This window comes from Roseinatronobacter alkalisoli (assembly GCF_028745735.1).
In the GTDB taxonomy this organism is placed as follows: Bacteria; Pseudomonadota; Alphaproteobacteria; order Rhodobacterales; family Rhodobacteraceae; genus Roseinatronobacter; species Roseinatronobacter alkalisoli.
The window spans coordinates 1-49,211 of record NZ_JAQZSM010000026.1 but is presented as its reverse complement, the minus strand read 5'-3'; the positions used below and the strand labels follow the sequence as shown (position 1 = coordinate 49,211).

Here is a 49,211-nt window from a genome sequence, read left to right as displayed (position 1 = left end):
CGGGGCCAGAACATTCGACCAGATGTTCGACGCACTCGCCGAAGTCTGCGATCTGTTCACACCGCAGGAATGCTGGAATTACTGCTGCGAAGCAGGATATGGATCAAGTTAAAGGCTCGAGGCTTTAAGCCAAACCAGCCTTCAACCTGATCTGATCAGATGTCAGCGCACCAGCACCCGGTTGCGCCGCAACTGCCACATCACCACCAGATTCGACAGCAGCAAAACCGCAATCACAACCGCACCGCCCACCAGCGTTAACTGCCCCGGATCTTCGCCCAGCAGAAACCACACCAGAACCGGCGCAAGAATGGATTCCAGCAAGATCAGCAATGTCACCTCTGCCGAGGTGATATAGCGCGGCCCCAGCGTCATCAGCGAACTGGCGACAGTGATGAACGCGCCATGCCCCAGCAGCAGCCACCACTGCCCCGGAACCGGCCCCGCGATATCGGCAAACGGGGCCAGAACCAGCGCAGACCCGATCAGCGCCACCGGCAACAGCGGCAGCGTGGGTCGCCCGCGCAATTTGCGCAAGGCGGTCATGGCAACAGCGAAGCAAAAGGCAACCCCCACCGCCATCAGGTCGCCATGCCAATGCGCCCCTGCGGTTTTCCGCGACCCCACCAATATGATGGCCATGCCCACGAACACACCCGCCATCGTCCAGATCATGCGGCGGCTTATCAGCTCGCCCAGGAAAACCCGGCTGAGGATGGCCGCGAAAACCGGCATTGTGGCGATGATGAAAACGACATTGGCCACACTGGTCAATGTGACCGCCAGCACGAACCCCGCAGCCGATGTGCCGAAAAACACCACATAGATCAGCCCTGCCCCGCCGCTGCGCGAAACGCTGGCAACGGCACTGCCCCCTTGGGTCGCCAGCACGAACAGCATGATGAACATGCCCGATGACAGGTTCCGCCAGAACGCGATGGTCAGGCCATCCGCCTCTATCAGCCGCACAAACAGGGAATCGGGGACAATGAACAGGACACCAAGGCCCGTGATCAGCAACCCCTTCAGATGATCATTCATGCCCGCATCAGGGAGGAAGCGGGCAGCAGTGTCAAGCAGGAGCATGTCGTGCAAAACCGCGAGCCCCTTTTTGCGTTTCCCGGCGGCGCGGGAACAACAGGACTGCGCCTTTCGCGTGGCTGCGCGGGATGCAATCAGCCTGATGCGGACATTTGGGGGTATTCCCGAGATGCGGAACAAAGGCCGAAGGCTGGCCCACGCAACCGGCGGGCCGTCCCGCGGCCTGCCGACAGCGCGGGCTTGATCCAGGCATCAATGCCCCCTTCAGCCACATCCAACCAGCTATGTGATTCCAGCAGGCGACGGCCCGCCCTACCCCGGCGCGCGTTCTGCCCAGCCCGCGAATATCTTTTCCAGCGCCACCACGATGTAATACAGCACGATCCCCAGAAACGCCAAGGCAATCAACACCGCAAACATCAGCGGAAAGTCCGAATTTGTGCGCCCCGAATCAAACAACGCGCCCAAGCCCCGCCCATGCGGGCTGACGATTTCCATCAGATTGGTGCCGATGAACGCCAGTGTTACCGCCACTTTCAACGCGCCAAAGAATTCCGGTAGGGTTTTCGGCAGGGCAATCTTCCAGAAGATCGTGGCCTGCGATGCGCCAAGGCTGCGCAGAATATCGCGGTATTCAGGTTCCAGCGTGGACAGGCCGATACTGACCGACACCGCAATCGGAAAGAACGAAATCATGAAGGCCAGAAGCACCGTGTTGAAATCATGCTGGCCCACGAACATCAGCGCGACAATCGGCACCACTGTCGCCTTGGGGATCGCATTGAACCCCACCAACAGCGGATACAGCGCATCGCGCATGGTGCGCGAAAACCCCATGATCATGCCCAGAAGCGTGCCGAACAGCACCGCCAGAAACAGCCCGACCACTGTGCGCCACAATGTCTGCCAACCCATCGACAGAAACAGCGGCCAATGGCGTTCAAACGCTGGCGGCAGGTCCGACGGGGCCGCCATCTTGAATCGTGGCCAGCCATTGAACCAGACCAGCCATTCCCAGAAGGCCAGAAACACCACTACAGCGATAACCGGCACGACAAAGGCGCGAATATGCTTGTTCATGCCGCGCCCTCCCCTGCGGTACTGCGCCCCTGGGCAATCTGAATCTGGTGGCGCAGGATGTTCAGCTGTTCTGCGGCCACAGCGGTATACAGGTCTTCCAATGTGCGCGGCCCGCTGGACGGCACATCCAGCACATATTGCGTGCGCGCAGGACGGCCCGACAACACGACAACCTGATCGGCCAGAAAGATCGATTCGCGCAGGTCATGCGTGATCAGCACCCCGGTAAAGGGTTCGCGTTCCTTGACCCTGTGCATGGTCTGCCACAAATCCTCGCGGGTGAACGCATCCAGCGCGCCGAAAGGTTCGTCCAGAATCAGCACATCAGGCTGATGGATCAGCGCGCGGCACAGGCTGGCGCGCTGGCGCATGCCGCCCGACAATTCCGACGGGCGCTTGTCCTCGAACCCTTCCAGCCCCACCAGCGACAGCAGGAAACGCGCGCGGTCCTCTGCCTGTTTGCGCGACAATTTGCTGGGCACAATTTCCAGCGGCAGCAGCACATTTTTCAGAATCGTGCGCCATTCCAGCAGCACCGGGTTCTGAAACGCCATGCCCACAGTGGACCGCGGCCCCTTGACCTTTTCGCCATGCAGCCAGACTTCGCCCTCATCGGGTTTCATCAGGCCCGCGATCAACCGCGTCAGGGTGGATTTGCCACAACCTGACGGGCCGACCACAGCCACGAACCCGCCTTCGGGAACAGAAATTTCCAGCCCGTCCAGAACCGGCAACGGCCCTGCATCAGTCTGATAGGCGTGCTTCACACCTTTGATTTCGATAAGATTCTGCATCCCGCCCCCGAAGCCAGTATCACCAGCGCAGCCCACGCCGCGCTGGTCGCTCACCATGTATCAGTCCAGCTTGAACCCGCCTTCGGGCAGGAAAGCATCGGTGAAATAGACCGATGCATCGGGTTCCGTCTGGTATTCATAGGTCAGCTTGATCTGCTCCAGCGAATTGGCGAAACGATCGGCATCGATAATGCCCATGCCGTTTTCCAGAACCCAGTCGGTGACAACCGTATCGGCCAGCGCCAGTTCAAGGCGGCGCAATTCCAGTTCGCCATCCATTGCGGGGTTCCGGCTGACCAGTGACTCAATCGCCGCTTCGGGGTCTGCAATCGTGTCCACCCAGCCCTTGGCAACAGCTTCCAGGAAGCCCGACACCGCATCAGGGTTGGCTTCAGCAAAATCCGTATTGGCGATGATCACGTTGCCATAAAGGTCCACCCCATGATCAGCCATAAGAATGACGGTCAGATCATCTTCAGGCACGCCCAGCCGCGCCGTGCTCAGGAATGATGTGAACGAAAACCCGGTCACAGCCGCAACAGTGCCTTCGGCCAGCGACGGCTCGCGCGTCGGGAACCCCACGGGTTCAATGGTGACCTGTGATTCATCAATGCCGGTTTCCGCCACGAAAATCGGCCATTGCGCGAATGCACCATCGGGGGGCGGGGCACCCAGAATGCGCCCTTCCAGATCGGACGGGGTTTCAATACCCAGCGACTTGCGCCCCACAATGGCGAATGGCGGCTTGTCATAGACCATCATCACACCGATCACCGGCGCATCGGGGTTCTGGTCCAGAAACTTGATCAGGCTGTTGATATCGGCAAAACCCACCGGGAATGCACCCGTCGCCACTTTGGGAATCGCATCAAGGCTGCCCTGCCCTGCGGTCACTTCCACCTCCAGGCCCGCATCTGCGAAATAGCCCTTGTCGATGGCCACGAAATAAGGCGCAGACGGCCCTTCAAACCGCCAGTCCAGTGCGAATGGCATGCTTGTCTGCGCATGAGCAGAAACCGCAAGGGCACCAAAGCCGATTGCAGCAGTCAAAGTGCGGTGGAACATTCAAGAACCCTCCTGTTGGTCTTACGTCAATTTGCGTAAGTGGTGTTTGGCAATCTGTCATCGCGCGGACGCAGGCGCCACCCATGGCGGCGTCATAATGATGTATTCTTGGGCATTCGCCACGATGATGCAAGAAATTTGATCACTTGGAAAAATTCAAGCCGCGGCGCTGTGCGACATTTTCCCGCTTGAAGCCCCCCGCACGCTTGGCCACACTGCCCAAAACCGGGGGGATGGGCGTGCAGGATTTCGGAACATTCGACTACATCATCGTGGGCGCGGGGTCCGCCGGATGCGTGTTGGCAAACCGCCTGAGCGCGAACCCCGCCACGCGCGTTCTGTTGCTGGAAGCGGGCGGGTCCGACAGGTATCACTGGGTCCATATTCCGGTCGGATACCTGTATTGCATCGACAATCCGCGCACCGACTGGCGCTACCGCACTGCGCCGGAACCCGGCCTGAACGGGCGCAGCCTGCTGTACCCGCGCGGGCGGCTGCTGGGGGGGTGCTCCTCCATCAATGGCATGCTTTACCTGCGCGGACAGGCCGCCGATTACGACACCTGGGCGCAGATGGGCAATACCGGCTGGGGCTGGGACGATGTGCTGCCCTATTTCCTGAAATCCGAAGACTATTATCAGGGCGAAATTCCCGGCCAGCATGGCGCGGGCGGCGAATTGCGTGTCGAACAGCAGCGCCTGCACTGGGAAATTCTGGATGCCTGGAAAGATGCCGCCATCGCAGCAGGCATTCCCGAAACCCCGGATTTCAACCTCGGCGACAATTTCGGCGTGGGCTATTTCAAGGTCAACCAGCGCAAGGGGCTGCGCTGGTCGGTCGCGCGCGGCTTCCTGCGCCCGGCCATGCGCCGGCCCAACCTGACCGTGCTGACCCATGCCCAGGCCGAAGGGCTGGTCCTGTCGGAACGCCAGGTCACGGGCGTGCGCTTCCGCCACAAGGGCGCGCCTGCATGCGCACAGGCCGGGCGCGAAACCATTCTCGCCACAGGCGCAATCGGGACCCCGCATCTGATGCAGCTATCGGGTCTGGGACCGGCGGAATTGCTGGCAAACCACGGCATCACCCCGGTTCTTGATATTCCCGAACTGGGTGAAAACCTTCAGGATCATCTGCAAATCCGCTGCGCCTTCAGGGTTCAGGGGGTGCCGACACTCAACACAATGGCCGCGACACTCTGGGGCAAAGGCATGATCGGGCTGGAATACATGCTGCGCCGGACCGGCCCCATGTCCATGGCTCCCAGCCAACTCGGCGCCTTCGCGCGCTCAAGCGACACAATTGCCACGCCGGATCTCGAATACCATGTCCAGCCTGTCACGCTGGACGCCTTCGGCCAGCCGCCGCATAACTTCCCCGCCATCACCGCCAGCGTGTGCCACCTGCGCCCCGAAAGCCGCGGACAGGTGCATCTCACCTCCCCCGATCCACAGACCCATCCCCTGATCCGGCCGAATTACCTGTCAACCGACACCGACCGGCTGGTGGCAGCCCGCGCCATCCGCCTGACCCGCAGGATCATGGAACAAGCGCCACTGGCGCGCTACCACCCGCAGGAATTCAGGCCCGGCCCGGACTACCAGACCGATGCCGAACTGGCCCGCGGCGCGGGTGACATCGCCTCGACCATCTTTCATCCCACAGGCACTGCCCGCATGGGCAGTGACGACCGCGCCGTGCTCGACCCGCGCCTGCGCGTCAGGGGCATTGGCGGGCTGCGCGTGGCAGATGCCTCGGTCATGCCGCGCATCACCTCGGGGAATACCCAGGCCCCGGTCATCATGATCGCCGAAAAAGCCGCCGACATGATCCTGCAGGACGCCGCGCCCTGATGTTCAGTCTGGTATAAATATCCACCGGGGTTTCTGAAGGGGGGCGTGCCCCCCTTCAGGCAGGGGGTTTGGGGGGCGGCAGCCACCCAAGCCCCCCCTCAGAAACTGCTGCGCCCCCTGCGCCACCACCCCACACAGCCCCCGATGATCAGGCCCAGTATGGCAGGAAGCACGAAAACCGACAGCAGAATGGCCATCGCCAGCCCGTCCATCTGGCCGGACCCGCCGCGCAAGGACAAGAACATCCCGCCCGCCGCCAGAACATGGCCCAGCACAACCGCGCCAAAGGCCCTGCGCCAGCCATTGCGCAGCAACACAAAACCCAGCACAGCACCGGCAAAGACCGCCGCCGCCATGAACAGATAGATACGCACCTCCGGCCCCATCAGGCAGCCTTTGCCTGCAAGCGCGGCAACAGCGCATGTGCCCAGCCAGAAATCGTGCCCGCGCCAAGGCAGACAACCATATCACCGGGGCCTGCATGTGCGCGTACCAGCGCTTCCAGATCATCCTCTGTGGTCACCGGATAGGCCGCGCGATGCCCATGCGCAGCCAGCCCGGTCAGCAGGTCATCGCGGCTGGCGCCCGCAATCGGGTCTTCTCCGGCGGCATAGACCGGCGCGATGCCCACGACATCGGCTTCATTGAAACAGGTGCAGAATTCCTCGAACAGGTTCGACAGGCGCGAATAGCGGTGCGGCTGATGCACCGCAATCACCCGCCCCTGCCCGCCCAGCGCCTGCCGCGCGGCACGCAGCACGGCGGCAATCTCGACCGGGTGATGGCCGTAATCATCGATGATGGTCACCCCCCCGGCTTCACCCACGCGGGTAAAGCGGCGGTTCACACCCCCGAAACCGGCCAATGCCGCGCGGATTTCCGCGCCGTTCATCCCCAGATGCCGCGCTGCTGCCACAGCGGCCAGCGCATTGGACACATTGTGATCCCCCGGCATCGGCAGGCTGCACCCTTCGATCACGCGGCCTTCATCCTGAAACGCGATATCAAACTTCGCGATTCCCTTGTCATAGTGCAGATTGACCGCGCGGATATCGGCCTGCGCATTAAACCCGAAAGTCACAACGCGCCGGTCGGTCAGGCGGGCAACCAGTGCCTGTACTTCCGCATGATCCGTGCAGCAGATTGCCAGCCCATAGAAGGGAATCCCGCTGACAAAATCGTAAAACCCTTTGCGCAGCGCATCGAAACTGCCCCAGTGTTCCATATGTTCGGGGTCAATATTGGTGACAATCGCAATCGTTGCAGGCAGCCGGTTGAACGACCCGTCGGATTCGTCGGCCTCGACCACCATCCATTCCCCCGCGCCTGCGCGCGCATTGGACCCATAGGCATGGATCACGCCCCCATTGATGACAGTGGGGTCCAGCCCGCCACGGTCCAGCAGGGTGGCGACCATGGTTGTGGTGGTGGTTTTGCCATGCGTCCCCGCCACTGCGATGTTGGAACGCAGGCGCATCAGTTCGGCCAGCATTTCCGCCCGGCGCACCACCGGCAAACCCGCGCGCCGCGCTGCAGCCAGTTCGGGATTGTCGGGTTTGATGGCCGTGGACACCACGATCACTTCGGCATCACCAATATTTTCCGCGCGCTGCCCGACAAAGATTTCCGCACCCAGTTCCGCCAGCCGGTCAGTGATGGCGCTGGCCTTCATATCCGACCCCTGCACGCGGTAGCCATGTGTCATCAGCACTTCGGCAATGCCCGACATGCCAATGCCGCCGATACCGATGAAATGGATCGGGCCGATATCGGTCGGCAGTTTTGTGGCGGGACTCATGGCTGTTCCTTTCGGGCAAGGGATTCGACCAGCGCGACCAGATGTTCTGTCGCATCCGGGCGCCCGGCAGACAGCGCGGCGCGCGCCATTGAATTGGCCGCTTTTGGATTGGTCAGGATTGATAACAGGGTTTCGCTTAACGCAGGGGCGGCGAATTGTGATTCGGGGAAAACCACTGCCGCATCCACCCGCGACAGCATTCTGGCATTCGCCGCCTGATGGTTCCCCGCCGCCGCCGCATAGGGCACCAGAACCGACGGGCGCCCGATAATCGAAATATCGGCGACAGATGACGCACCCGCGCGGCTGATGACCAGCTGGCATTCCGACAGGCGGCGGGGAATATCGCCGAAAAAGGGCGCGATTTCTGCGCTGACCCCGCCCGCGTCATAGGCCGCGACAACGCGCGGAATATCTTCTTCGCGCGCCTGATGGGACACAGTCAGATTGCGTTTCACATCGTCAGGCAGCGCGGCAATCGCGTCCGGCACGACATCCGACAGGATACGCGCCCCCTGCGAGCCGCCAATGACAAGCAGGTCCATCGGGTAATCACCGGGCGCGATATACCCTGCGCCCGCACGGTCGCGCACAGCAGCGCGCACGGGGTTGCCGGTGAACACGCCTTCAACCCCCTCCGCGCCCTGAATCGGCCATGTGCCGCAGGCCAGGGCGTTGACGCGCCTGGCAAAAAACGCATTCACCTGCCCCAGCACACCGTTTTGTTCATGGATCATGCGCGGAATGCGCAGCACGACCGCCGCCGCCAGCGCGGGCACAGTCGGATAGCCGCCAAACCCCACGACAACGCGCGGGCGGTCCAACACCATGCCCATGATCGCACGCAAAACGCCCGCGGCCAGCCGCAGCGGCACAACCGCCTTTGCCAGCACCCCGCCGCGTGCGAAAGTCGCGGCGTTTACCCTGTCAACCCTGACCGCCTGTGGAAACCCGCCTGCATAGCGCGCGCCACGCGCATCAGTGGACAGCTTGACCCGCCAGCCCCGCGCCAGCAGCGCCTCTGCCAGGGCCTGCGCAGGAAACATATGCCCGCCCGTGCCCCCGGCGGCAATCAGAACAAGCGGTGTCTTGGCCATGTCAGCCCCCTGAACCCAGTCCACGGCGCGACAGAATCTCGCCAATCTCGCCCTGTGGTCTGGTGCGTGTGAATGCCAGCAGCATACCGATTGCCATGCCCGTCGCAAGCAGGGACGACCCACCATAGGACACGAACGGCAAAGTCATGCCTTTCGACGGCAGCAAACGCACAGCAACGCCCATATTGATCATGGCCTGAATGGAAAACACCGCCACAATGCCGGTTCCTGCCAGACGGATGAAAATATCGCGTTCGCGCATCAGCCTGAACAACGACCGCAGCAGGATCAGCGCGTAAAGCCCGATGATGAACAACACCAGAATGAAGCCGTATTCTTCGGCGGCCACAGCGATGATGAAATCGGTATGCGCATCAGGCAGGGACCATTTCACGCGCCCTTCGCCCACGCCCGCGCCGAAAAATCCGCCTTCGGAAATGGCGTTCTGCGCATAGCCCATCTGGGTGCGCGGGTCCACATCCGGGGCCAGAAACCCGTCAATACGGCGGGCAAAATGTTCAGACGAATTATAGGCCGCCCAGCCACCCACAACCACCAGCCCGGCAATACCCACCAGCAGCGCCATGGGCGCACCGGCCACGAAATACATGATCATCCAGCCTGCGGCGATCAGCGCGGCCTGCCCGAAATCCGGCTGAAGGGCCAGAAACCCCACCACAAGCAGCGTGAACCCGAAGGACAGCGCCCGTCCCGGCGGGCCGTTCAGGTCCTGCGATGATGCCATAAGCCATGCGGCAAATACTGCCAGCATGGGTTTCAGAAATTCAGACGGCTGGAACGACCCGAAACCAAGGCTGAACCAGCGCGTGGCCCCCTTGCCGAAATCAGTGCCGAAAAACGGCAACAGCATCAGCGCCAGCAGACTGGCAAAGAACCCCACCACCGCAAAACGCCGTATGCGTTCGGGCGAACACATGGACAGGCCCAGCATGGCTATCAGCCCCAGAATGCCGAAAAACACCTGCCGCTGCACATAGAAGAACGGCGGCAACCCGTTGCGCGTGGCCAAAGGCGGAGATGCCGCAAGCCCCAGCAGCAACCCCACGGCCATCAGCAACAACACCCCTGTCAGGGTCATCTTGTCAATGGTGCGCCACCAACGCGGAAGGATAGGGTCCACCACGCGCATAGGCGCGGTGCCATAAACCATTTCTGTCATGCGACTGCCTCGATAGAACCGCTGTTTTTGCCTGTTTTTGCCCGATTTTTCGGGTCTGTTGCCAAGTCTAACCTGAACGCGCCTTTCAATCCAGCACAAAGACACGCGCGCCGGTCACAGGGGCGTGGGCAAAAGGGGGCGCGCGAAGGTGATATGAAAGGCTTGAACCCTGCGCCCCGGGCGCGCACAAGATGTCTGGACTCAAGGCAGGTATGGATGCAATTGAAAAAGCACATACACAACATACGGCACAGGCTGTTTTCCCCGGACCCTGCGCGCAACGGATTGCCCGTAATCCCCCTTCCGGATGGCCCGCCTGCACAGACAAAGGCCGGGGTCGATGCCTATCTGCAGCTTCTGTTCGCGGATATTGCCGCCTATGCCCCTGCGCCGGTGCCGTCATCCATTGTCACCGGCGCAATGCGCTGCGGCAAGACGCTGGTGGCGCAGCAGGTGGCGCTGCGCAACCGGCTGTACCACATTCCCGGCGACAGGCTGCGCAATGCAACCCATCTGGGGTGTGATCAGGCCACAAAGCTGCGGTTGGTCAAATATATCTACAAACGTCTGTTGCTGGCCCATCCGACAGGGCTGTTGCTGGAAGGGACCATATTTCTGGACAATGGCGTGACGCTGCCCCACTGGGCCACGCGGCGCGGCGTTCCATGCTTTGCCATCGGCTATGCGCTGGATGATCCCGCGCGCAAGGCCGAAAGCATGATCGCCTTTCGCAAGGTCCATGATTGCTGGACATCGCATAGCAGATCGGATGCCGACCTGCACCGCATGGCCCGCCAGATCGTGCAGCACAGCAAGGATATCAAGGCCCGCTGCGCCGCCAATGGATGGTCCTATTTCGATCTGGATTCGGCCGCGTTCGACAGTGAAAGGCAACGTATTGTCCGCACTGTCGAAAAACAGCTGCGCGGGGCGACGATACGCCGCTGACCGGCGCTATAGCGGGCGGTCAACGCGCATGGTCACAATCGCGCGTCCGCGTGTGGCCACCGGCCAGCGCAACCGCGCCTGATTGCTGTCCGGTCCCTGATTGACCTGCACATAGGGTGCCTCATGGCGGATTGTGTCGCTGTCATCGCGCGCCGCATCTTCCATGACCACCGATGTCACAGTGCGCACCCGCCCGCCAAAGGGCATTTTGCCACCTGAATCGATGGTCCAGTTCGTGGCTGCGGTGTTTTGTTCATGAATGATGACGCTCGGGCTTTCTGTCGGGAAATCAACGCCGTTATAGCTGTTGTTCTGGAACAGCACATTGCGGAAGCGGTTATATTGCAGTCCCGCGAATGTGGTATCCACGACCTCCACCCGCTCTATCGCGTTGCCCGACAGGCGGAACACATTGCCCTGAACCACCAGCCCCTGAATGAAATGCCCTGACCCATAGGGTTTGAACACAAGGTAACGGAACCATGGCGCGACGCTGATCGCAAAGAAGATATTGCCGGTGACCGTCAACCCGCCAAAGGAAAAGCCCGTGGTATGGTCGGGGAAGGCGTCATGTTCATTGGTCATCTCGATAAAGCAATTATCTATGTAATTGCCGGTCACGGTGGTTTTGACATTTCCCGCACTCAGGACAAGTCCTGCCTGACGTATGCCCGCGGCAGTTGAATCACCCTGAAAGAAGTGATTGCCGCTGATGATATGGCCGCTGCCGGCCACCACCCCGAAATGCGCCCACAGCACAACGCGGTTGTTGCGGATCTTGGTATCGTTATTGTTGACATTAAAGCCGATGACCGTGCGATCCTGCGAATTCATTGTCATCTGCGAACTGCTGAACTGGCAATTGTCGATCATCAACCCCTGACATGCCACCCCGATCGATGTGATGGCCCGGTCGCGCGGGCGGTTGAAATCGCATTGATGGAAGCGGAAAATCCGCCCCCCTTCGGCCAGCATGACCGCCGAACCGCGACCACGGCAGATGAATTCCAGATTGTGGAATTCGAAATTGCGCAGACTGGAAAAGCCCGAAAAATCCAGCCCGTATCTGAAGCGTTCAAAGGTGAATTCCTGCGTCATCGCGCCACCATGCAGCGGCAGGCTGAGGGTCAGTGTACCCGCCGCCACATTGCGCGCACGCACATATACTTCGCGGCCCACGCCGACACCGCTGACGCGCGCACCCACGGGAATGGCGGCCACATTGCTGATGCCGCTTAACAACAGCGGGCTGGATGGTGTGTAGGTGGCAATACCCGTCACGGTTTCAGTGTCCCATGCGGGGCTGTTGATGAAATCCAGCTGACCATCGGCCAGCACCCTGCGCCGCGATGTGTCATCATAGCCCGCAAGCGCGAACACATCGACAGGCGCGGTCAAGGGGACGCGCCGCCCCTTCAGGTTGAATTCCATATGTTCATTGCTGTGAAACAGCGCCTGCACCCCTTTGCGAAACCCCAGTTCAGCGCTGCCAAAGGCCGCTTCATAGCCGGGCAGGTTGAAATTCTGCTGCAGGATCAGCACGGTTTCGGGCGCCATGCTCAGCGTGCCGCGAAACACTGCGGGCATGCTGATCGTCAGATCATCGCCAAGGGCAAACACGCCCTCTGGCACCAGCAGGCTGCGCCCGTTTGCCGCCGCCATCGCTGCCAGAAACGCGCTGTGATCATCGCTTGCCCCGTCGCCCAGCGCGCCGAAATCGCGCACATCGACAAGGCCCAGCATGTCGCGGGTATAAAGGACGGAAATATCCTCGATGATCAGGTCATCGATGCGCACCACCCCGCCTGTCGGGCCGGTCAGGTCCAGCCCCACATGCGCGATATTCACAGACAGCGGCCAGACCATGTTCACACCCGGGCGCGCGCCGGTGCCGATGATGGCCGACACTTCGACAATCTGGCCATAGGTGGTCAGCGTCACCTGTGGGCCGGTGGTTGTCAGTCCCGGAATTTCGGTGCCGCTGCTGTCGCCCGCCCATGTTGCAATGCGTATATCCGGCATGACACCGGCCATTGCCTTGATGCGCGCGCGTACGCGCAGGTAGCTGCCGGGCAGGACCGGCACTTCCCCCATCCAGCGCAGCCGCGTCGTGGCGCTGATATGCTGAATTTCCAGCGCGCCGCTGAAATCGGGGTCAGCGGGCACAAAAGCGGCATATGCGGCAGTGTCATATGTCGGTGTTCCGGGGCGGCCCGTGGTTTGCGACCACTGGTCCAGACCTGCCGAAAACGGCGGGGGCGTAATTGCCTGCGGGTTGGTAACGGCCAGGTTCATGAAAGACCCTCTCTTGTCAGTCGATTTCTGCAATCGGATGACGTTCAGGGGCGCGGATTGCCTACCTGACCGATCATCCGGACAGGGCAGACTATATCAAAGGGCGGTTAAACCTCGTTGAGGGCAGCGTGCGTTGCCCTTGCGGGCAGGGGCTGACTGGCCTGAACCGGACGGTTGAAGCCCGCGCCATCAGTGGGCCGGGGTCTGCCGGTCCCGCGTTGTAGAAGTTCGCTTTATGCGGGCGGCATACTCCTGAGTTCAAAAGCTTGAACTGACATCAGCGCAATCGGCAGGCCGCGGGACGGCCAGACCTATGGCGTGGGCCAGCCTGCGGCCTTTGTTCCGCACCTTGGGGCGACCACAACGCCATTCGCAGCCCGCGCAAACCCCGCCTCAGACACCTGTTTCAGGCGCCTGAAGCAACTGCACACCGTTGATCTGCCAGCCATCCGCCGCAGGCACCATCTGATAGGCCAGAAAATGCAGCCGCCCCTGCGCATCGCGGATCATGACACGCTGAACCACACCTGCCGGGGTTTCGGTCTGCTCCAGCATGGTGACGTCTGCGGGACGATACACCATCGGATAGCCGTTCCGCACCATCGCGCCAAACCGCTCCGGCGTTGCGAACAGGCGCTTTATATCGGGGCTGGCAAAGCTGAAGGCACGGTCGAAATCATCCGCCTGCAACGCGGCGATCTGGCTTTCGATGGTCTGGCCAATACCGGCATGGTCCTGTGCCTGTGCAGTGCTCACGGCCAGCACAAGCCCCAATGCCGCAAATATCGCACGCATGATGACCCCCTTTTCGCGCAAGTATACCATCTTTACGCAAAACTTTACGCAAAAAGGGGGTATCCGGATCACTTATGCCAGATCACCCGCCAATGCGCGGTCAATCAACGCAACCGTTTCATCCACACCATAGAGCGCTATGAACCCGCCAAAACGCGGACCCTGGGACTGGCCCAGCAACACCTCATAAAGTGCCTTGAACCAGTCGCGCAGGTTTTCAAACCCGTGATCCTTGCCCACCGCGAAGGCAAGGGTCTGCAATTCCTCTGCGTCCAGCCCGCCCTGCCAGTCGCGCAACCGCGCCGCCAGATCCACCATGGCGGTGCGTTCGCGGTCATCCGGCGCACGGAACCGGCGCGCAGGGGCCACGTAGTCGCGGAAATAGGCCAAGGCGAACCCCGCCGCCTGATCCAGATCGGGGTGAGTTTCAGGGGCCGCATCCGGCGCATAGCGGCGGATAAAGCCCCAAAGCCCGTCCTTGCCCGCAGCCCCTGCAACCGATGCCAGGTTCAGCAACATCGCAAAACTGACCACCATATGCGACACGGGCGGTTTGCCACCATGAATATGCCAGACAGGATTGGCCACCTGCTGCTCCGGCGTCTGGCCGGGATAGGCGCGCAATTGCTGGTGATATTCATCAACCGCCTTCGGGATCACATCCCATGACAGGCGCTTGGCGGTGCGCGGCTTCAGAAACATGTAATAGGACAGCGATTCCGTGCTGGCATAGGTCAGCCATTCATCGATGGTCAGCCCGTTACCCTTGGATTTGCTGATCTTCTCGCCGTTTTCATCCAGAAACAACTCATAGACATAATGCTCAGGCTTGCGCCCGCCCAGAATTTCGCAAATGCGGTCATAGATGGGCGTGTTGGTCGAATGGTCCTTGCCATACATTTCGAAATCGACATCCAGCGCCGCCCAGCGCGCACCGAAATCGGGCTTCCATTGCAGCTTTACCTGCCCCCCCGTGACCGGCAGCGTCCATTCGCGCCCGTCCTCGTCGTCAAATGTGATCTCGCCCTTAGCGCCATCCACATGTTTCATCGGCACATACAGCACCCGCCCCGTTTCCGGGTGGATGGGCAGGAAAATGGAATAGGTCTGCTGGCGTTCTTCGCGCAGGGACTTCAGCATCACCGCCATGATCTCGTCATAGCGCTCGGCGGCGCGCAACAGCACCGCATCGAATTTGCCGGATTTGTAATATTCGGTCGCGCTGATGAATTCGTATTCAAACCCGAACGTGTCCAGAAACCGGCGCAGCATGGCGTTGTTATGATGGCCGAAACTTTCATATTTGCCAAACGGGTCCGGCACGGATGTCAGCGGCTTTTGCAGATGTTCGCGCAGCGCAACCGGGTCCGGCACATTCTCGGGCACCTTGCGCATGCCGTCCACATCATCGGAAAAACAGATCAGCCGCGTGGGCACATCGCAGATCAGCTCAAACGCGCGCCGGATCATTGTCGTGCGCGCCACTTCGCCAAATGTGCCGATATGGGGCAGGCCGGACGGGCCATAGCCCGTTTCAAACAGCACATAGCCCTTTTCAGGGGCCTTGCCCTTGATGCGCGCAACCAGTTTACGGGCCTCCTCAAAAGGCCAGGCTTTGGATGTCAGGGCGGCATCGCGCAGTGCGGACATGGACACTTCACTTCCTTGTGGGGGTTGAATTACAGCCCCTCTCCCTATTGCGCCTTTGGCGCCGCGTCAATAATCTGTAGGTTGCAGACCAATCCCGAAGGACCACCCAATGTCGCCCGAGCCTCATCCGCTGTCGCCGCAGGATTGCCTTGTTGCGCTCATGATCGCCGTATCTGCCGCGGATCAGGAAATCCGCACCGCCGAACTGGTGGCGATTCAGGCGCTGGTCAATCACCTGCCGATCTTCGCGGAATATGACGCGGACCGCATCAAGACCATTGCCCAGACCGTGTTCGACCTGCTGGAAGAAGAAGACGGGCTTGATGCCCTGTTCGGCCTTGTCCATGGCAATCTGCCGGAAAAGCTGAACGAAACCGCCTATACCATCGCCTGCGATGTGGCCGCTTCCGACGGGAAACTGTCACAGGCGGAACTGCGCCTGCTGGAAGAAATCCGCCATGAACTGCAGATAGACCGCCTGCATGCGGCGGCGATCGAACGCGGCGCCCGCGCACGCCATATGCGGCTGTAACCCCGGCCGCGGGCAGAATATCATCATTCCCGCCCCCCATTCATTCTGGAAAAATATCCTCGGGGGGTGAGGGCCGAAGGCCCGAGGGGGGCAGACAGCCCCCTTTTCCTGCCCCGGCAGGGGCAGTGGCGGTGCTTTTACCGCCTGTGTGCGTGCCAGAAGACTTGCACACCTGCCAGCACCGCGCGATATGGCATAGGGGAACCTTACCGCCAAGCCGACTGGAACGCCTGATGCCGATCCGCACACAAATCACCTTCTGGGGCATTGCCACCCTTGGCTTCATCGCGCTGCTCTGGGTGATGGGGGATGTGTTGCTGCCCTTTGTCACAGGGGCCGCGATTGCCTATTTCCTGAATCCCCTTGTCCTGCGGCTGATGGCTGCTGGCGTGCCGCGCGTGCTGGCGGTGGCGGGGCTGATGTGTCTGGCACTCGGGGCTGTGGTGCTGGCGGGGTTGCTGATCATCCCTGCCGTCGTCGCCCAGCTTGTGCAATTAAGTGAAACCGCGCCGGACCTGTTGCAGCAGGCGCAGACATTTCTGACCCGGTATTTCCCCGATCTGGAAGACACGCTGAAAACATCCCTTGCCGCAATGGGGGACGCCATCCGCGAGCGGGGTGCCGGACTTGCGCAGGGCGTGCTGCGCGGGGTGTCGGGTGTGGTCAGTGCGGTCATCTTCCTGCTGATCACCCCTGTCGTTGCGTTTTATCTGTTGCTGGACTGGCCGCGGGTCATGCGCGGGGCCGATGATCTGCTGCCGCGACAGCACGCCCCCACCCTGCGCCAGATCGGCCAGGACGTTGACCGTGCCATTGCGGGGTTTGTACGCGGACAGGTCACGGTATGCCTGATCCTTGCGGCCTATTACGCGACTGCGCTGGGGCTGGTGGGGCTGCAGTTCGGGCTGGCCATCGGGGTGGTGGCGGGGCTGATTTCCTTCATCCCCTATATCGGCGCGATCGTGGGCGGGGTTCTGGCCATCGGGGTTGCGCTGTGGCAGTTCTGGGGTGAACCGGGCATGATTGCAGCGGTGGTTGCGATTTTCGCGGTCGGGCAGGTGCTGGAAGGCAATATCCTTGTGCCGCGCATCGTGGGCAATTCGGTGCGGCTGCACCCGGTCTGGTTGTTGTTTGCCGTATCTGCCTTTGGCAGCATGTTCGGGTTTACCGGCATGCTGATCGCGGTGCCGGTCGCAGCAGCCATCGGGGTGCTGGTGCGTTTCGCGATCGCGCAATACCAAAACAGCGCGCTTTACGGAAGGGAGTGACGCATGCCATCATCGCGCCCCCCCTCACCCCCACCGCGCGCCGGACAGATACATCTGCCGCTGGCCCTGCCCGCATCCTATGGGCGCAGCGATTTCGTGCCCGCACCCTGCAATGCCCATGCGCTTCAGATGATCACCAGGGGCGACTGGCCTGCGGGCAAGCTGGTGCTGACCGGTCCCGAAGGGGCGGGCAAGACCCATCTGCTGCATATCTGGGCCAACCACCACGGCGCGGCCCTGCTGCGCGCAACCGCGCTGGAGGGGGCAGACCTGCCCGCGCTGGCTGCACGGACCTGCGTGGCGCTGGATGATACCCATCAGATCGCGGGCCAGCCCCGGCTGGAAGCGGCGCTGTTTCATCTGCATAACCTGCTGGCGGCGGGGGGCGGGCAATTGCTGCTGGCGGCGCGCGCGCCTGTGCGCGACTGGGGCCTGTGCCTGCCTGATCTGGCCTCGCGCCTGCAGGCTGCGGCGCATGTCGGGCTGGCGGCGCCCGATGATGCGCTTCTGGCCGCTGTGCTGACCAAACTGTTTGCCGACCGGCAGGTCACCGTTTCCGATACGCTTGTTCCCTATCTTCTGGCGCGGATGGAACGCTCCCTTGGGGGGGCGCAACGCATCGTCGCGCTGCTGGATGCCGAAGCACTGGCGCGCAAGAAGCCCATTTCACGCCAGCTGGCCGCAGACATCCTGAACGCGCTTGCCGATCGCGGATAGGTCACAAGCGCGTATCCGGCATTTTCGCCTACTTGTATGCGGGCCGGGTGCTGCATAATCTTTATGTCATTCATTTTCATGCCCGGGGGCCGCCTTGATCCGATTTCTGTCGATATGTTTTTTTCTGCTGTCCGGCCTGTTGGCCGCCCCGCTTGCCGCGCAGGACACAAACCGCCGGATATCCGGGCAGATCACGCTGCTGGAACGGATGGCAGTGCCAGATCACTCTGTGGTGATTGTCGATATCAGCGACGACACCGACACAACACTGGTCGCGCAGCGGCGGCTTGCCGGTGGAACGCAAAGCCCTTTTGCCTTTGAGCTGGACGCGCCCGCAGACCGGCCCCTGATCCTGCGTGCTGGGTTGCGCGCAGCGGATGATATGGTCTGGCTGACCGAACCTGTGGCCATCGCAGCGGGCACGGACCCGGTTGATCTTGGCCCCATCCGCGCATTGCGCACTGCGCCCATGGGGTTTGCATCGCTTCTGGCATGCGGCACGCAATTGCTGGAAATCGGGTTCCTGCCGGATGATCTGCGGCTGCGCTTCAACGAACAGGTCATCATCATGACCCCGGCCGAGGCCGCATCAGGCGCACTTTACGCAGCACCGGACAATGCGGCGACGTCCATCCATATCAAGGTGGACACGGCACTGTTGCGCATTGATGGTGCCGAACTGTCCGAATGCCGGTTGATCCGCCCCGAACAGGACATCACCCAGGGGGTCTGGCGAATTACCGCGATCAGCGACAAACCCACCGTATTCCCGTCGCGCACCGAACTTGTGTTTTATGCCGACGGGCGCATGAGTGCCTCTGTCGGGTGCAACCGGTTGATTGGCGGGTACCGGCGGCATGGCGGCATCTTGTCTTTCGGGCGGATTGCCAGCACAATGATGGCCTGCCCTGACGGGATGATGCAACAGGAACACCAGTTCACGGCCATGCTGCGCCGTGTGGACGGGTATCAACTGGTGCCGGAAACCGGCAGGCTGACATTGATGGCGGGGGGGCAGCCGGTCATCAGCGCGCGCAGATAATACCTGAATGAATTGTCGGCCATTCGCGTCTGACATGACAAAACCGTCATATTCCGCCAGTATACAGGATACCATGACCCAGACCCTTCCATCCGCCGATTTCCTGAATGCACCATTCCCCGCCCCACAGGTGCTGGAAGGGTTTGACCCTGCCGGGCCGGAACGGTTTTTCAACCGCGAAATGTCATGGCTGGCCTTTAACTGGCGCGTGCTGGAAGAAGCGATGAACCCGCGTGTGCCATTGCTGGAACGGGTGCGTTTTCTGTCCATTTCGGCGGCCAATCTGGATGAATTCTATACAGTGCGGGTGGCGGGCCTGCGGCAACTGGCGCGCGCGGGCAACAGCAGCCCGTCCGATGACGGGCGCACCCCCGCAGAGCAGCTTGTGCTGATCAACGAAGATGCGCGCAGCCTGATGGAAAAGCAGCAGGATGTCTGGGCCATTCTGCGCCCCCTTCTGGCAGCAGCCGGAATCACCATCCTGTCGCGCCACGACCTGAGTGAGCAGGACCGCGCGGCAGTGGCGCAATACTTCCTGGAGAATGTCTTTCCCGTTCTGTCGCCGCTGGCCATTGACCCCGCGCACCCGTTTCCGTTCATCCCGAATGCCGGGTTTTCGCTGGCCATGGAGCTGGAAGACAAGCGTGGGCGCAAGCTGGATGCGCTGGTGCCAGTTCCTGGCCAGATTGACCGTTTCCTGCGCCTGCCCGGCGACAGCATCCGCATGCTGCCGCTGGAAGAACTGATTCTTGCGGAAATGGACAACCTGTTTCCGGGCTACCGGTTGCTGGGATCGTGCACCTTCTCGGTGTTGCGCGACAGCGATCTGGAAGTCGAGGAGGAAGCCGAAGATCTGGTCCGCGAATTCGAAGTGGCCCTGAAACGCCGCCGCCGGGGCGAAGTCGTGCGCATGAAGATTTCGACAGGCGCACCGCAGGATCTGCGCGATCTGGTCATGGAAGAACTGGGCGTGTCCGATGCCGAAGTGATAGAGGTGCAGGGCATCATGGGCATTTCCACGCTGAAGGAACTGGTGCTGGATGACCGCCCAGACCTGTTATGGCCCGGTTTCACCCCGCGCGTACCCGAACGTGTGCAGGACCATCATGGCGACATGTTTGCCGCCATCCGGCAAAAGGACATGTTGCTGCACCACCCCTATGAAACTTTTGACATGGTGGTGCGGTTTCTGGAACAGGCGGCGCGCGATCCCGATGTGCTGGCCATCCGCCAGACGCTTTACCGCACGTCGCGCAACAGCCCTATCGTTGCCGCCCTGTGCGAAGCCGCAGAGGCGGGCAAATCCGTCACAGCACTTGTCGAACTGAAAGCACGCTTTGACGAAGCCGCAAATATCCGCCAGTCGCGCAGGCTGGAACGTGCAGGCGCGCATGTCGTCTATGGGTTTGTGAACTACAAGACCCATGCCAAGATCAGCGCCGTTGTGCGCCGCGAAGGGGACAAGCTGGTCACCTATACCCATTTCGGAACCGGCAATTACCACCCGATCACGGCGCGGATTTACACAGATCTGTCGCTGTTCACCTGTGACGCGGCGCTTGGGCGCGATGCCACGCGGGTGTTTAACTATGTTTCCGGCTATGCTGAACCGGCAATGCTGGAAAATCTGGCCATTTCGCCCATCAGCATGAAATCGCGCCTGTTGCAGCTTATCGCGGCGGAGGCGGAACATGCCCGTTCCGGCAGGCCCGCGCAGATCTGGGCCAAGATGAATTCGATCATCGACCCCGGTGTGATTGATGCCCTGTATGAGGCCAGCCGCGCCGGTGTGGAAATCAGCCTTGTCGTGCGCGGCATCTGCGGGCTGCGCCCCGGCATTCAGGGCCTGTCCGAGAATATTCGCGTCAAATCCGTCGTGGGCCGGTTTCTGGAACATTCGCGCATTGTCTGTTTCGGCAATGGCGCGGGCCTGCCATCGGATCAGGCGCGGGTATTCATCAGTTCGGCAGACTGGATGGGCCGCAATCTGGTGCGGCGGGTGGAAACGCTGGTGGAAATCAACAATCTGACCGTGAAAGCCCAGATCGTGCGCCAGATCATGGCCGCAAATCTGGCGGATGAGGCGCAAAGCTGGGTACTGCAACCCGATGGCCCCGCGCTGCGCGTTCTGCCAGGTGAGGGAGAGGAACGCCGCCTGTTCAACTGCCATCGGTTTTTCATGGAGAACCCGTCGCTTTCGGGGCGCGGGTCAGCAGGGGCCGAGGATGTGCCCGAACTGACCCATGAGGATGATTAGATCTGCGATTGTGGCGGGTGGGGCTGATTTGCGGGTGTTCTCACGCACCAAGCCCGCGCCAGCGGTGGGCCGGGGTCTTCCGGTCCGGCGCGGGTGGAATGCACTTTATGCAGGCTCCACAATCCTGACGACCAAGGCGTGAGTCAACACCAGCAAAACCGGCAGGCCGCGGGACGGCCCACCGGTGGCGCGGCGGCCTGCGGCCTTAATTCCGCGCTTTTGGGATACTCCCCCCGGCCATCCACCGTTCAGTCCAGCGAAGTAACCCAAAGGATTTCCGCATCCTCGCGCGACAATGACACGACATTATGCCCCATGGTCGCGTCATAATAGGCGCTGTCACCGCGTTTCATGTCCACGGGCGCATAGAATTCGGTGAACAGCCGGATTTCGCCGGTCAGGACATACAGGAATTCCTCGCCGCCATGGCGCACCCAACCGTCGAAATCCTGCATGCTGCGCGCCCGCACGCGGGCCTGATAGGGCAACATCTTCTTCGACGTCAGTTGTGCGGCCAGCAAGCGGTGGTCATAAGTCGGCGTCGGGTGGGAGGTGCCTTCGCTGCGCGATGTCAGCGCCATGCGCCCACCGGCCCGCGTGGTTTCAGGGGGGGTAAACAATTGCGGCACCGTAATTTCCAGCCCCCCCGCCAGTTTTTTCAGCGCGTCATAGGTGGGCGACATCTGCCCGTTTTCGATCTTGGACAGGGTGGATCGCGCCAGCCCGGCGGCCCTTGCGGCCTGTTCCAGCGTCCAGCCCCGCGCACGGCGCAGGGAACGCACCCGTTCAGCCAGATCGATGGGCTGGGCGGGTTCGACATCACCGCCTGCGCGGGCAATGCGGATAACACTGGTGTTTTCAGGGTCACTCATGGCGGTTCTCTTTACGCAAGCGTGCATGGACTTGCAACTGTCACGCGGCGGGCATAAATCATGCACATGTTATCTACCACCCGCCCTGCGATATTCCCGCCCTGCCCCGCGCCGTTCAACATGGCGCGCTATGTGCTGGCGGCGGGGGAACAGACGCCCGACAAGATCGCGTTGCAGATTGTGCGCGCATCCGGGGCCGAACGCTGGTCCTATGGGCGGCTGATAGCGGCGGTGCGCGGCACCGGACAGGGGTTGCTGCGTGCGGGCCTGCACCCCGGTGACCGCGTGCTGCTGCGGCTGGGCAACAGCGTGGATTTTCCGGTGGCCTATCTGGGCGCGCTGGCGGCGGGGCTGGTGCCGGTGCCGACATCGACGCAACTGACGGGGCCGGAAATCACCAAGATTGCGGCGCAGGTGGCACCTGCACTGGTGCTGGCATCTGACGGCGTGGCCCTGCCCGATCATCCGGCACCGACACTGGACTGCGCGCAGTTGCGCCGGATGCAGGACTTGCCGCCATGCGACTGGCATATGGGCGCGCCTGACCGGGCGGGATATATCATCTATACATCGGGCAGCGGCGGGAACCCGCGCGCAGTGGTGCATGCCCACCGCGCTGTCTGGGCGCGGCGGATGATGTGGGATGGCTGGTATGGGCTGCGCGCCGATGACCGCGTTCTGCATGCAGGCGCGTTCAACTGGACCTATACGCTGGGCACCGGGCTGATGGACCCCTGGGCCATTGGCGCAACTGCGCTTATTCCCGAAACCGGCGCGCCATTGGCGCTGATGCTGAAACGCTTTGACGCGACACTCTTTGCCGCCGTGCCGGGGGTCTATCGTCAATTGCTGAAGGACGGGCAAAAACTGGAGCTGCCGCGCCTGCGCCATGGGCTGTCTGCGGGCGAAAAACTGCCCGACGCAACCCGCGCGGGCTGGCACGCGGCGACAGGCACGGCGATCTATGAAGCGCTGGGAATGTCGGAATGTTCGACCTATATTTCCTCCAGCCCCGCGCGCCCTGCCCCCATTGGGTCCGCAGGTTACCCGCAGGACGGGCGGCAGCTTGCCGTGCTGGGCGCGGATGGCCAGCCCGCCCCGTGTGGCGAGGATGGCATGCTGGCCATTCACCGCAGCGACCCCGGCCTGATGCTGGGCTATCTGGGCGCGGACACGCAGCCGGACCTGCCGCTGACCGGGGATTGGTTCCTGACCGGCGATCATGCCCGCATGGCAGAAGATGGCGCAATCACGTATGTCGGGCGCAATGACGACATGATGAATGCAGGCGGGTTCCGCGTTTCCCCACTGGAAGTCGAACGCACGCTGACTGATCATCCCGGCATTACCGATATTGCCTGCACCGAAATCGAAGTGAAACCCGGTGTCACCGTCATTGCGGCCTTCTATACCGGCCCCGAGGCCCTGCCCCTGCCGGAACTGGAAGCCTTTGCCGCCGGCCGGTTGGCACGCTACAAGCAGCCGCGCCTGTATCGCCATTGCGACAGCCTGCCGCGCGGGGCCAATGGCAAATTGTCACGTCGCGCCCTGCGCAACAACTATGAGGACCCGTCATGATCCGGCTGGACATATATTCCGACCCTGTCTGCCCATGGTGCTTTATCGGCAAGGCCCGGCTGGACCGCGCGCTTGAAAGCCGCCCCGACCACCCGTTCGATATTCGCTGGAAACCCTTCCAGTTGAACCCCGACATGCCCGCAACAGGCATGTCGCGCGACGAATACATGGCGATGAAATTCGGCGATGCCAAAGGGATACTGGATGCCCATAAGCCGATTATCGACGCTGCGGAAGACACCGGCCTGACGCTGGACCTGCCCGCCATCACCCGCACGCCCAACACGCTGAACGCGCATCGGCTGATCCATTGGGCCGGGCTTGAAGGGCGGCAGACCGCCATGGTCAGCACTTTGTTCCGCGCCTATTTCCAGCAAGGGCGCGATATCGGCGACAGTGAAACCCTGCTGGCACTGGGCGACTCCGTCGGGCTGGACCGCAGCATGATTGCGCGGCTTCTGGACAGCGACGCCGACCGCGACATCATTGCCACCGCAGACCGTGATGCCCGCGCGCGCGGCATTTCCGGCGTGCCGTTCTTCGTAGTTGCGCAGCAATACGCAGTTCCCGGCGCGCAATCGGTCGAAACATGGCGCAATATCATTGATGAGCTGGACCCACCCGCATGATCCCCTTCCCCCCGACCAAGCCCCTGCGCTTCGGGGAATTTGTGGCGCTGATGGCGCTGATGTCAGCCATGATTGCATTCGCCATTGACGCAATGCTGCCCGCGCTGCCGGTCATTGGCGCGGAACTGTCGCCTGCGGCACCAACACGGGGGCAACTGGTAATCCCCGTCTTTGTGTTGGGTCTGGGGCTGGGGATCATGGTTTGCGGGCCGGTATCGGACGCTTATGGGCGCAAATCGGTGCTGCTGGGGGGGCTGGTGCTCTATGTCGGCGGGTCGCTGCTGGCATCACATGCCATGACGATAGAGGCGCTGCTGGGCGCGCGCCTGTTGCAGGGGCTGGGGGCCGCCGCCCCGCGTGTGGTGGCCACGGCCATGGTGCGCGACCTCTATGAGGGCCGCACGATGGCGCGGGTGACATCCATCATCATGACGTTATTCGTGCTGGTTCCGGCAATCGCGCCCACGATCGGGGCCGGGATCATCGCGCTGGCGGACTGGCGCGCGATTTTCTATGCCTTCGTGGCTTTCGGACTGGTCAGCGGGCTGTGGCTGTTTCTGCGCCAACCTGAATCCCTGCCGCTGGCGCGGCGTCGCCCGTTAAGCCCGTCAGCGATTGGCAGCGCCCTTGCGGAGATCGGCACCAATCGTGCGGTCATGGTCTATGTGGCGGCGCTGGTCTTTTCCTTCGCGCCGCTGTTCACATGGCTGTCAAACCTGCCGATCATCTTTGATGAAATCTATGACCGGGCCGCCACATTTCACCTGTGGTTCGCGGCCACGGCGTTGATTGCAGGCACGGCCAGCATGGCCAATGCGCAGCTTGTCATGCGGCTGGGAATGCGGACACTGGCGACATTCGCCTTTACGTGGCAGGTGCTGGTGTCGGCGCTGTTTCTGGGGCTGCTGCAGATTGACCTGCCTGCGCCGTGGAATTTCGGTCTGTTCTTCGCCTTCATGTGTTCCACCTTTTTCACCATCGGCCTGACCTTCGGCAACCTGAATGCGCTGGCATTGCAACCGCTGGGGCATATCGCGGGCATCGGGTCTTCGGTGGTGATGTCGCTGTCCACCATCGGGGCGGCAGTATTATCGGTGCCGGTGGCCATGGCCTATAATGGCACCCCAGACACACTGGTTGCAGGCAATCTGGCCTTCGCCGGGGCTGCGCTGGCGTTGCTGCTGTATTCGCGCCGGTTCGCCACTGCTGATATGGCTTGAACAGCGCGCGTTTTCGCGCGACCATGGCCGCAATCCAATATAATCAAAAAGGCTGGTCTGATGGAACTAATTCTGGCGCTTGTTGTCCTTCTGGTGCTGATTGTCATCATGGGGCTGAAGATTGTGCCGCAGTCGCGCAATCTGGTCATCACCCGGCTTGGGGCCTATCAACGGACGCTGGATGCGGGTGTTAATATCATCATCCCGTTTCTGGACCGTGTGCATGCCAACGTGCCCGTCAATGATCAGGTTCTGAACGACATTGAACTGGAAGTCGTGTCTGCCGATAACGTGGTTTTCGGTGCGCAATTGCTGGTGGTCTACCGCATTGAGAACCCCGAAGCGGCGGTGTTCCGTGTCAACAAGATCGATGATCTGGTGATCGGGCTGGTACAGTCGCTGGTGCGGTCTGAACTGGGCAAGGTGGAACTGGACGCGGTGCAGTCGGACCGCGGGTCGCTGAACCTGGCGCTGCTGGAAGCGCTGGAAGATGCGGGCAAGACCTATGGTATCCGCATCAGCCGGTCGGAAATTACCGATGTGCGTCTGAATGAAACCACCCAGAAGGCCATGGCAGAAGTGCTGGCCGCCGAACGCGAACGCCGCGCCGCCATCACCCGCGCCGAAGGCCAGCGCCGCGCGGCAGAGCTGAACGCCGATGGCGAGCTTTATGAAGCGCAGCGCCGCGCAGACGGTATCCGCGCCATTGCGCATGCCAATGCCGAGGCCAACCGTGAAATTGCGGCCTCGCTGGAAGGGGCCAATGCGCAGGAAGCGCTGGTGTTCCAGACCGCGCGCATGCAGATCGAAGCACTGGAAGGGCTGGCCAAATCCGACAATGCGAAGCTGATCATGCTGCCGGGCGGGCCGTCCAATGCCTTCCGCGAGGCGGCAGCCATCCTGAAAGACATCTAGGCAATGGAAAACCTTGGCCTGCCGGACTGGATGATATGGGGCATCATTGCCGTGATCCTGCTGATCGCGGAAATGATGACCACTGTCTATGTCGCGCTTGGGTTCGCGCTGGGGGCTGTGGCAGTGGCCGCGCTGGTCTGGTTGATGCCGGGGCTGCCGGTTCTGGTTCAGGCGCTGATCTGGGCGGCGCTGGGGCTGGTGGTGTGGCTGGGCCTGTCACGCTGGAACGCCGCGTGGCGCAAATCCCACCGTGACATCAACGATTTCGATTCGCTGGATTCGCTGCCGAAATCGGACCGCAGGAAAAGCGCGCCACCCGACGGCACGCAGGACTGAAGGGCGGGGCGGGAGCATACCCGCCGGTATGCGCACGGCTTGTCGGTTCTGGTGTGAAACAGGTGTTGGAGAGTCCCAAACGCGCGGAGTAAAGGGCGCAGCCCGCCGCGCCAGCGGTGGGCCGCCCTGCAGCCCGCCGGTTTCGCTGGTGCTGATTCAAGCATTGAAGGCCAGGGTTATGCCGCCTGCTTAAAGTGAACCCCTCTCACGTCGGACCGGCAGTCCCCGGCCCACCGCTGGCGCGGGCTTGGTGCATGGCCCCGCGACCGCTTCCCCCCGTCCCCGGAAAAAGCAGCAGATCTCAAACCTCGCCGTACAGCCCTTCATAAATCGGGGTCAGCGTTTCGGTGTCAAAGAGCGACGACACGGATGTCCCTTTCCAGGTATTCAGAATACCTTGGGCGAACATCGGTGCGGTCGGCACAATGCGGATGTTATGGGCGGATTTCACTGCTTCGGTGGGCGCGATGGAATCGGTGATCACCAATGATTTCATGACCGAATTTGTGATGCGTTCCACGGCCGGGCCGGACAGCACACCATGGGTGATGTAGCTGTGAACTTCTGTTGCGCCGGCCTCTGTCAAGACTTCGGCGGCCTTGCACAGGGTTCCGGCAGTGTCGCAGATATCGTCCACAATGATGCAGCTTTTGCCGCTTACATCGCCGATAACCGTCATTTCGGCAATTTCACCGGGCTTTTCGCGGCGTTTATCCACGATGGCCAGCGCACAGCCAATGCGTTTGGCCAGTTCGCGCGCGCGTGCCACACCGCCGACATCGGGCGACACGACGGTTACATCCTGCAAACGGCCCTTGAAATGATGCAGCACATCCAGCGCGAATACCGGCGCGGCATACAGGTTATCCACCGGAATATCGAAGAACCCCTGAATCTGGGCGGCATGCAGATCCAGCGTCAGAATGCGTTCAATCCCGGACTGCGCGATCATGTTCGCCACCAGCTTGGCGGAAATCGGCGTGCGGGCCTTGGTGCGGCGGTCCTGACGGGCATAGCCGAAATAGGGAATAACTGCCGTGATCCGCGATGCCGACGACCGCTTCAGCGCATCAGCGATGATCAGCAATTCCATCAGGTTGTCATTGGCGGGGTTCGACGTGGACTGGATGATGAACATATCCTCGCCACGGACATTTTCATACACTTCGACAAAGACTTCCTGATCGTTGAACCGTTCCACACGGGCATCAACAAGCCCGACATTCATGCCACGATGCAGCGACATGCGTCGCGCTATGGCCTTGGCAAGCGGTATGTTCGCGTTGCCGGAAATCAGCTTGGGTTCAGTGCGGTCGATCATGGGGCAATCCTTGACGAAATGGGGCCGGAGTGGATTCGGACAAGATTGACACCGCTTACCACCCCGCTACGATCTTGCAAACCGCCAAGGCAAGGAGCCGTGACAAATGCCACATATTGACTACTACTTTACGCCCCTGTCGCCCTGGACATATCTGGCGGGCAAGCGTCCGGCACAGATCGCGGCCAAGGCGGGTGCCAGCCTGCGCTACAAGCCCCTTGACCCGACAGCGCTGTTCGCGCGCACCGGCGGGCAGGTGCTGGCCGAGCGTCATGACAACCGCAAAGCATACCGGTTGCAGGAATTGCGCCGCTGGTCGGACCGGCTGGACATGCCCCTGACGCTGCGCCCGGCATTTTTCCCGACCAACCCCGCGCCCGCATCCTATGCCATCATCGCCGCACAGGAATCGGGCGGCGGGGACATGGCGGAATTGCTGTATGGCCTGACCCGCGCCTGCTGGGCCGAAGACCGCAATATCGCAGATGATGACGTGATCCGCGACTGCCTGACGGCTGCGGGTTTCGACCCTGCGCTTGCCTTCAGTGGCATGTTGCAAGGTGCCGAAATCTATCCCCGCAATCTGGAAGACGCGGTGGCCGATGGTGTGTTCGGCGTACCGTTCTTCGTGGTGGGGGAGGAACGCTTCTGGGGGCAGGACAGGCTGGATTTTCTGGCGCAGCATCTTGGGGTCACCATGTGATTGCCGATTACCGGTTCAGCACACAGGGCATGCCCGCCCTGATGCTGCATTGCGCCCTTGGCCGCGCGCGCGACTGGCGGGCGCTGCTGGCCGCGATGCGCACCCCGCTTGCGGCGCAGGGGTTTGACATGCCCGGCCATGGCCGGTCTGACGACTGGGACGGGACGGGCGAGTTTCAGGGGCAATGCGTCGCCCATGCCCAGACCCTGCTGCAGGCACCATCACTGCTGATCGGGCATTCCTTCGGGGCGACAATCGCCTTGCGTCTGGCGCTGGAACGCCCTGATCTGGTGCGCGCCCTGGTGCTGATAGAGCCGGTTTTATTCGCCGCCGCCAGAAGCCGCCCCGAATACGCGGCCCATGCCGCCCATGATGCGGAATTCGCCAGCGCCATCGCCCTTGGCGATTATCACACCGCTGCGGCGCTGTTTCTGGATTTATGGGGCACGGGCACGCCCTTCCGCGAAATGCCCCCTGCAGAACAGGACCGGATTTCCGCGAAAATACCGCTGATCATGGCAACGACCCCGGCCATATATGACGACAGCGCGGGTATTCTGGCACCGGGACGGCTGGAGGGGTTACGCGCGCCGGTATTGCTGCTGCATGGCAGCGCGTCGCCACCCGTTGCAGGCGCGATCAACGCCGCGCTATGCGAAAGGTTACCCGATGCGCAGGCGCAATGCATCAGCGGCGCCGGGCATATGCTGCCGCTGACGCACCCCGCCACGACGGCAGATGCGATCGACGGTTTCCTGACACAGATGAGCGGTTAAAGTTGGGGTTTGGCTGGTGGAAATACCCCGTTTGCGGGGAATAACGCTGGCAAGACAACGGACGCTCCTTCGCACCAAGCCCGCGCCAGCGGCAGGCTGCGGGACGGCCCACCGGTGGCGTGGGCCAGCCTTGCGGCCTTTGCTCCGCGCGTTTGGGATACGCACATATAGGTGTCAGATCAGATTTGACCTGATTTGCGGATAAACCAAGCTGATTACACGCCAGAACATACCCAAAACGCCAGACATCAGCGCCCGCAGCCATCACCGCATATGAAAATAAAAAACCCCGCGCAGCCTTATGCGCGGGGCAGAAATTCTTGTATCGGCCAGTCAGGTCAGGCGGCTTCAGCTTCCGCTGCGGCGGCGGCATTGCGCCGCTCGCTTTCTTCGCGCGACAGTGCAACCGACGTGCGCACGCCTTTGGCGACAAATTCCATCAGGCCGGAAACCACACGTTCATTCGGGTCGATGCCTGCGCAGCTCAACACTTCGCGCCCGTCGCGCGAACGCGCCCAGCGGGCAATCTGCTCCGGGCCGTTACCATATTTCTTGTCATCCGCAATCGCATCATCCAGTGCAGCCAGTACCACAGCTGCGAAAAGTTTGCGGGCACGGGCCCCTTGCTCATGCGTGAAGGCCGTTCCATCCGCTGCATCGAACATATTTCATTCCTTGTTCTTGCTCTTGCATTTACCGCTTGGGCCTGCATACGCGGTTTACGTTGTGATTCGCTACGCTGGTGACGCATACCAGCCATGCATTTTTAACATGGGTGCAAAAATACATGGCACAAGATCGAGTTCTTGCCTAAGCCCTGTCTGCGGGATATAGGGGCGCAGACCAATTATTCAAGGCAAAGCAAGGTAACCCCATGCCTAAAATCAACGGAAACGAGATTCGTCCCGGCAATGTTCTGGAACATGATGGCGGGCTTTGGGCTGCCGTCAAGGTCAACCATGTGAAACCCGGAAAAGGTGGCGCATTTGCACAGGTCGAGATGAAGAACCTGCGCGACGGACGCAAACTGAACGAACGTTTCCGCTCAGAAGACAAGGTGGAACGTGTCCGGCTGGAACAAAAGGACCAGCAATTCCTGTATGAAACCGATGGCCGCCTTGTGGTCATGGACATGGAATCCTTCGAGCAGATCGAACTGGACGTGGAAATTCTGGGCGACCGCCGCCCCTTTCTGCAGGATGGCATGACCGTGACTGTCGAATATTATGGCGAAGAAGCGCTGAATATTTCGCTGCCGCAAAAAGTGATCTGCAAGATCATTGAGACCGAGCCGGTCGTCAAAGGGCAGACTGCGGCAAACAGCTTCAAACCGGCGGTTCTGGACAATGGTGTGCGCATTCTGGTGCCGCCCTTTGTGGGCCAGGACGAAGATATCGTGGTGAATACCGAAACCTTTGAGTATTCCGAACGCGCCTAGGTTACGCGGTTTGGGGGGCTGTTTCAGGCCCCCTGCCCGGCATGATGGTATCTTTCCCGTGATACGCCTTGTGGCGCGGGGCGTCTTTGCGCTAAGCCCTTATAAGGGGCTGAAACTGCGGGAGCATGCCATGCGTTCATATCTTGCTGCGATGACCGTGCTTGCGACAGCTGCGCCCGGTATCGCACGCGATGTGACAGCAGCAGTGCAATGGGATGTCCCCATACCACATGGCGCCGAAGCCGTCGCAGTCGTGCGCAATAGCGCCGGAGAGTTGCTGGCCCAGCAGCGCCTTGACGCCCGCGCCCATGACAGCACAGCCACCCACAGTTTCGATACGCTGCCGCGACAGGCGGCCAGCCTGCAAGCGGGGCTGGTGCATGACGGCCAGCTACTGGCCCAAAGCGCCCCTGTTCAGCTGAACGGGCGCAGCGCCCTGCCGGATATCGCATTATATCCGATACTTGCGCTTGGCTTCCGGTCGGCCTGGGCCTGTGATGACGGGGATGTGCTGGTGCTGGCGCGCCGCATGGACGGGCTGCGCGCCATTTCCATGCAACCGCCACGCCTGTTTTTGCCCGGTGACGACAGCGATGAAAACTTTCTGGCCAGCGATGGCACGCAGCTTCAGGATACCGGGCAATATATCATCGTTACCGCGCCCGACACAGCGCCGCAGACCTGCGCGCGCATTCCGGCACAACCGATCCTGCCCATTACGGCCTTTGCCGCAGATGCAAGCTGGCAGATTGACCTGACGCGCGAGCAGGCGCTTGTTACCATGCCGCGACCAGATGGCGATCACGATACGATTGACCAGATGCAGGCCAGCCGGAGTGATGACGGGGATATCATCTTCGCATCCGATGCGATGTCGCTGCGCCTGACGGATGCCCCCTGCAGGCTGGCACATGCGCGTACCCCCTACCCTGTGACTGCCGCCCTGTCCCGGCGCGCAGGCAGTGAAAGCCCGGGCTGCGCCGGATCGCCGCTAAGTCTGCTGCATGGCAGCGCATGGCATGTCAGCGCGCTTTTCGGTGTTCCGTTAAATGCGCAGGGCGCGGATTTTCCCGATCTGACACTGGAAGTGATGAATGGTCAGATATCGGGGCGGCTGGCCTGCAATCGCTATGTCGGGATGGCGGAAATCAGTGATCATGCCTTGTCGATCAGCGATCTGGGCACAACGCGGCTGGCCTGCCCGACCGCGCTGCGCAATCTGGAATTGCGCTTTCTGGATGCGCTGGAACATGCGAACGGGTTCGATATCGGCAATCAGGGCGAGTTGATCCTGCGCAGCGGGCCAATGCCCTTGCTGACTGCAACCCGCCACTAAGCATGATCATGTCAGAAGGACAGGCAAGCGCTGATTGCTAGCGGGCTGAAGCAGTTGGTGGCATTTTTTCAAAGGCGCGGAGCAAACGCCGCAGGCTGGCCCACGCCATCGGCGGGCCGTCCCGCGGCCTGCCGGTTTAGCTGATGTTGACTCACGCTTTGAAGGCCGGGGTTATGCTGCCAGCATAAAGTGAACATCTCCAATGTGGGACCGGCAGCCCCCGGCCCACCGCTGGCGCGGGCTTTGTGCATGGCCCCAATAATGCGCGCTTCAGAACGCAGGCTGCGCGCCGGTTTCCTTGACCGCTTCCATCACCACATGTGTCGAGGTGGAGGTGATATACGGCAATCCGGAAATATGTTCTGCCAGAACACGCCGGTAGGACGCTATATCGCGGCTGCGCACCTTCAGCAGATAATCGAACGCCCCGGCAATAAGGTGGCATTCTTCGATTTCAGGAATATTGCGCACTGCATCATTGAAAGCCTGCAATGCCGTTTCGCGTGTATCCGACATCTTCACTTCAACAAATGCGATATGGGCTGCATCAATCTGATGCGGGTCTATCATGGCGCGATATCCGTAGATGACGCCCTGCTCTTCCAGCCTGCGTACGCGCGCCTGCGTGGGCGATTTTGTCAGCCCGATACGCGACGCAAGGTCGGTCACACTAAGGCGCCCCTCGACGGCAAGAATTCGCAGGATCGCATGATCGAAACCGTCCATCTTTACGCGGTTCATTGTATTGCATTATCCACAATAATTGGTCAATTTTGCTTCTATAATTCAAAATACGGACGATATGCAATCCTGATCTATGCAATACTGGGCCAAAGTCCTGAAAAAGGTTTTCTCGATGACACTGCAACAGCGCATCCCTGCCCAGATTTCCGACCACATCCTGCGAGATGAAGCGCACAGCGTCGCCAATGCCCGCGAACTGGCCGCGTTGGACAACGCCGCGCGCGCAAAAATTGCCGCTGACGCCGCGCGCCTTGTTGCCGATATCCGCAACCATGCGGCCCCCGCCATGATGGAGGTGTTTCTGGCCGAATACGGCCTGTCCACCGACGAAGGCATTGCCTTGATGTGTCTGGCCGAAGCGCTTCTGCGCGTGCCCGATTCCGCGACGATAGACGACCTGATCGAAGACAAGATCGTGCCATCGGACTGGGGCAGGCACCTGGGGCGGTCCTCGTCCAGTCTGGTCAATGCATCAACCTGGGCGCTTATGCTGACCGGGCGCGTACTGAATGATCGCGGACAGACCGCGGCACAGGCCCTGCGCGGCGCGGTCAAGCGGATGGGCGAACCTGTCATCCGCACCGCTGTCGGGCGCGCAATGAAGGAAATGGGCCGCCAGTTCGTTCTGGGGGAAACCATCAACGCCGCCATGAGCCGCGCATCCAAAATGGAAGCGCGTGGCTACAGCTATTCCTATGACATGCTGGGCGAAGCGGCCCGCACCATGGCGGATGCACAGCGCTATCACGCGGCCTATCGCAGCGCCATCCGCAGCATTGGCGCGGCTTCCACCGGCAATGACATCCGCGCCAATCCCGGCATTTCGGTCAAGCTGTCCGCGCTGCACCCGCGCTATGAACTGGCGCAGGCCGACCGGGTCATGGCCGAACTGGTGCCCCGTCTGCGCGAACTGGCGCGGCTGGCGGCGGCTTTGGGCATGGGCTTCAACATCGATGCCGAAGAACAGGACCGGCTGGCCCTGTCGCTCGATGTGATCGGTGAAGTGCTGCGCGACCCCGCACTGGACGGCTGGGACGGGTTCGGCGTGGTTGTGCAGGCCTATGGCCCGCGCGCGGGCGATGTAATCGACTGGCTGAACGATCAGGCCGGATTGCATGGCCGCAAACTGATGGTGCGGCTGGTCAAGGGGGCCTATTGGGACACCGAAATCAAGCGCGCGCAGGTCATGGGGCTGGACGGGTTTCCGGTGCTGACACAAAAGCCGGCTGCGGATGTCAATTTCATTGCCTGCGCGCGCAAGCTGCTGGGCATGACCACGCGCCTTTATCCGCAATTCGCCACCCATAATGCGCATACCGCCGCTGCGGTGCTGCATATGGCCAAGGACATGCAGATCAACCCGCTGGATTATGAATTTCAGCGCCTGCATGGCATGGGCGAAGCGCTGCATGACCTGATTCTGACCCGCAATGCCACGCGCTGCCGGATCTATGCGCCAGTGGGCGCGCATAAGGATCTGCTGGCCTATCTGGTGCGGCGGTTGCTGGAAAACGGGGCGAATTCATCCTTCGTGAACCAGATTGTCGATGCCGATGTCCCGCCCGAAACCGTGGCCGCCTGCCCCTTTGCGGCGCTGGACGCGCTGCCGGAGGGGCGCAATCCGAAGCTGGCGGTCGGGCCGGACCTGTTTGGCAAGGACCGTCGCAATTCGCGCGGCTGGGATCTGACCTGCCAGTCCGATCTTGCGGCGATTACCGCCGCGCGCAAACCGCATATGACAGCGCATTTCCACGCAGGCCCGCTGCTGGCGGGCAAGGTGACAGGGGGCACAAGCTACGACGCCCGCAACCCCGCCGACCCGACCGACCATCTGGGCGAGGTGACACAGGCCGCGCCCGAGGATGTGAGCGCGGCACTGGCTTCCGCCCGTGCATGGAACGCTGATGCAGCCACCCGCGCGCAGGTTCTGAACCGCGCCGCTGATCTGTATGAAGACCATTTCGGCGCGATCTTTGCGATTCTGGCGCGCGAAGCGGGGAAAACCCAACTTGATGCGGTAGGTGAATTGCGCGAAGCGGTGGATTTCCTGCGCTATTATGCATTGCAGGCGCAAAGCCTTGATGCGCCCGCGCGCGGGGTATTCACCTGCATCAGCCCGTGGAATTTTCCGCTGGCTATTTTCACCGGCCAGATTGCCGGGGCGCTGGCGACGGGCAACGCAGTTCTGGCCAAACCCGCAGAACAGACGCCGGTCATCGCCCATTTTGCCACCACCCTGCTGCATGAAGCGGGTGTGCCGCGCGATGTGCTGCAATTGCTGCCGGGCGACGGTGCCAGTGTCGGCGCGGCGCTGACATCGGATGCGCGCGTGGGTGGCGTGGCCTTCACCGGGTCCACAGATACCGCACTGCTGATCCGGCGCGCGATGGCCGAACACCTGTCACCGGACGCGCCGCTGATTGCCGAAACCGGCGGGCTGAACGCGATGATCGTGGACAGCACAGCCTTGCCCGAACAGGCCGTGCGCGACATTCTGGCATCGGCGTTTCAGTCTGCGGGCCAGCGCTGTTCGGCGTTGCGCTGCCTGTATCTGCAGGAAGATATCGCCGAGGATGTGGAAAAAATGCTGTTTGGCGCAATGGACGAATTGCGCCTTGGCGACCCCTGGCATCTGGAAACCGATATCGGCCCGGTCATTGACAATGACGCGCGCGACCAGATTACCGAATATGTAGCGCAGGCCACCAGCGACGGGCGCTTGCTGCACCGTATCAACGCCCCCTCGGACGGGTATTTCATTGCACCGGTTGCGTTGCGCGTTACCGGCATCAAGGCCATGACGAGAGAGGTTTTCGGGCCGGTGCTGCATATTGCACGGTTCCGCGCCGCGGATATGGACCGTGTGATAGATGACATCAACGCCAGCGGCTATGGGCTGACCTTCGGGTTACACACGCGCATCGATGCGCGGGTTCAGCATATTGTCGACCGGGTGCGCGCGGGCAACATATATGTCAATCGCAACCAGATCGGCGCGGTTGTCGGCAGCCAGCCTTTCGGCGGCGAAGGGCTGTCGGGAACGGGGCCAAAGGCGGGCGGGCCGCACTACCTGCACCGTTTCACGCGCACCAGCGTGGACCACAGTGACCAGTCCGCCCCGACCGTGCCGCACGCGGTGCTGGAACAGGCGCTGGCGGCCCCCGCACCAGCCAGCGCGCCGCTGCCCCCCGATCAGGAATTGCCCGGCCCTACGGGCGAAACCAACAGGTTGCGCCACGCCCGGCGCCTGCCGGTTCTGTGTCTGGGCCCGCAACCCGCGCAGGCAGACATGCAGGCCGACGCGGTACGCGCGCTTGGGGGCATTGCCATCACAGCCGGGGGCATTCCGGAAGGGCTGGACCGGCTTGACGGCTTTTCCGCCGTGATTTTCTGGGGACCGGAAGACCAGGCGCGCGAGATTGCGCGCACTCTCTCCCGGCGAGAGGGGCCGATTGTGCCCCTGATCACGGAAGCACCGGATGCAGGCTATGTTCTGCTGGAACGCCATCTGTGCGTGGATACGACCGCTTCAGGCGGGAATGCGCAGCTTCTGGCGGAAATCGGCGAATCGTAGCAGGAAGGCGTAAGGGGGCGTGCGTGGCACGCGCCCTGTCGGCTATTCTGCGGCCTGTTCCTGCGCCTGCGCTGCGTCAATTTCGGCGGCGCGGCGTTCGACCTGTTCGACGATATGGTCCACCATCTGCGCATTGTCCATCTTGTGGCTTTGCTTGCCCGCCAGATAGACCATCCCCGCCCCTGCGCCACCACCGGTGAAGCCGATATCGGTCATCAATGCCTCGCCCGGACCATTGACCACGCAGCCGATGATCGACAGGCTCATGGGGGTCTTGATATGGGCAAGCCGGTCTTCCAGCGCCGATACGGTCTTGATCACGTCAAACCCCTGCCGCGCACAGGACGGGCAGGAAATGATATTCACACCGCGATGCCGCAGCCCCAGCGATTTCAGGATTTCATAACCGACCCTGACTTCTTCCACCGGGTCAGCGGACAGGGACACGCGGATTGTATCGCCAATTCCCATCCATAGCAGATTGCCCAGCCCTATGGCCGATTTGACCGTGCCCGAAACCAGACCGCCCGCTTCGGTTATGCCCAGATGGATGGGCGCGTCTGTTGCCTCTGCCAGGCCCATATAGGCCGCTGCCGACATGAACACATCAGACGCCTTCACGCTGATCTTGAAATTGTGGAAATCATTGTCCTGAAGGATGCGGATATGCTCCAGCCCGCTTTCGATCATGGCATCGGGGCAAGGTTCGCCATATTTTTCCAGCAGATGCTTTTCCAGCGACCCGGCATTCACCCCGATCCGGATGGAACAGCCGTTATCGCGCGCGGCCTTGATGACATCGCGCACGCGGCCCGCATCGCCAATATTCCCTGGGTTGATGCGCAGACAGGCCGCGCCCGCCTCGGCGGCTTCGATCCCGCGCTTATAGTGGAAATGAATATCGGCCACGATGGGCACCGGGCTTTCGCGCACCACTTCGCGCAGTGCGCTGCTGGCCGCGACATCGGGCACGGACACACGCACAATATCGGCCCCGGCCTCGGCGCAGGCCAGAATCTGGCGGATCGTTGCAGGCGCATCCCCCGAATCGGTGTTGGTCATGGTCTGGACGCTGATGGGTGCGTCACCACCGACAGGCACATTCCCGACCATGATCTGGCGGGATTTGCGCCGTGCAATGTTGCGCCATGGGCGAATATGATTATGGTCCATCCGGATGCGCGCCTTTGCCAGCAGGGAACTGTCGCGCTACAGATAAACCACTTCACCGCAGGCGGCAACCGGCCCTGCGGGACTGTGAACTGCCACCTGCCATTGCGGCGCGTGTCAGTCAGGAGCCTGCGCGAAATCCACGAAATTCTGCAGATCACTGTCACCGCTCAGGTCAGCAACGGCAAAGCGTTCAGACACCGCATCCGGCGACAAGCGGACCTGATCCACAACCTGCGCACCCGGTGCAGTCGGGCCGAAGGGTTGCCCGTCGACCAGTACGTAAACCGAACCGGAATTTCCGGCGCGCAGAATGGAAGGTTCTTCGGATTGCGGCACAGTGTAGCGTTCGCCCGCATCAAGAATGCGTTCAAACAGTACAGTGCCATCAGCGGCGCGCACGCGAATCCAGCTTGGCCGCACGGCCAGCACCTCTACCTGCGGGGGGCCATCACGGGTGACACGCACATCGGCGGTCACAACCTCGTCGCCCTGTGCGAAAACGCCGCCCGACGCATCGGCCAGGGCACGCTCTATTGCGTCACGGGTTTGTGCCGCGCCGTCATCCGCCCCGGTGCCGCGCGGGTTTATCGCGGCAATCGGGCCATCGCGCGACACCATAACCGGTGCATCCAGCGCTTCGGGACGATAGGCCCGCACCACGCCTTGCGCATTCGCGACAACCGGGTCGTCACGGCCGATGCGCAAGTCATCCGTGCCATTTTCCGCAACACGGGGGGCAGCACCACTCATCACCGGGTCCAGATCCGCCATGACTTCGGGCGGCTGGTCAGCGGGGACAAGGTTCACCCGCTGCACTTCCTTGAGGACGGTCCAGCCGCCATATCCAAGCCCGCCAATCAAGGCCAGAAGGACGGCAATTGATGCCAGCGCGCCCAGATCCAGCCTGCGCCAGAACGGTTCCGGTTCGACCGCCAGCCTTGTGCGCGACAACAGACCTGTCTGAAAATCACGGTTGACCGGCACATTCGGCCGTTTGGGTGTCGGGGTTTTCTGAAGATCGGGATTGATGGCGAAATTTGTCTCGGCGCAGAACTTGGCGTAGCACCAGTCCGGGTCCATCCCCAGATACCGGGCGTAGGAGCGCACATAGCCCGCAACGAAGCTGGTCGCTTCGAATGCAGTCAGATCGCCCGCTTCTATTGCCGAAATATATGTCGCCCGAATGTGCAGTTCCCGCTGAACATCCAGCAACGATTTTCCCATAGTGGCCCGCTCGCCACGCATCAGGTCACCCAAGCGTACTTCGAAATCATCAAAGCCCACAGCACCTGTCTGCGCTTCAGCCTCAGCCTCGGGTTTGCTGCCAAACCACTTCATTCCCGCCCCTTAAACACAGATTTTGTTGCCCAAAAACCACATGACCGACACGGACTTCTTGTGATCCATTGACGATTGATCAGAGTATACGGGTTTTCACGCGGAATTGAAGCGCTAAGATTTATCAGGCAGAAATTTCGGCGCGATTCAGCGCACAATGCGCCCAAAGCCCATCCATTGCGCGCACAAGCTCATCGATCATACGTGGCGTATGCACCGGCGAGGGGGTGAAGCGCAGCCGTTCGGTGCCACGCGGCACTGTCGGGAAATTGATCGGCTGGACGTAAATTCCGTTTTGCGTCAACAACATATCCGAAATTGCCTTGCAATGGACAGGGTGGCCCACATGCACCGGAACGATATGGCTGCCGTAATCAATGATCGGCAATCCCAGCCCGCGCAGGCGCATTTTAAGGATGCTGGCGTTCTCCTGCTGCTTGTCGCGCAAATATTGTGCAGTCTTCAGATATTCTACCGATGCCGCCGCACCTGCCGCCACAGCGGGGGGAATTGACGTCGTGAAAATGAAGCCCGGCGCATAGGACCGCACCGCATCGCACATTTTGGCGGAAGCCGCGATATAGCCGCCCATGACGCCGTAAGCCTTGGCCAGCGTGCCGTTGATAATGTCGATCCGGTGCATCATTCCGTCACGTTCGCACACACCCGCCCCCCGCGGGCCATACATGCCCACGGCGTGAACTTCGTCGATATAGGTCAGCGCGCCGAATTCATCCGCCAGATCGCAGATTTCCCCGATCGGGGCGAAATCACCATCCATGGAATAGATTGATTCGAACGCGATCAGCTTGGGCGCTGCGGGGTCATCCGCTTCCAGCAATTCGCGCAGATGGGCCACGTCATTATGGCGGAAAACACGCTTGGCCCCGCCATTGCGGCGCACCCCTTCGATCATGGAGGCGTGATTGAGCGCGTCGGAATAAATGATCAGGCCGGGAAACAGCTTCGGCAGGGTCGAAAGCGTCGCGTCATTGGCAATATAGGCAGAGGTGAAGACAAGCGCCGATTCCTTGCCATGCAGATCAGCAAGCGAGGCTTCCAGCCGTTTGTGATACACAGTCGTGCCGGAAATATTGCGCGTGCCGCCGGACCCTGCACCCGTTGCGTGCAGCGCTTCATTCATCGCCTGCAACACGACCGGATTCTGCCCCATGCCCAGATAGTCATTGCCGCACCAGACGACGATATCCTGTTGTCCGCCATCCGGGCGTGTCCACACAGCATGCGGAAACTGGCCCTGACGACGTTCGATATCGATGAAGGTCCGGTAACGGCCTTCATCATGAAGCCTTTGAATGGCGGTATCGAGCGCAGCGTTATAGTCCAAGACCCTCTCCCTCGCGGTTGGCTGGGTACATATTCTTTTATATCTATCTGACGCATGTTTTTCAACGTGCCGATACGAACCCTGATACGACAGGGGAAAACTGTTGCCTTTGACCTAAATCAAACATGCGATTAGAACAAATCAAAATTGCAGCGACCGATTGTCGCGACTCCCCGCATCTTCAGCGCGGCGCAATTTCCAGCACGATTTCGCAAGCCCGTCCACCGCTGCGCAGGCTGTTGCATTCTGCGATGGCGGCCTGTTTCGCACGCTCCATATCCGGCAAATCCGACAGCGCCACAGCCGAAGCCGCAGGCATGCCGTTGCGAATAAACCCGTCAGCGGGCGCAACCGCCAATGCGCCGAACCCGCTGCCCTCGGGCAGAAACAGCGCAAGCGCTTCTTCGTTCTGGCCGACAAGGCGCAATGTCGCCAGTTCTTCGTCATTCAGGAACCCATGCTGATGCAGGGTTATCTGCGTGTTCGCCAATTCAAAACGCTGCAAGTTTGCGGGATCGGCATATGTTGCCGCAACAGACATACAGACTAAGGCGGCGGCCATTGGAAGCAGGGTGCGTGGTGTCATGTCATTTATCATCCGAATCAATCGTAACCTGTTCGCTGCTTATAAACACTGAAGCGGGGCTGGACAGCCCGAGATGCTTTGATAGGCTGCGCCCGACACATATCGCGGAGAGCATGATGACAAACGACCTGAACAAGGTTCTGGCACGGATTGACCAGGACCTGCCCGATGCCCTGGACCGGTTGCAGGATTTGCTGCGCATCCCATCGGTTTCCACCGATCCGGCATTTGCATCAGATGTCGACCGCGCCGCGCAATGGCTGGTTAACGACCTGAATAATCTTGGATTTTCAGCCCGCAAGGATGAAACGCCCGGCCACCCGATGGTGGTGGCAACCGGGGGCGCGCAGGATGGGGCGCATTTGCTGTTTTATGGCCATTATGATGTGCAGCCGGTTGACCCGCTGGACCTGTGGAACACCGACCCGTTTGACCCCGTGATCGAGGACACAGCCAACGGAAAAGTGATCCGCGCGCGCGGCGCATCCGACGACAAGGGCCAGTTGATGACCTTCGTTGAGGCCTGTCGTGCATGGCTGGCGGTGCATGGCACGCTTCCGGTGAAGCTGACATTCTGCATGGAAGGCGAGGAAGAAAGCGGCTCGCCCTCGCTCGTGCCTTATCTGGAAGCAAACCGCGACGCATTGCGCGCCGATCTGGCGCTGATCTGCGACACAGGGCTGTTTGACGCGCAGACCCCCGCCATCACCACCATGCTGCGCGGGCTTCTGGGCGAAGAAATCATCATTCACGGCCCGGCGCGTGACCTGCATTCGGGCGCATTTGGCGGGGCGGCGATGAACCCCGCGCGTGTTCTGGCCCGCATTCTGGCCGATCTGCATGATGATCAGGGGCGCGTCACCCTGCCCGGTTTTTATGATGGCGTGCCGGAACTGACCGACGCGCTGCGCAGCCAATGGGACGGGCTGGGTTTTGACGCGGATGCGTTTCTGGGGTCTGTCGGACTGAAACACCCCGCCGGAGAGGCCGGGCGCAGCGCGCTGGAAATGATCTGGTCGCGCCCGACATGCGAAATCAACGGCATGACCGCAGGCTATACCGGGGCCGGGTTCAAGACAGTGCTGCCTGCGCGCGCATCTGCCAAGGTCAGCTTCCGCTTGGTGGGCAGCCAGAATCCGCAGGAATTGCGCGCGGCATTTCGTGATTTCGTGCGCGCCCGCATTCCCGCCGATTGCCGGGTGGAATTCATCGACCATGGCGCATCTCCCGCATCGGTCATGGAAACCAGCCATCCCGCATTTGAAGCCGCGCGCGCAGCCCTGAGCGACGAATGGCCCAAACCCGCTGCATTCGTTGGCGCAGGCGGGTCGATCCCGATTGCGGGCTATTTCAAATCGATCCTTGGCATGGATTCCATGCTGATCGGATTTGCCAAGGATGATGATCAGATACACTCGCCAAATGAAAAGTATGATCTGGACAGCTTTCATCGCGGCATCAGGTCATGGGCGCGAATTATCGACGCAGTTTCAAGGGCCTGAAGGGGTATCCTGAAGCAGGAACTGCAGCGATTGGAAAGCGGGCAATATCGGGTTTGTGCAAGTTGCCCGCGCGGCGGGAGTATTTCACACCAACCACCGCAGGCACCGGAAGGGGCGCGGCAGCGCAATCATCGCGCGCCCTTCCCCTTGCACCTGCGCGGGATATGTTCCACAGACTAGGCAAACGCGCCCCTTCGCGCATCGACGACACTTTCACGCGGGAAATGACAGTATGACGGCACCATTGAAACCGACCGAAGAAATCCATGTGCGGGATGTATTCGGCATCGACAGTGACATGACGGTCAAGGGCTTTGCCGAGGCGACCGACCGTGTGCCTGCGCTGGACCCGACGTATAAATTCGACCCAGACACGACATTGGCCATCCTTGCGGGCTTTGCCTATAACCGCCGCGTCATGGTGCAGGGCTATCACGGTACCGGCAAATCCACCCATATCGAACAGATCGCGGCACGGCTGAACTGGCCTGCGGTGCGGGTGAATCTGGACAGCCATATCAGCCGCATCGACCTGATCGGCAAGGACGCGATCAAGCTGAAGGAAGGGGTGCAGGTCACGGAGTTTCAGGAAGGCATCCTGCCCTGGGCACTGCGCAACCCGGTTGCGATTGTGTTCGACGAATATGACGCGGGCCGCCCCGATGTGATGTTCGTGATCCAGCGCGTGCTGGAACATGACGGCAAGCTGACGCTGCTGGACCAGAATGAAATCATCACCCCGCATCCCAGCTTCCGGCTGTTTGCCACAGCGAATACTGTGGGTCTGGGCGACACGACGGGCCTGTATCATGGTGTGCAGCAGATCAACCAGGCGCAGATGGACCGCTGGTCACTGGTCGCCACGCTGAACTATCTGAGCCATGACGCGGAAACCGCCATCGTTCTGTCCAAGAACCCGGCCTATAACACCGCCAAGGGCCGGCAGGAAATCAGCCAGATGGTGACTGTCGCGGACCTGACGCGCACAGCATTCATGAATGGCGATCTGTCCACGGTCATGTCGCCGCGCACTGTCATCAACTGGGCCGAAAACGCACGCATTTTCCGGTCCATCGGCTATGCGTTCCGGCTGTCCTTCCTGAACAAATGCGACGAGTTGGAACGCCAGACCGTGGCGGAATTCTATCAGCGCTGCTTTGACGAGGAATTGCCGGAATCGGCCGTCAGCATGGCACTGGGGTAAATGAAGGGGCCGCAAGGCCCCTTTTTTGTGCGGGGTGCGCGGAAGAGCCCATTGCGGACGGTCTACCTAAGTTCCGTCGCCAAAAGCGCATAGACTGCGGTTCGCCAATCTTGATCAGTGCGCATCTGAGAACTAACTTTTATGACGTATCGCAGACTTTCCTTGCTTTTGGATCGCAAAGGAGCGATGATTAAGGTAGCTATCGAGTAATCGAGATATTAATCGAACCCCATGACATCCGACGATATTAATTCTGAGAATATTATCGACCTCGCAAATGAGGTTATGGATAATTTCTTTATTTTCTCAGACGAAAACTTTCTGACGCCGTTGGCTCCCTATTCAAATACTGAGTTCATATTTCACGAACCCTTTTCTGCAGCGACTTCAGCGCTTACTGGAGTGATTACAGCTGCCGAGCTACCATATCAGCTGGTTAACGAATATACGCTTCAACGTAAATTTGATCGTATTCACGCCTCTGAGAGTATTTTGGCGCTTAAAAAGTCTAACCCCAAGGCAGAAGTTGTGGATACTTCTCCTTTTGCGATTTTGGAAAGATCAAATGAGAAAATGAAGGGATTTCTTGATAGCGAGGAGGGCAAAATATTTTTAAGAGATCAAGTTATCATGGACTTGAGCAGACAATTGAAATCTGCTAAAATTCAACAAGCTCTTCAAGAACTTCAAATCCAGACAATCATTTCTGTTTGGTCAATATTTGAAAGTTTTGGTAGATCTTTTTTTACTCAATGGCTCAATAAGTTTCCTGGCGATGCGATTAAGGTTGCCAATGCTCCGGGATTTAAAGATCTAAGCTCAAAGCAAACAATTGATATAAAGTCGCTTAATCAATTTGGGTTTGACCTATCAGATAAAATGGGAGATATTATCTTAGGCACAAGGCGATTAGACAGTCTTTTCGCATTGCGCGCTATTGCGAGAACTTTATTCAACTCTCAAGAAGTTTCGAGCGCTCTAACCGGGGACCTATGGCTGTTAAATCAGCGCCGTCACCTATTTGTCCACAAGAGAGGAGTCGTTGATCCAGATTACATAAAAAATAGTGGAGAAAATTTAGCCGCTGGAGATCGGTTATTGGTATCTTGCGACGACGTTGAGAAACACATAATGTCCGTCCGCTTTGCGATTCTAGAAATTGGTAAGGCATCAACTTCGAGACTTAGTGAACTCAATGTTGATAAATGACACCTGAGAGACTTGCGTTTGTTCGACTGAGCGACTGTCCGCTCCGTCCCGCATTCCTGCCCTGCCCCCCAGCAAAAAGGGCGCACCGAAGTGCGCCCTGTTCTTGCAGCAGACCGTCGGATCAGCCGCGTGCGGTCATTGTCGCGCGGGTCCACCAGTCCAGATCTTCCAGCATGGCATCGGCTGACGGGCCGATAGAGCCCTCAATCTCTGACATGGGTTTGGGATCACCGCCCAGGGGGTGAACCGTGAAGAAATCGCTGCCGCCGATATGTACGGCCGCGCGGGTTGAGACCATCTGCAATTCAATCCCGATGGTGCGCAGATGTTCTGCGGCGCGGGTGCCACCGACGGAGCCATAGCTGACAATGCCGAACGCCTTGCGGTTCCATTCGACATAGGCCTGATCCAGCGCGTTTTTCAATGCGCCGGGGATGGAACGGTTATATTCTGCGGTGACAAAGATGAAGCCGTCGAACTGGCCGATCTTTTCCTGCCATGCCCGTGCCTTGGGGTCTTCTGTCGGGGCCCAGGCATTGGATGCCACTTCGTTGAACAGCGGAAGGTCGAAATCCTGCAGGTCGAGATACTCGACATCCCAGTCATCACGCGCCTGCGCACGTTCAAGAATCCATTTTGCAGGTGTGTCGCCGAAGCGGGACTCGCGGGTGGAGCCTAAGATCACGGCAATGCGGGGTGTTTGGGACATAATGCGCCTTCTCATGTTGGTTTTAACTTACAACCATGTAGGTAAACATTTGTTCCCAATTGAAAACACAGAGGGTTGCACAGCGTCTGTGCGCGAATGTGCAAACGGCCACGGGGCTGACAAAACCGTGATTGCGGCAGGAATTGTTTCCAAAGTCGCAATATTGCGCCAGCTTGACCGCTATTCCTTCCAATTTCGGACATGTTTGACTGGCATCAGATGATCAGATTTTCAAAACCACCAGAGAGTCCTGATCATGTTGCGCATATTCGCTGTTTCCTGCCTGGCCATTACTGCCCTGACCGCCTGCGGCGATGACGGGGGCATGGGCATGGCACCCCAGTCCCACACAAACGTCATGACCAGTGGCCCCGGCAATACGCTGGTGCAATCAGGTCAGGGGAATTCAGGCGGCGTGCTGGCACGCGACGGGCAGGACCCGGTCGCCGGCGTAGAGGCAACGATGGTCTATAATGCCGCGGGGCGTGGCAGCGGGGCGCGGGTGGATTTCCACAATGGCCCGATGGTCGGCGTCAGCGTGCAATGCAACCGTGCGGGCGGCGGGGCCACAGTGCCCGAATGTACGGCAATCAACGCCGAAAGCGCCTATCTGGTGAATGAGCTAAGCGGTGTGCTGTCCTATGCCGGTGCTTTTGCCGTGAATGGCTATGGCCCCAATCAGGACCAGAACGGTTTTGCCGCAATCCATGCCGGACCGGGGACAACGGCCACTGTGAACCTGCCCGGAACAGCGGTAAACTACACAGGGCAATTCCAGTCGGGGGCCAGCATGATCAGCGGCGGCAACCGTTTTGCAGGCCGGGCCAACGGGAGCACGGTTCTGGATGCTGATTTTGCCGCAGGTCGGCTGTCCGGTCAGTTCACCGGCACATTGCGCGATGATGCGACTGGCCTGACAACCGCATTGAATGCCGGGTTTGACAACGCGGCCATCGACCCCAATGCGCGTTTTTTCAACACGGAAGACACCAGTTTCACCTATGGCGGGCAGCAAGCCTGGGGCGAGCTGGATGGCGCATTCTATGGTCCCAATGCCGAAGAAGCGGCAGGCGCATTCGGCTTTGGCAACCAGTTGGGCGGCATGAGCGGCGTGATGATCGGCTGTTCGGAATATCGCGGGATTGATTGCATCGCACCGACACCCCGATTCTGACAGCGGCGGCGCTTTCTTTTCCGCCAGCGCTGGTCTATCTCTGGAATGACCACCCTGGCAACAAGAGCAAGCGCGCATGACCCGCACCGACAACCCTGCCGACCCGTTCAAGAAAGCGCTGTCAGATGCGACGCGCACAATGGCCGATATGCGCGAGATGACCGTCACCTATTCGGTGGATCCGCCGGGCGTCAGTGGCGACACCATGCGCCTGCCACAGGTCACCCGCCGCATGACCCGCGACGAGGTGTTACTGGCGCGCGGCACGGCGGACACTTTGGCATTGCGCCTGCGTTTTCATGATGACGCGACCCATGCACGCTATCTGCCGACAGGTCCGATAGCGCGCGAGCTGTATCAGGCCATGGAAGATGCGCGTTGCGAAGCGGTGGGTGCCCGCCACATGCCGGGCACCGCCCAGAATATCGACGCGCGCATTTCCCATGACGCGACCCGCAAGGGCTATGCCCAGATCCGCAACCGGCAGGATGCCCCCCTGCCCGTTGCCGCAAGCTACATGATCCGCGAACTTGCCACGGGCCGCGCCCTGCCGCAAGGGGCCGATCAGGTGCTGAACCTGTGGCGCGGTTTCATCGAAGAACGTGCAGGCGGGACACTGGAGGGGTTGGAACAGGCACTGAACGACCAGACCGCCTTTGCCCGGTTTGCGCGCAAGATGATCGCGGATCTGGGCTATGGCGACCAGTTGGGCGATGACCCCGACGATACCGGCGACGAGGATGACAGCACCGATACCGAAGCAGAGGACCAGCCCGAAGAGCAGGACAATCCCGACAGCACCGGGCAGGATGAACAATCCGACGAGGACAGCGACGAAGACAGCCCCGTACAGGACAGCGCGCAGGCCGATGCCGCCCTTGATCAGGATGCCAGCGACGAGATGTCGGACGAAGCCGACATGCCCGAAGGCGAAGCACCGCTCGACCCGCCCCCACCTGCCCCCCATTCCGAAGCAAGCGCAGACTACAAGGTGTTCAGCACCGCCTTTGACGAGGAAATCCGCGCCGAAGATCTGGCCGAACCGGCGGAACTGGAACGCCTGCGCGCCTATCTGGACCAGCAGCTGGAACCGCTGAAAGGCGCAGTGTCGCGGCTTGCCAACAAATTGCAGCGCCGCCTGCAGGCGCAGCAGAACCGGTCATGGCTGTTTGATCTGGAAGAAGGCATTCTGGATGCGGGCCGCTTGGCGCGGGTTGTCGCCAACCCCACCACACCGCTGTCATTCAAGCAGGAAAAAGATACCGAATTCCGCGATACTGTGGTCACGCTGCTGCTGGACAATTCCGGGTCCATGCGCGGACGCCCCATTTCCATTGCCGCAATCTGCGCCGATGTTCTGGCCCGCACGCTGGAGCGGTGCAATGTGAAGGTAGAAATCCTGGGCTTTACCACCCGCGCCTGGAAAGGCGGGCAATCACGCGAACGCTGGCTGGGTGAAGGGCGCAGCGCGCAACCGGGGCGGCTGAATGACCTGCGCCATATCATCTATAAACAGGCCGATGCGCCATGGCGGCGCGTGCGCCCCAATCTGGGCCTGATGATGAAAGAAGGTTTGCTGAAGGAAAATATCGACGGCGAGGCATTGGAATGGGCGCATCGCCGCATGCTGGCCCGGCCAGAGGCGCGCAAGATCCTGATGGTCATTTCCGATGGCGCGCCAGTGGATGATTCAACCCTGTCGGTCAATGCGGCCAATTATCTGGAACGCCATCTGCGCGATGTGATTGCGCTGGTCGAACGCCGCCGCGCAGTAGAATTGCTGGCCATCGGTATCGGGCATGATGTGACACGCTATTACGAACGCGCGGTCACCATTACCGATGTCGAACAACTGGCCGGGGCGATGACCGAACAACTGGCCGCACTTTTTGACAAAGACCCGCGCGCAAGGGCGCGCTTCAGCGGGATCAGGCGCGTGATGTAGCTGTCGCGCGGTCTGGGGTGTTATCCCATGGCGTAGCCTGCGCCTCGGACGGTGCGGATGGGGTCGGGGCCGCCGGTGGTGCATAATGTCTTGCGCAGCCTTCCCACATGCACATCCACAGTGCGCGTGTCGATATAGATGTCGCGCCCCCAGACGCGGTCCAGAAGCGCCT

Annotated in this window: 43 protein-coding genes; 22 read left to right on the top strand and 21 right to left on the bottom strand. The window is 60.7% G+C overall.

Going from position 1 to position 49,211, the window contains the following annotated elements; genetic code table 11:
- Positions 1-162 precede the first annotated feature (162 nt).
- From PUT78_RS19035 to PUT78_RS19020, 4 genes are all read right to left on the bottom strand, one after another.
- Positions 163-1,041 carry a DMT family transporter gene (locus tag PUT78_RS19035; RefSeq protein ID WP_274353855.1) on the bottom strand — a complete coding sequence of 293 codons (879 nt, stop codon included), beginning with the start codon at positions 1,039-1,041 and terminating at the stop codon, positions 163-165.
- A 312-nt stretch (positions 1,042-1,353) separates the two neighbouring features.
- A complete protein-coding gene (locus PUT78_RS19030; RefSeq protein WP_274353854.1) occupies positions 1,354-2,121 on the bottom strand; it encodes an ABC transporter permease in 768 nt (255 codons plus the stop codon).
- Positions 2,118-2,915: an ABC transporter ATP-binding protein gene (locus tag PUT78_RS19025; protein ID WP_274353859.1), complete on the bottom strand. Its 798-nt coding sequence runs from the start codon at positions 2,913-2,915 to the stop codon at positions 2,118-2,120. Before PUT78_RS19025 ends, PUT78_RS19030 begins: the two co-directional genes overlap by 4 nt.
- A 60-nt stretch (positions 2,916-2,975) precedes the next feature.
- Positions 2,976-3,980 (bottom strand): ABC transporter substrate-binding protein, encoded by a 1,005-nt coding sequence (locus tag PUT78_RS19020; RefSeq protein WP_274353853.1) that lies wholly within the window; start codon positions 3,978-3,980, stop codon positions 2,976-2,978.
- A gap of 233 nt (positions 3,981-4,213) precedes the next feature.
- On the opposite strand from PUT78_RS19020, the gene PUT78_RS19015 reads away from it, so the two are divergent.
- Positions 4,214-5,830 (top strand): GMC family oxidoreductase, encoded by a 1,617-nt coding sequence (locus tag PUT78_RS19015; RefSeq protein ID WP_274353858.1) that lies wholly within the window; start codon positions 4,214-4,216, stop codon positions 5,828-5,830.
- 98 nt (positions 5,831-5,928) lie between these two features.
- Here the strand turns inward: PUT78_RS19015 and PUT78_RS19010 are convergent, their stop codons facing one another.
- The 4 genes from PUT78_RS19010 to ftsW are packed head-to-tail and all read right to left on the bottom strand — an operon-like array spanning position 5,929 to position 9,905.
- Complete coding sequence (locus PUT78_RS19010; protein ID WP_274353852.1) at positions 5,929-6,204, bottom strand: hypothetical protein; 276 nt, start codon at positions 6,202-6,204, stop codon at positions 5,929-5,931.
- 11 nt (positions 6,205-6,215) lie between these two features.
- Complete coding sequence (murC, locus tag PUT78_RS19005) at positions 6,216-7,628, bottom strand: UDP-N-acetylmuramate--L-alanine ligase (RefSeq protein ID WP_274353851.1); 1,413 nt, start codon at positions 7,626-7,628, stop codon at positions 6,216-6,218.
- The gene (locus tag PUT78_RS19000; RefSeq protein ID WP_274353850.1) at positions 7,625-8,725 is read right to left on the bottom strand and encodes a UDP-N-acetylglucosamine--N-acetylmuramyl-(pentapeptide) pyrophosphoryl-undecaprenol N-acetylglucosamine transferase; all 1,101 of its coding nucleotides are present in this window, start codon (positions 8,723-8,725) and stop codon (positions 7,625-7,627) included. Before PUT78_RS19000 ends, murC begins: the two co-directional genes overlap by 4 nt.
- A gap of 1 nt (position 8,726) precedes the next feature.
- On the bottom strand, positions 8,727-9,905 hold the full coding sequence (gene ftsW, locus PUT78_RS18995; protein ID WP_274353849.1) for a putative lipid II flippase FtsW: 1,179 nt from the start codon (positions 9,903-9,905) through the stop codon (positions 8,727-8,729).
- A 216-nt stretch (positions 9,906-10,121) separates the two neighbouring features.
- Between ftsW and PUT78_RS18990 the strand changes: the two genes are divergently transcribed.
- Positions 10,122-10,853 (top strand): hypothetical protein, encoded by a 732-nt coding sequence (locus tag PUT78_RS18990; RefSeq protein ID WP_274353848.1) that lies wholly within the window; start codon positions 10,122-10,124, stop codon positions 10,851-10,853.
- Between the two features lie 6 nt (positions 10,854-10,859).
- Here the strand turns inward: PUT78_RS18990 and PUT78_RS18985 are convergent, their stop codons facing one another.
- The 3 genes from PUT78_RS18985 to PUT78_RS18975 all read right to left on the bottom strand — a co-directional run bounded on the left by PUT78_RS18985 (position 10,860) and on the right by PUT78_RS18975 (position 15,593).
- Complete coding sequence (locus PUT78_RS18985; protein WP_274353847.1) at positions 10,860-13,148, bottom strand: right-handed parallel beta-helix repeat-containing protein; 2,289 nt, start codon at positions 13,146-13,148, stop codon at positions 10,860-10,862.
- Positions 13,149-13,541: 393 nt separating this feature from the next.
- Positions 13,542-13,943, bottom strand: a complete 402-nt coding sequence (locus tag PUT78_RS18980) for a DUF4864 domain-containing protein (RefSeq protein ID WP_274353846.1) — start codon at positions 13,941-13,943, stop codon at positions 13,542-13,544.
- A gap of 72 nt (positions 13,944-14,015) precedes the next feature.
- Entirely contained in the window at positions 14,016-15,593 is a 1,578-nt protein-coding gene (locus PUT78_RS18975; RefSeq protein ID WP_274353845.1) for a lysine--tRNA ligase, read from the bottom strand.
- 109 nt (positions 15,594-15,702) lie between these two features.
- Between PUT78_RS18975 and PUT78_RS18970 the strand changes: the two genes are divergently transcribed.
- From PUT78_RS18970 to PUT78_RS18950, 5 genes are all read left to right on the top strand, one after another.
- Positions 15,703-16,125, top strand: a complete 423-nt coding sequence (locus PUT78_RS18970; protein ID WP_274353844.1) for a tellurite resistance TerB family protein — start codon at positions 15,703-15,705, stop codon at positions 16,123-16,125.
- A gap of 233 nt (positions 16,126-16,358) precedes the next feature.
- A complete protein-coding gene (locus PUT78_RS18965; protein WP_274353843.1) occupies positions 16,359-17,393 on the top strand; it encodes an AI-2E family transporter in 1,035 nt (344 codons plus the stop codon).
- A gap of 3 nt (positions 17,394-17,396) precedes the next feature.
- Positions 17,397-18,110 carry a P-loop NTPase family protein gene (locus PUT78_RS18960; RefSeq protein ID WP_274353842.1) on the top strand — a complete coding sequence of 238 codons (714 nt, stop codon included), beginning with the start codon at positions 17,397-17,399 and terminating at the stop codon, positions 18,108-18,110.
- A gap of 94 nt (positions 18,111-18,204) precedes the next feature.
- Positions 18,205-19,152 carry an META domain-containing protein gene (locus PUT78_RS18955; protein ID WP_274353841.1) on the top strand — a complete coding sequence of 316 codons (948 nt, stop codon included), beginning with the start codon at positions 18,205-18,207 and terminating at the stop codon, positions 19,150-19,152.
- Between the two features lie 73 nt (positions 19,153-19,225).
- Positions 19,226-21,409 (top strand): RNA degradosome polyphosphate kinase, encoded by a 2,184-nt coding sequence (locus PUT78_RS18950; protein WP_274353840.1) that lies wholly within the window; start codon positions 19,226-19,228, stop codon positions 21,407-21,409.
- A 248-nt stretch (positions 21,410-21,657) separates the two neighbouring features.
- On the opposite strand, the gene PUT78_RS18945 is transcribed toward PUT78_RS18950, so the two are convergent.
- The gene (locus tag PUT78_RS18945; RefSeq protein WP_274353839.1) at positions 21,658-22,281 is read right to left on the bottom strand and encodes a helix-turn-helix domain-containing protein; all 624 of its coding nucleotides are present in this window, start codon (positions 22,279-22,281) and stop codon (positions 21,658-21,660) included.
- 66 nt (positions 22,282-22,347) lie between these two features.
- On the opposite strand from PUT78_RS18945, the gene PUT78_RS18940 reads away from it, so the two are divergent.
- The 5 genes from PUT78_RS18940 to PUT78_RS18920 are packed head-to-tail and all read left to right on the top strand — an operon-like array spanning position 22,348 to position 26,959.
- On the top strand, positions 22,348-23,859 hold the full coding sequence (locus PUT78_RS18940) for a class I adenylate-forming enzyme family protein (RefSeq protein ID WP_274353857.1): 1,512 nt from the start codon (positions 22,348-22,350) through the stop codon (positions 23,857-23,859).
- Positions 23,856-24,488, top strand: a complete 633-nt coding sequence (locus PUT78_RS18935) for a DsbA family oxidoreductase (protein ID WP_274353838.1) — start codon at positions 23,856-23,858, stop codon at positions 24,486-24,488. The genes PUT78_RS18940 and PUT78_RS18935 overlap by 4 nt, the downstream gene beginning before the upstream one ends.
- Positions 24,485-25,708: a multidrug effflux MFS transporter gene (locus PUT78_RS18930; RefSeq protein ID WP_274353837.1), complete on the top strand. Its 1,224-nt coding sequence runs from the start codon at positions 24,485-24,487 to the stop codon at positions 25,706-25,708. The genes PUT78_RS18935 and PUT78_RS18930 overlap by 4 nt, the downstream gene beginning before the upstream one ends.
- Before the next feature lie 60 nt (positions 25,709-25,768).
- Positions 25,769-26,623: an SPFH domain-containing protein gene (locus PUT78_RS18925; RefSeq protein WP_274353836.1), complete on the top strand. Its 855-nt coding sequence runs from the start codon at positions 25,769-25,771 to the stop codon at positions 26,621-26,623.
- Between the two features lie 3 nt (positions 26,624-26,626).
- Entirely contained in the window at positions 26,627-26,959 is a 333-nt protein-coding gene (locus tag PUT78_RS18920) for an NfeD family protein (RefSeq protein ID WP_274353835.1), read from the top strand.
- A gap of 301 nt (positions 26,960-27,260) precedes the next feature.
- Here the strand turns inward: PUT78_RS18920 and PUT78_RS18915 are convergent, their stop codons facing one another.
- Positions 27,261-28,280: a ribose-phosphate pyrophosphokinase gene (locus PUT78_RS18915; RefSeq protein ID WP_274353834.1), complete on the bottom strand. Its 1,020-nt coding sequence runs from the start codon at positions 28,278-28,280 to the stop codon at positions 27,261-27,263.
- A gap of 106 nt (positions 28,281-28,386) precedes the next feature.
- Here PUT78_RS18915 and PUT78_RS18910 point away from each other — a divergent pair, with 106 nt between their 5' ends.
- Positions 28,387-28,983 carry a 2-hydroxychromene-2-carboxylate isomerase gene (locus PUT78_RS18910; RefSeq protein ID WP_274353833.1) on the top strand — a complete coding sequence of 199 codons (597 nt, stop codon included), beginning with the start codon at positions 28,387-28,389 and terminating at the stop codon, positions 28,981-28,983.
- A complete protein-coding gene (locus PUT78_RS18905) occupies positions 28,980-29,759 on the top strand; it encodes an alpha/beta fold hydrolase (RefSeq protein ID WP_274353832.1) in 780 nt (259 codons plus the stop codon). Before PUT78_RS18910 ends, PUT78_RS18905 begins: the two co-directional genes overlap by 4 nt.
- A 338-nt stretch (positions 29,760-30,097) precedes the next feature.
- Here PUT78_RS18905 and PUT78_RS18900 read toward each other — a convergent pair whose 3' ends face one another.
- Entirely contained in the window at positions 30,098-30,424 is a 327-nt protein-coding gene (locus tag PUT78_RS18900; protein ID WP_071796032.1) for a DUF6280 family protein, read from the bottom strand.
- 209 nt (positions 30,425-30,633) lie between these two features.
- Here PUT78_RS18900 and efp point away from each other — a divergent pair, with 209 nt between their 5' ends.
- Together efp and PUT78_RS18890 are read left to right on the top strand one after the other, a co-directional pair.
- On the top strand, positions 30,634-31,197 hold the full coding sequence (gene efp / locus PUT78_RS18895) for an elongation factor P (RefSeq protein ID WP_274353831.1): 564 nt from the start codon (positions 30,634-30,636) through the stop codon (positions 31,195-31,197).
- A gap of 130 nt (positions 31,198-31,327) precedes the next feature.
- Positions 31,328-32,533, top strand: coding sequence for an META domain-containing protein (locus PUT78_RS18890; protein ID WP_274353830.1), 1,206 nt, complete (start codon positions 31,328-31,330; stop codon positions 32,531-32,533).
- Positions 32,534-32,803: 270 nt separating this feature from the next.
- Here the strand turns inward: PUT78_RS18890 and PUT78_RS18885 are convergent, their stop codons facing one another.
- Positions 32,804-33,274 carry an Lrp/AsnC family transcriptional regulator gene (locus PUT78_RS18885; protein ID WP_274353829.1) on the bottom strand — a complete coding sequence of 157 codons (471 nt, stop codon included), beginning with the start codon at positions 33,272-33,274 and terminating at the stop codon, positions 32,804-32,806.
- Positions 33,275-33,389: 115 nt separating this feature from the next.
- Between PUT78_RS18885 and putA the strand changes: the two genes are divergently transcribed.
- Positions 33,390-36,851, top strand: a complete 3,462-nt coding sequence (putA, locus tag PUT78_RS18880) for a bifunctional proline dehydrogenase/L-glutamate gamma-semialdehyde dehydrogenase PutA (RefSeq protein WP_274353828.1) — start codon at positions 33,390-33,392, stop codon at positions 36,849-36,851.
- A gap of 42 nt (positions 36,852-36,893) precedes the next feature.
- Here putA and ispG read toward each other — a convergent pair whose 3' ends face one another.
- The 4 genes from ispG to PUT78_RS18860 all read right to left on the bottom strand — a co-directional run bounded on the left by ispG (position 36,894) and on the right by PUT78_RS18860 (position 41,296).
- The gene (ispG, locus tag PUT78_RS18875; RefSeq protein ID WP_274353827.1) at positions 36,894-38,024 is read right to left on the bottom strand and encodes a flavodoxin-dependent (E)-4-hydroxy-3-methylbut-2-enyl-diphosphate synthase; all 1,131 of its coding nucleotides are present in this window, start codon (positions 38,022-38,024) and stop codon (positions 36,894-36,896) included.
- A 114-nt stretch (positions 38,025-38,138) separates the two neighbouring features.
- Positions 38,139-39,362 (bottom strand): helix-turn-helix domain-containing protein, encoded by a 1,224-nt coding sequence (locus tag PUT78_RS18870; RefSeq protein ID WP_274353826.1) that lies wholly within the window; start codon positions 39,360-39,362, stop codon positions 38,139-38,141.
- A 124-nt stretch (positions 39,363-39,486) separates the two neighbouring features.
- Positions 39,487-40,710, bottom strand: a complete 1,224-nt coding sequence (gene hemA, locus PUT78_RS18865) for a 5-aminolevulinate synthase (RefSeq protein WP_274353825.1) — start codon at positions 40,708-40,710, stop codon at positions 39,487-39,489.
- Positions 40,711-40,891: 181 nt separating this feature from the next.
- Positions 40,892-41,296, bottom strand: a complete 405-nt coding sequence (locus PUT78_RS18860) for a hypothetical protein (RefSeq protein WP_274353824.1) — start codon at positions 41,294-41,296, stop codon at positions 40,892-40,894.
- 113 nt (positions 41,297-41,409) lie between these two features.
- On the opposite strand from PUT78_RS18860, the gene PUT78_RS18855 reads away from it, so the two are divergent.
- From PUT78_RS18855 to PUT78_RS18845, 3 genes are all read left to right on the top strand, one after another.
- The gene (locus PUT78_RS18855; RefSeq protein ID WP_420793525.1) at positions 41,410-42,798 is read left to right on the top strand and encodes a M20/M25/M40 family metallo-hydrolase; all 1,389 of its coding nucleotides are present in this window, start codon (positions 41,410-41,412) and stop codon (positions 42,796-42,798) included.
- A gap of 232 nt (positions 42,799-43,030) precedes the next feature.
- Complete coding sequence (gene cobS, locus PUT78_RS18850; protein WP_274353823.1) at positions 43,031-44,002, top strand: cobaltochelatase subunit CobS; 972 nt, start codon at positions 43,031-43,033, stop codon at positions 44,000-44,002.
- A gap of 231 nt (positions 44,003-44,233) precedes the next feature.
- Positions 44,234-45,211 (top strand): hypothetical protein, encoded by a 978-nt coding sequence (locus tag PUT78_RS18845; RefSeq protein WP_274353822.1) that lies wholly within the window; start codon positions 44,234-44,236, stop codon positions 45,209-45,211.
- Positions 45,212-45,332: 121 nt separating this feature from the next.
- On the opposite strand, the gene PUT78_RS18840 is transcribed toward PUT78_RS18845, so the two are convergent.
- Entirely contained in the window at positions 45,333-45,920 is a 588-nt protein-coding gene (locus PUT78_RS18840; RefSeq protein WP_274353821.1) for an NADPH-dependent FMN reductase, read from the bottom strand.
- A gap of 256 nt (positions 45,921-46,176) precedes the next feature.
- Between PUT78_RS18840 and PUT78_RS18835 the strand changes: the two genes are divergently transcribed.
- Both PUT78_RS18835 and cobT read left to right on the top strand, forming a co-directional pair.
- Entirely contained in the window at positions 46,177-47,094 is a 918-nt protein-coding gene (locus PUT78_RS18835) for a transferrin-binding protein-like solute binding protein (RefSeq protein WP_274353820.1), read from the top strand.
- 76 nt (positions 47,095-47,170) lie between these two features.
- The gene (gene cobT, locus PUT78_RS18830; RefSeq protein WP_274353819.1) at positions 47,171-49,039 is read left to right on the top strand and encodes a cobaltochelatase subunit CobT; all 1,869 of its coding nucleotides are present in this window, start codon (positions 47,171-47,173) and stop codon (positions 49,037-49,039) included.
- Between the two features lie 20 nt (positions 49,040-49,059).
- Here cobT and PUT78_RS18825 read toward each other — a convergent pair.
- The coding region (locus PUT78_RS18825) for a winged helix-turn-helix domain-containing protein (protein WP_274351801.1) at positions 49,060-49,211 on the bottom strand (152 nt) is incomplete at its 5' end.

Excerpts from the sequence above, each read along its gene's own strand:
- PUT78_RS19035 (WP_274353855.1), bottom strand. The coding sequence starts at position 1,041 with ATGAATGATCATCTGAAGGGGTTGCTGATCACGGGCCTTGGTGTCCTG.
- PUT78_RS19030 (WP_274353854.1), bottom strand. The coding sequence starts at position 2,121 with ATGAACAAGCATATTCGCGCCTTTGTCGTGCCGGTTATCGCTGTAGTG.
- PUT78_RS19025 (WP_274353859.1), bottom strand. The coding sequence starts at position 2,915 with ATGCAGAATCTTATCGAAATCAAAGGTGTGAAGCACGCCTATCAGACT.
- PUT78_RS19020 (WP_274353853.1), bottom strand. The coding sequence starts at position 3,980 with ATGTTCCACCGCACTTTGACTGCTGCAATCGGCTTTGGTGCCCTTGCG.
- PUT78_RS19015 (WP_274353858.1), top strand. The coding sequence starts at position 4,214 with ATGGGCGTGCAGGATTTCGGAACATTCGACTACATCATCGTGGGCGCG.
- murC (WP_274353851.1), bottom strand. The coding sequence starts at position 7,628 with ATGAGTCCCGCCACAAAACTGCCGACCGATATCGGCCCGATCCATTTC.
- PUT78_RS19000 (WP_274353850.1), bottom strand. The coding sequence starts at position 8,725 with ATGGCCAAGACACCGCTTGTTCTGATTGCCGCCGGGGGCACGGGCGGG.
- ftsW (WP_274353849.1), bottom strand. The coding sequence starts at position 9,905 with ATGACAGAAATGGTTTATGGCACCGCGCCTATGCGCGTGGTGGACCCT.
- PUT78_RS18990 (WP_274353848.1), top strand. The coding sequence starts at position 10,122 with ATGCAATTGAAAAAGCACATACACAACATACGGCACAGGCTGTTTTCC.
- PUT78_RS18985 (WP_274353847.1), bottom strand. The coding sequence starts at position 13,148 with ATGAACCTGGCCGTTACCAACCCGCAGGCAATTACGCCCCCGCCGTTT.
- PUT78_RS18980 (WP_274353846.1), bottom strand. The coding sequence starts at position 13,943 with ATGCGTGCGATATTTGCGGCATTGGGGCTTGTGCTGGCCGTGAGCACT.
- PUT78_RS18975 (WP_274353845.1), bottom strand. The coding sequence starts at position 15,593 with ATGTCCGCACTGCGCGATGCCGCCCTGACATCCAAAGCCTGGCCTTTT.
- PUT78_RS18970 (WP_274353844.1), top strand. The coding sequence starts at position 15,703 with ATGTCGCCCGAGCCTCATCCGCTGTCGCCGCAGGATTGCCTTGTTGCG.
- PUT78_RS18965 (WP_274353843.1), top strand. The coding sequence starts at position 16,359 with ATGCCGATCCGCACACAAATCACCTTCTGGGGCATTGCCACCCTTGGC.
- PUT78_RS18960 (WP_274353842.1), top strand. The coding sequence starts at position 17,397 with ATGCCATCATCGCGCCCCCCCTCACCCCCACCGCGCGCCGGACAGATA.
- PUT78_RS18950 (WP_274353840.1), top strand. The coding sequence starts at position 19,226 with ATGACCCAGACCCTTCCATCCGCCGATTTCCTGAATGCACCATTCCCC.
- PUT78_RS18945 (WP_274353839.1), bottom strand. The coding sequence starts at position 22,281 with ATGAGTGACCCTGAAAACACCAGTGTTATCCGCATTGCCCGCGCAGGC.
- PUT78_RS18940 (WP_274353857.1), top strand. The coding sequence starts at position 22,348 with ATGTTATCTACCACCCGCCCTGCGATATTCCCGCCCTGCCCCGCGCCG.
- PUT78_RS18935 (WP_274353838.1), top strand. The coding sequence starts at position 23,856 with ATGATCCGGCTGGACATATATTCCGACCCTGTCTGCCCATGGTGCTTT.
- PUT78_RS18930 (WP_274353837.1), top strand. The coding sequence starts at position 24,485 with ATGATCCCCTTCCCCCCGACCAAGCCCCTGCGCTTCGGGGAATTTGTG.
- PUT78_RS18925 (WP_274353836.1), top strand. The coding sequence starts at position 25,769 with ATGGAACTAATTCTGGCGCTTGTTGTCCTTCTGGTGCTGATTGTCATC.
- PUT78_RS18920 (WP_274353835.1), top strand. The coding sequence starts at position 26,627 with ATGGAAAACCTTGGCCTGCCGGACTGGATGATATGGGGCATCATTGCC.
- PUT78_RS18915 (WP_274353834.1), bottom strand. The coding sequence starts at position 28,280 with ATGATCGACCGCACTGAACCCAAGCTGATTTCCGGCAACGCGAACATA.
- PUT78_RS18910 (WP_274353833.1), top strand. The coding sequence starts at position 28,387 with ATGCCACATATTGACTACTACTTTACGCCCCTGTCGCCCTGGACATAT.
- PUT78_RS18900 (WP_071796032.1), bottom strand. The coding sequence starts at position 30,424 with ATGTTCGATGCAGCGGATGGAACGGCCTTCACGCATGAGCAAGGGGCC.
- efp (WP_274353831.1), top strand. The coding sequence starts at position 30,634 with ATGCCTAAAATCAACGGAAACGAGATTCGTCCCGGCAATGTTCTGGAA.
- PUT78_RS18890 (WP_274353830.1), top strand. The coding sequence starts at position 31,328 with ATGCGTTCATATCTTGCTGCGATGACCGTGCTTGCGACAGCTGCGCCC.
- PUT78_RS18885 (WP_274353829.1), bottom strand. The coding sequence starts at position 33,274 with ATGAACCGCGTAAAGATGGACGGTTTCGATCATGCGATCCTGCGAATT.
- putA (WP_274353828.1), top strand. The coding sequence starts at position 33,390 with ATGACACTGCAACAGCGCATCCCTGCCCAGATTTCCGACCACATCCTG.
- ispG (WP_274353827.1), bottom strand. The coding sequence starts at position 38,024 with ATGGACCATAATCATATTCGCCCATGGCGCAACATTGCACGGCGCAAA.
- PUT78_RS18870 (WP_274353826.1), bottom strand. The coding sequence starts at position 39,362 with ATGAAGTGGTTTGGCAGCAAACCCGAGGCTGAGGCTGAAGCGCAGACA.
- PUT78_RS18860 (WP_274353824.1), bottom strand. The coding sequence starts at position 41,296 with ATGACACCACGCACCCTGCTTCCAATGGCCGCCGCCTTAGTCTGTATG.
- PUT78_RS18855 (WP_420793525.1), top strand. The coding sequence starts at position 41,410 with ATGATGACAAACGACCTGAACAAGGTTCTGGCACGGATTGACCAGGAC.
- cobS (WP_274353823.1), top strand. The coding sequence starts at position 43,031 with ATGACGGCACCATTGAAACCGACCGAAGAAATCCATGTGCGGGATGTA.
- PUT78_RS18845 (WP_274353822.1), top strand. The coding sequence starts at position 44,234 with ATGACATCCGACGATATTAATTCTGAGAATATTATCGACCTCGCAAAT.
- PUT78_RS18840 (WP_274353821.1), bottom strand. The coding sequence starts at position 45,920 with ATGTCCCAAACACCCCGCATTGCCGTGATCTTAGGCTCCACCCGCGAG.
- PUT78_RS18835 (WP_274353820.1), top strand. The coding sequence starts at position 46,177 with ATGTTGCGCATATTCGCTGTTTCCTGCCTGGCCATTACTGCCCTGACC.
- cobT (WP_274353819.1), top strand. The coding sequence starts at position 47,171 with ATGACCCGCACCGACAACCCTGCCGACCCGTTCAAGAAAGCGCTGTCA.